At 59.6% G+C, this 57,671-nt stretch carries 51 protein-coding genes and 4 pseudogenes (1 of these 55 running past the window's edge); 30 read left to right on the forward strand and 25 right to left on the reverse strand.

The window, feature by feature from the left end; all coding sequences use genetic code 11:
- The coding region (locus tag BS630_RS03545; RefSeq protein WP_425351701.1) for a DUF7256 domain-containing protein at nucleotides 1–297 on the reverse strand (297 nt) is incomplete at its 3' end.
- A 374-nt stretch (nucleotides 298–671) separates the two neighbouring features.
- On the opposite strand from BS630_RS03545, the gene BS630_RS03550 reads away from it, so the two are divergent.
- The 9 genes and pseudogenes from BS630_RS03550 to BS630_RS03590 form a co-directional block, all read left to right on the forward strand.
- Nucleotides 672–2,252: an MASE4 domain-containing protein gene (locus BS630_RS03550; RefSeq protein ID WP_077976300.1), complete on the forward strand. Its 1,581-nt coding sequence runs from the start codon at nucleotides 672–674 to the stop codon at nucleotides 2,250–2,252.
- A gap of 12 nt (nucleotides 2,253–2,264) precedes the next feature.
- On the forward strand, nucleotides 2,265–2,909 hold the full coding sequence (locus BS630_RS03555; RefSeq protein ID WP_077976301.1) for a response regulator transcription factor: 645 nt from the start codon (nucleotides 2,265–2,267) through the stop codon (nucleotides 2,907–2,909).
- Between the two features lie 95 nt (nucleotides 2,910–3,004).
- Nucleotides 3,005–3,391, forward strand: a complete 387-nt coding sequence (locus BS630_RS03560) for a response regulator (RefSeq protein ID WP_077976302.1) — start codon at nucleotides 3,005–3,007, stop codon at nucleotides 3,389–3,391.
- 237 nt (nucleotides 3,392–3,628) lie between these two features.
- The gene (locus BS630_RS03565; RefSeq protein ID WP_077976303.1) at nucleotides 3,629–4,984 is read left to right on the forward strand and encodes an epoxide hydrolase family protein; all 1,356 of its coding nucleotides are present in this window, start codon (nucleotides 3,629–3,631) and stop codon (nucleotides 4,982–4,984) included.
- An 83-nt stretch (nucleotides 4,985–5,067) separates the two neighbouring features.
- On the forward strand, nucleotides 5,068–5,496 hold the full coding sequence (locus tag BS630_RS03570; protein ID WP_077976304.1) for a DUF6130 family protein: 429 nt from the start codon (nucleotides 5,068–5,070) through the stop codon (nucleotides 5,494–5,496).
- Entirely contained in the window at nucleotides 5,493–6,773 is a 1,281-nt protein-coding gene (locus tag BS630_RS03575; protein ID WP_077976305.1) for an epoxide hydrolase family protein, read from the forward strand. Before BS630_RS03570 ends, BS630_RS03575 begins: the two co-directional genes overlap by 4 nt.
- Before the next feature lie 114 nt (nucleotides 6,774–6,887).
- The gene (locus BS630_RS03580; RefSeq protein ID WP_077976306.1) at nucleotides 6,888–7,520 is read left to right on the forward strand and encodes a VOC family protein; all 633 of its coding nucleotides are present in this window, start codon (nucleotides 6,888–6,890) and stop codon (nucleotides 7,518–7,520) included.
- 396 nt (nucleotides 7,521–7,916) lie between these two features.
- On the forward strand, nucleotides 7,917–8,630 hold the full coding sequence (locus BS630_RS03585; RefSeq protein WP_077976307.1) for an SDR family oxidoreductase: 714 nt from the start codon (nucleotides 7,917–7,919) through the stop codon (nucleotides 8,628–8,630).
- An 18-nt stretch (nucleotides 8,631–8,648) separates the two neighbouring features.
- Nucleotides 8,649–9,093 (forward strand): annotated as a pseudogene (locus BS630_RS03590) (SOS response-associated peptidase family protein); the annotation flags it as partial.
- A 292-nt stretch (nucleotides 9,094–9,385) separates the two neighbouring features.
- On the opposite strand, the pseudogene BS630_RS03595 reads toward BS630_RS03590, so the two are convergent.
- The 3 genes and pseudogenes from BS630_RS03595 to BS630_RS03605 all read right to left on the reverse strand — a co-directional run bounded on the left by BS630_RS03595 (nucleotide 9,386) and on the right by BS630_RS03605 (nucleotide 11,549).
- Nucleotides 9,386–9,711: pseudogene (locus BS630_RS03595) on the reverse strand (hypothetical protein).
- Between the two features lie 115 nt (nucleotides 9,712–9,826).
- Entirely contained in the window at nucleotides 9,827–10,609 is a 783-nt protein-coding gene (locus BS630_RS03600; protein WP_077976308.1) for a DUF4037 domain-containing protein, read from the reverse strand.
- 7 nt (nucleotides 10,610–10,616) lie between these two features.
- A complete protein-coding gene (locus BS630_RS03605) occupies nucleotides 10,617–11,549 on the reverse strand; it encodes a sterol desaturase family protein (protein ID WP_077976309.1) in 933 nt (310 codons plus the stop codon).
- A 1,393-nt stretch (nucleotides 11,550–12,942) separates the two neighbouring features.
- Here BS630_RS03605 and BS630_RS03610 point away from each other — a divergent pair.
- The 10 genes and pseudogenes from BS630_RS03610 to BS630_RS03650 form a co-directional block, all read left to right on the forward strand.
- Nucleotides 12,943–13,389 (forward strand): helix-turn-helix domain-containing protein, encoded by a 447-nt coding sequence (locus tag BS630_RS03610; RefSeq protein WP_077976310.1) that lies wholly within the window; start codon nucleotides 12,943–12,945, stop codon nucleotides 13,387–13,389.
- Entirely contained in the window at nucleotides 13,379–13,960 is a 582-nt protein-coding gene (locus tag BS630_RS03615) for a PIN domain-containing protein (RefSeq protein ID WP_077976311.1), read from the forward strand. Before BS630_RS03610 ends, BS630_RS03615 begins: the two co-directional genes overlap by 11 nt.
- Before the next feature lie 219 nt (nucleotides 13,961–14,179).
- Nucleotides 14,180–14,311, forward strand: coding sequence for a hypothetical protein (locus BS630_RS38390; protein ID WP_276522920.1), 132 nt, complete (start codon nucleotides 14,180–14,182; stop codon nucleotides 14,309–14,311).
- Nucleotides 14,304–14,495 (forward strand): annotated as a pseudogene (locus BS630_RS37800) (LysR family transcriptional regulator); the annotation flags it as partial. The gene BS630_RS38390 and the pseudogene BS630_RS37800, both read left to right, overlap by 8 nt.
- 711 nt (nucleotides 14,496–15,206) lie before the next feature.
- Nucleotides 15,207–16,109 carry a LysR family transcriptional regulator gene (locus BS630_RS03625; protein ID WP_077976312.1) on the forward strand — a complete coding sequence of 301 codons (903 nt, stop codon included), beginning with the start codon at nucleotides 15,207–15,209 and terminating at the stop codon, nucleotides 16,107–16,109.
- A 119-nt stretch (nucleotides 16,110–16,228) separates the two neighbouring features.
- Nucleotides 16,229–17,125: an NAD-dependent epimerase/dehydratase family protein gene (locus tag BS630_RS03630; RefSeq protein WP_077976313.1), complete on the forward strand. Its 897-nt coding sequence runs from the start codon at nucleotides 16,229–16,231 to the stop codon at nucleotides 17,123–17,125.
- Between the two features lie 52 nt (nucleotides 17,126–17,177).
- Nucleotides 17,178–18,146: an aldo/keto reductase gene (locus BS630_RS03635; protein WP_077976314.1), complete on the forward strand. Its 969-nt coding sequence runs from the start codon at nucleotides 17,178–17,180 to the stop codon at nucleotides 18,144–18,146.
- A gap of 64 nt (nucleotides 18,147–18,210) precedes the next feature.
- A complete protein-coding gene (locus BS630_RS03640; protein ID WP_077976315.1) occupies nucleotides 18,211–19,035 on the forward strand; it encodes an aldo/keto reductase in 825 nt (274 codons plus the stop codon).
- 90 nt (nucleotides 19,036–19,125) lie between these two features.
- Entirely contained in the window at nucleotides 19,126–20,157 is a 1,032-nt protein-coding gene (locus tag BS630_RS03645; RefSeq protein WP_077976407.1) for an aldo/keto reductase, read from the forward strand.
- 44 nt (nucleotides 20,158–20,201) lie between these two features.
- Nucleotides 20,202–20,735 (forward strand): annotated as a pseudogene (locus BS630_RS03650) (MFS transporter); the annotation flags it as partial.
- A gap of 71 nt (nucleotides 20,736–20,806) precedes the next feature.
- On the opposite strand, the gene BS630_RS03655 reads toward BS630_RS03650, so the two are convergent.
- Nucleotides 20,807–21,634, reverse strand: a complete 828-nt coding sequence (locus BS630_RS03655) for an SDR family NAD(P)-dependent oxidoreductase (RefSeq protein ID WP_077976316.1) — start codon at nucleotides 21,632–21,634, stop codon at nucleotides 20,807–20,809.
- 154 nt (nucleotides 21,635–21,788) lie between these two features.
- Here BS630_RS03655 and BS630_RS03660 point away from each other — a divergent pair, with 154 nt between their 5' ends.
- The 7 genes from BS630_RS03660 to BS630_RS03690 all read left to right on the forward strand — a co-directional run bounded on the left by BS630_RS03660 (nucleotide 21,789) and on the right by BS630_RS03690 (nucleotide 31,484).
- Nucleotides 21,789–23,096: an ABC transporter substrate-binding protein gene (locus tag BS630_RS03660; RefSeq protein WP_077976317.1), complete on the forward strand. Its 1,308-nt coding sequence runs from the start codon at nucleotides 21,789–21,791 to the stop codon at nucleotides 23,094–23,096.
- Nucleotides 23,096–24,055 (forward strand): carbohydrate ABC transporter permease, encoded by a 960-nt coding sequence (locus BS630_RS03665; RefSeq protein WP_077976318.1) that lies wholly within the window; start codon nucleotides 23,096–23,098, stop codon nucleotides 24,053–24,055. Before BS630_RS03660 ends, BS630_RS03665 begins: the two co-directional genes overlap by 1 nt.
- Nucleotides 24,052–24,873 (forward strand): carbohydrate ABC transporter permease, encoded by an 822-nt coding sequence (locus BS630_RS03670; RefSeq protein WP_077976319.1) that lies wholly within the window; start codon nucleotides 24,052–24,054, stop codon nucleotides 24,871–24,873. The genes BS630_RS03665 and BS630_RS03670 overlap by 4 nt, the downstream gene beginning before the upstream one ends.
- A gap of 4 nt (nucleotides 24,874–24,877) precedes the next feature.
- Nucleotides 24,878–26,929, forward strand: a complete 2,052-nt coding sequence (locus BS630_RS03675; protein ID WP_077976320.1) for an alpha-L-fucosidase — start codon at nucleotides 24,878–24,880, stop codon at nucleotides 26,927–26,929.
- 140 nt (nucleotides 26,930–27,069) lie between these two features.
- Entirely contained in the window at nucleotides 27,070–28,104 is a 1,035-nt protein-coding gene (locus BS630_RS03680) for a LacI family DNA-binding transcriptional regulator (protein ID WP_077976321.1), read from the forward strand.
- A gap of 37 nt (nucleotides 28,105–28,141) precedes the next feature.
- Entirely contained in the window at nucleotides 28,142–29,239 is a 1,098-nt protein-coding gene (locus BS630_RS03685) for an ABC transporter ATP-binding protein (RefSeq protein WP_077976322.1), read from the forward strand.
- A 1-nt stretch (nucleotide 29,240) separates the two neighbouring features.
- Nucleotides 29,241–31,484 (forward strand): glycoside hydrolase family 95 protein, encoded by a 2,244-nt coding sequence (locus BS630_RS03690; protein ID WP_077976323.1) that lies wholly within the window; start codon nucleotides 29,241–29,243, stop codon nucleotides 31,482–31,484.
- 382 nt (nucleotides 31,485–31,866) lie between these two features.
- Here BS630_RS03690 and BS630_RS03695 read toward each other — a convergent pair whose 3' ends face one another.
- The 14 genes from BS630_RS03695 to BS630_RS03760 form a co-directional block, all read right to left on the reverse strand.
- On the reverse strand, nucleotides 31,867–32,652 hold the full coding sequence (locus BS630_RS03695) for an SDR family oxidoreductase (protein ID WP_077976324.1): 786 nt from the start codon (nucleotides 32,650–32,652) through the stop codon (nucleotides 31,867–31,869).
- Nucleotides 32,653–32,698: 46 nt separating this feature from the next.
- Complete coding sequence (locus tag BS630_RS03700) at nucleotides 32,699–33,472, reverse strand: SDR family NAD(P)-dependent oxidoreductase (protein WP_077976325.1); 774 nt, start codon at nucleotides 33,470–33,472, stop codon at nucleotides 32,699–32,701.
- Between the two features lie 10 nt (nucleotides 33,473–33,482).
- A complete protein-coding gene (locus BS630_RS03705; RefSeq protein WP_077976326.1) occupies nucleotides 33,483–34,817 on the reverse strand; it encodes a dihydroorotase in 1,335 nt (444 codons plus the stop codon).
- Between the two features lie 17 nt (nucleotides 34,818–34,834).
- Nucleotides 34,835–36,526, reverse strand: a complete 1,692-nt coding sequence (locus BS630_RS03710) for a thiamine pyrophosphate-requiring protein (protein ID WP_077976327.1) — start codon at nucleotides 36,524–36,526, stop codon at nucleotides 34,835–34,837.
- Entirely contained in the window at nucleotides 36,519–37,427 is a 909-nt protein-coding gene (locus tag BS630_RS03715) for an allantoinase PuuE (protein WP_077976328.1), read from the reverse strand. The genes BS630_RS03710 and BS630_RS03715 overlap by 8 nt, the downstream gene beginning before the upstream one ends.
- Complete coding sequence (locus BS630_RS03720; RefSeq protein WP_077976329.1) at nucleotides 37,427–38,464, reverse strand: NAD-dependent epimerase/dehydratase family protein; 1,038 nt, start codon at nucleotides 38,462–38,464, stop codon at nucleotides 37,427–37,429. Before BS630_RS03720 ends, BS630_RS03715 begins: the two co-directional genes overlap by 1 nt.
- A 34-nt stretch (nucleotides 38,465–38,498) precedes the next feature.
- Nucleotides 38,499–39,260: an SDR family NAD(P)-dependent oxidoreductase gene (locus tag BS630_RS03725; protein ID WP_077976330.1), complete on the reverse strand. Its 762-nt coding sequence runs from the start codon at nucleotides 39,258–39,260 to the stop codon at nucleotides 38,499–38,501.
- A complete protein-coding gene (gene hydA, locus BS630_RS03730; protein ID WP_077976331.1) occupies nucleotides 39,257–40,690 on the reverse strand; it encodes a dihydropyrimidinase in 1,434 nt (477 codons plus the stop codon). Before hydA ends, BS630_RS03725 begins: the two co-directional genes overlap by 4 nt.
- A complete protein-coding gene (locus tag BS630_RS03735; protein WP_077976332.1) occupies nucleotides 40,687–41,946 on the reverse strand; it encodes an MFS transporter in 1,260 nt (419 codons plus the stop codon). Before BS630_RS03735 ends, hydA begins: the two co-directional genes overlap by 4 nt.
- Nucleotides 41,946–44,000: a dipeptide ABC transporter ATP-binding protein gene (locus tag BS630_RS03740; protein WP_245310383.1), complete on the reverse strand. Its 2,055-nt coding sequence runs from the start codon at nucleotides 43,998–44,000 to the stop codon at nucleotides 41,946–41,948. The genes BS630_RS03735 and BS630_RS03740 overlap by 1 nt, the downstream gene beginning before the upstream one ends.
- Before the next feature lie 32 nt (nucleotides 44,001–44,032).
- Entirely contained in the window at nucleotides 44,033–44,908 is an 876-nt protein-coding gene (locus BS630_RS03745; protein ID WP_077976334.1) for an ABC transporter permease, read from the reverse strand.
- A gap of 3 nt (nucleotides 44,909–44,911) precedes the next feature.
- On the reverse strand, nucleotides 44,912–45,925 hold the full coding sequence (locus BS630_RS03750; RefSeq protein ID WP_077976335.1) for an ABC transporter permease: 1,014 nt from the start codon (nucleotides 45,923–45,925) through the stop codon (nucleotides 44,912–44,914).
- 70 nt (nucleotides 45,926–45,995) lie between these two features.
- Entirely contained in the window at nucleotides 45,996–47,675 is a 1,680-nt protein-coding gene (locus BS630_RS03755; protein ID WP_210283465.1) for an ABC transporter substrate-binding protein, read from the reverse strand.
- Nucleotides 47,676–47,859: 184 nt separating this feature from the next.
- Nucleotides 47,860–48,870: a GlxA family transcriptional regulator gene (locus BS630_RS03760; protein ID WP_077976337.1), complete on the reverse strand. Its 1,011-nt coding sequence runs from the start codon at nucleotides 48,868–48,870 to the stop codon at nucleotides 47,860–47,862.
- 124 nt (nucleotides 48,871–48,994) lie between these two features.
- Between BS630_RS03760 and BS630_RS36275 the strand changes: the two genes are divergently transcribed.
- The 3 genes from BS630_RS36275 to BS630_RS03770 all read left to right on the forward strand — a co-directional run bounded on the left by BS630_RS36275 (nucleotide 48,995) and on the right by BS630_RS03770 (nucleotide 50,836).
- On the forward strand, nucleotides 48,995–49,336 hold the full coding sequence (locus BS630_RS36275; protein ID WP_143529387.1) for a hypothetical protein: 342 nt from the start codon (nucleotides 48,995–48,997) through the stop codon (nucleotides 49,334–49,336).
- A 97-nt stretch (nucleotides 49,337–49,433) separates the two neighbouring features.
- Nucleotides 49,434–49,988: a DUF2087 domain-containing protein gene (locus tag BS630_RS03765; protein WP_077976338.1), complete on the forward strand. Its 555-nt coding sequence runs from the start codon at nucleotides 49,434–49,436 to the stop codon at nucleotides 49,986–49,988.
- A 53-nt stretch (nucleotides 49,989–50,041) separates the two neighbouring features.
- Nucleotides 50,042–50,836, forward strand: coding sequence for an alpha/beta fold hydrolase (locus tag BS630_RS03770; RefSeq protein ID WP_077976339.1), 795 nt, complete (start codon nucleotides 50,042–50,044; stop codon nucleotides 50,834–50,836).
- Nucleotides 50,837–50,902: 66 nt separating this feature from the next.
- Here BS630_RS03770 and BS630_RS03775 read toward each other — a convergent pair whose 3' ends face one another.
- The 5 genes from BS630_RS03775 to BS630_RS03795 all read right to left on the reverse strand — a co-directional run bounded on the left by BS630_RS03775 (nucleotide 50,903) and on the right by BS630_RS03795 (nucleotide 55,877).
- The gene (locus BS630_RS03775) at nucleotides 50,903–52,000 is read right to left on the reverse strand and encodes an ABC transporter ATP-binding protein (protein ID WP_077976340.1); all 1,098 of its coding nucleotides are present in this window, start codon (nucleotides 51,998–52,000) and stop codon (nucleotides 50,903–50,905) included.
- Between the two features lie 9 nt (nucleotides 52,001–52,009).
- Nucleotides 52,010–52,861 (reverse strand): carbohydrate ABC transporter permease, encoded by an 852-nt coding sequence (locus tag BS630_RS03780; protein WP_376774670.1) that lies wholly within the window; start codon nucleotides 52,859–52,861, stop codon nucleotides 52,010–52,012.
- Nucleotides 52,858–53,775, reverse strand: a complete 918-nt coding sequence (locus BS630_RS03785; RefSeq protein WP_077976342.1) for a carbohydrate ABC transporter permease — start codon at nucleotides 53,773–53,775, stop codon at nucleotides 52,858–52,860. Before BS630_RS03785 ends, BS630_RS03780 begins: the two co-directional genes overlap by 4 nt.
- 60 nt (nucleotides 53,776–53,835) lie before the next feature.
- Nucleotides 53,836–55,074, reverse strand: coding sequence for an ABC transporter substrate-binding protein (locus tag BS630_RS03790; RefSeq protein WP_077976343.1), 1,239 nt, complete (start codon nucleotides 55,072–55,074; stop codon nucleotides 53,836–53,838).
- 107 nt (nucleotides 55,075–55,181) lie between these two features.
- The gene (locus BS630_RS03795) at nucleotides 55,182–55,877 is read right to left on the reverse strand and encodes a GntR family transcriptional regulator (protein WP_077976344.1); all 696 of its coding nucleotides are present in this window, start codon (nucleotides 55,875–55,877) and stop codon (nucleotides 55,182–55,184) included.
- Between the two features lie 60 nt (nucleotides 55,878–55,937).
- Here BS630_RS03795 and BS630_RS03800 point away from each other — a divergent pair, with 60 nt between their 5' ends.
- Nucleotides 55,938–57,086 (forward strand): mandelate racemase/muconate lactonizing enzyme family protein, encoded by a 1,149-nt coding sequence (locus BS630_RS03800; RefSeq protein ID WP_077976345.1) that lies wholly within the window; start codon nucleotides 55,938–55,940, stop codon nucleotides 57,084–57,086.
- A gap of 128 nt (nucleotides 57,087–57,214) precedes the next feature.
- Here BS630_RS03800 and BS630_RS03805 read toward each other — a convergent pair whose 3' ends face one another.
- Nucleotides 57,215–57,671: the final stretch of an efflux transporter outer membrane subunit gene (locus tag BS630_RS03805; RefSeq protein WP_077976346.1), read on the reverse strand. The gene runs 998 nt beyond the window's last position; the window shows 457 of its 1,455 coding nt (coding positions 999–1,455); the start codon falls outside the window, past its right edge; its stop codon occupies nucleotides 57,215–57,217.

Raw genomic sequence — 57,671 nt, forward strand, 5'->3', positions numbered from 1 at the left:
CCAGCCATACTTCTCCCGCTCGTCCGAGATGCGCTCGACACCGGGATAAAGCCGATGCAGCTCTTCGGCCGGCATTCCCATTCTGACGCCATGGATAGGGGGAAGTTCGAAGGGGGCGCGGAAATGAACCTCGCCGAGCCTGCCATCGGCGGTAATGCGCGTGCCAAATTCCTCGATATGCAAATGGCCTTCCGCCTGTAGGCTCGGCTCCTTCCAGCTCTTCCCCAAAGCCGCCTTCAGCTCCTCCACGGATAAGCCCGGCTGCATCGGCGCCAATCTCGCATTGTCTATCGGCATGCGCGTCCTCTCTCGCTGACCGTCCCGCGCAAGAGATAGGACGGGTCGGAGACAGGGCAATGACGTAGGGGAGCCCATTTCACGCGCAATTGCGGCAACAAAATACGAGCCGCCGCTCAATCTGGAGACTCACCTAGGCTGATATGGCATGCCCGAGGGGCATTTTATCAGCAGGCCCACAAAGTTGCCGTTCGACGAGCGTGCCATCGAACGCGTAGGTGGCACCCGCAAAGATAATCTCGTTTGTGTGCAGCTCGCCGCGGGTGGTAGAATGACAGAGGGATCAAGGAAAATACCTTAATGATATTCTGAACGTGACGACTTTCGTGCCGCGCGCTGCAGCCGCGGCGAAAAGTATTCAATGGAGAACAGCCGTGAACACGTCGGAGGAAGATTTCTTTGTCCTCTCAGAGCTGTCCCCAGGTTCAGCGCAGAAGTGGCTCGCTCTCGCTGTCGTTTTCGGCCTACTAGTTCTCGTATTCATCGCCGCCGGAGTACTCTCGAACGTGCAGCCGCACCGGATTGACGCCTTCGTCCCGGCCTACACGACGGCGATGTTCGTGAGCGACTCGATTACTGCGATCCTGCTGTTTGCCCAGTTCTCCATTCTCCGCTCGCGCGCCATCCTCGTGATCGCGAGCGGCTATGTTTTCACGGCTCTTATCCTCATTCCGTGGATCCTGGCGTTTCCAGGTGTATTCGTGCCCGGTAGGGGTCTTATTGGCGGCCTGCAGAGCACATCCTGGCTCTACTTTTCTTGGCACGCCGGTTTTTCCATGTTCGTAATCGGATACGCATTGCTAAAGGAAGCGGAGCCCGACAACCGGTTCTGGCGAGGCTCGGCGGGTGCGGCGATAGCAATAAGTGTCGCCTTGACAGCACTGGTCGTGTTGGCTGCGGTGTATCTCTGCGTAGGTCTTAATGCGATTTTGCCCCGCGTGGTGCTGGATTCCCTCCGCCTTAGCCCGCTCTGGCCTTATGTCGGGGCACCCGTCGCACTGGTAAGTGTCGCGGCCCTCGTCCTGCTTTGGATCAGGCAACGCTCGATGCTCGATCTGTGGTTGATGGTCGTCATGTCCCTGTACGCGATAGAGATACCCCTAAGTTACTACCCTACACCGGTCCGCTTCAGCATTGGCTGGTATGCTGTTCGGATCATCGGATTCATTTCGAGTAGTCTCGTCCTGATTGTCATGCTGTACGAAATAACGACGCTTTACGCACGGCTTCTCGCAGCGGTTCGTGCCCGGCGTCAGGAGCGCGAGGCGCGATTGGTAACCGGAGATGCAGTTGCCGCCACAGTTGCTCATGAAGTCAAGCAACCCCTGTCTGGCATGATAACGAGTGCCGACGCGGGCTTGCGCTTTCTCAATCGCTCATCGCCCGATCTGGAGGAAGCGAAGGAGGCGTTCACGCAGATAGTCGCCGGCGGCCATCGTGCGGCAGCGGTGATTGAAGGTATTAGAACAATCTTCAAGAAGGAAGACCGAAAGCGAGCGTCGCTCGACCTCAATGACCTTATCCGGGAAACCCTCGCCCTCATGCGAGGGGATCTGGTCAAACACCGGATACTGGTTAGAGCTGTGATAGATGAACAACTGCCGGAGATAACGGGCGATCGAACTCAACTACAGCAGGTGCTCGTAATCCTGATCACGAACGCCATCGATTCCATGATCGAGGTTGGCGGATCGCGGGTTCTGTCGGTGGAATCCAAGATGCATGAGGATGGCCACGTAAGGGTATCGGTGGCGGACACGGGGGCAGGAATTGGACCGCAAGACATCGATCGAATATTCCACCCGTTATTCACGACCAAGCCCGAAGGGATGGGAATGGGACTGTCGATCTGCAGGTCAATCGTCGAAGCCCACGATGGACGGTTGTGGGCTGCCCCGAACATGCCCCGGGGGGCTATATTTCATTTTAGTTCAATTCGCTCTGTCTCCGCATGACGAGGATCAGTTGTGGTCAAAATTGCACCGACGAGTTCGCAGCCTACAAGTGATGTCGAGCCTGCTGTCTATGTGATCGATGATGACGCCGGAGTCCGCGACTCGCTCGGCCTGCTATTCCGTTCGGTCGGTTTGCGCGCCGAACTATTCCGTTCGGCGAACGAATTCTTGCAACGGAAGCTGCCTCCGAATCCGAGCTGCCTGGTTCTTGACGTGCGCCTACCCGGGCTGAGCGGCTTCGAGCTTCATGCCGAGTTGACGAGAGTCAATATTCAGATTCCCATCATTTTCATCACTGCACATGGCGATATCCCCATGTCGGTGCGGGCCATGAAAGCCGGCGCCGTCGACTTCATCACCAAGCCGTTTCGCGATCAGGATATGTTGGATGCCGTCACCGCCGCGATCACCCGCGACCGGACGAGGCTGGACGCCGAACGGGCACGGTTCGACTTACAAGGCCTATTTACCAGCCTGACGTCCCGCGAACAGGAGGTGATGGCGCTCGTCGCTACCGGCTTGATGAATAAACAGATCGCGGCTCACGTCGGCCTCAGCGAGATTACGGTTAAGATTCATCGCGGCCATGCGATGAAGAAAATGCACGCGAAATCGCTAGCCGACTTGGTCAAAATGGCTGAGGCGCTCGGCATTTAATCGATAAAAGGGCCTCGTAAACCTCATATCTATGTATGACTATCGCACGCAGGTGGCCCAGAGCATTGTACAGTGCACATTGATGGGCCAATCGCTTGCGTGACACACCAGTTATTTCGATCGTCGACGATGACGAATCCAGCCGTATCGGAACTGCGAGCCTTGTGCGGTCGCTCGGCTTCGTCGCGCACGCTTTTTCTTCCGCACGTTCGTTCTTGCATTCAGAGCAACTGACAGAAACCTCGTGTTTGATTTCAGACGTCCAGATGCCGAACATGAGTGGAATCCAGTTGCACGACGTTTTGCACGCACGAGGGTATAAAATGCCAATCATCTTCGTCACGGCCTATCCCGACAACAACGTCCGCACGCAGGCGTTTGGAAGAGGCGCCGTCTGCTTTTTGAACAAGCCTTTTGACGGTGACAGGCTGTCTCGCTGCATTGAGGCTGCATTGAAAAACGATGGCGGTGACAGCGATTAGAGCGTCGTCCATTGCCGGCGCAATCAGGCGCGGCAGCCCGCAAAGTCCGATCGTCTAGTTTCATTGAATTCAGCCGAGGGAAACTCGGACCTGTCATGGCGATATACTTAAGTATGAGCGCCATAAACGAAGGCGCGATTATGACCAACCTACGTTCGATGGATCGCGCGCGGAAGTGAGAGCACAACAAACGTGCCCAGCCGCTTAATTGCATCCGCGCAACGAAGGAGACAGATCATGTCCACGGTAAATCCGCCGCCAAATCGGCGCAAGTTTCTTGCCACCTCGGCCACTGTATTACTCGCCACTTCGGCAGCCGGAGCGTTGAACTTTACCTCCGTTCAGCCGGCTGCCGCGTCGGGCGCCGGTTCAATCCGCCCCTTCACCGTCAACTTCCCGGACGAGGAGCTTGTCGAATTGCGTCGCCGCATCGCCGCCACCCGCTGGCCCGAACGCGAACTGGTGACTGCTGCAGCTTCGCGGCGGACCTGGGAAACCCCGCCATCGGGCGATACACAAGGGGTGCAACTCGGCACGATGCAGAAACTCATCCATTACTGGGGAACCGAATACGATTGGAGCAAGTGCGAGGCGCGCCTGAACGCGCTGCCGCATTTCGTTACCGAGCTCGATGGGCTGGACATCCACTTCATCCACGTGAAATCCAAGCATCAGGATGCTATGCCAATTATCATCACGCATGGCTGGCCAGGTTCGATCATCGAACTGCTTAAGATCATCGATCCGCTCACGAACCCTACGGCGCATGGCGGAACCGCGGCCGATGCGTTCGACGTGGTAATCCCGTCGATGCCGGGCTACGGCTTTTCCGCCAAACCGACGCAACCCGGCTGGGATCCGGCGCGCATCGCACAGGCGTGGACTGTGTTGATGAAGCGCCTCGGCTACAACCGGTTTGTCGCGCAAGGCGGCGATTGGGGCGCGCTCATCACCGAACAGATGGCTTTGATGGCGCCTCCCGAGTTGATCGCCATCCACACCAATATGCCAGCGACCATTCCGCCCGAGATTGTGAAGGCGTTGGCTGCCGGCAGCCCGCCTCCCGCCGATCTCGGATCCGACGAAAAGCGGGCTTACGAACAGGCTGCCTTCTTTTACAAGTTCGGCCTGGGCTACGCCAACGAGATGGCACTTCGTCCGCAGACGCTCTATGGGCTCGTCGATTCGCCGGCTGGTTTGGCGTCGTGGATTCTCGATCACGACGCTGACAGCTATGCACTGATCGCCCGCGCCTTCGATGGAGAGCCGGAGGGCCTTACCCGCGACGACATCCTCGACAACATCACGCTTTATTGGCTGACAAACACCGCGATCTCCTCGGCCCGGCTCTATTGGGAACACCGGCAAACGGCGACGGCGGGCTTCTTCGACGCCAAAGGCATCACCATTCCCGTCGGCGTGAGCGCCTATCCGTCCGAAATCTACACGGCGCCCAAAAGTTGGACCGAACGAGCGTTTCCCAAACTTCTGCATTACGGCCGCCCGCCCAAGGGCTGCCATTTCGCAGCATGGGAACAGCCCGGGTCCTTCACCGACGAGCTGCGCACATCGTTCAGGACGGCGCGGACGTGAGGTGTCGGGCGCTGCGCCGGACGTGCGCGTCAACCTCAGCTTGGCGATTACCAGATAGCGAATCTCCAAAAGGAGAGAATGCAATGAACCTCCTGATCAAGACACTCGCCGTGCTCGCGGCTTGCACCGTCTTCGCCACGGATGTGGTCGCCCAGAGCACCGTCGTTCCCGTCGACAACGAGCCTGCGCCCAAGCTGATCGTTGAGCCGCCGCTTCCCGGTCCGTTGGCCAGGGGCGTCGTGTTCCTCCCGTACCGGGTGGAGAACGTGCGCATCCTGCCTGTGGGTGGGCCGGCTGCGCGCAACGTGTCTCCGCGGGTCGGACATCTGCACATCACGGTCGATGATCTGCCTTGGGCGTGGGCGGATTACGGCCAGAGCAACACCGTTATTCTGGTGGGCATGTCGCGCGGCCAGCACAAGGTCCTGATCGAGGTGGTAGACGCCGAAGGCAGCGTCTTCACCAAACAAGCCGTGACGTTCCACTCTCCGGGCAAGGAGATTCAGCCATGAAGTTCCACAAACTGGCGACCGCGCTGGCATCGGGGCTTTGCATCCTTTTCTGCCTGACCAACGCCACCGCGGCCGAAGATCGCTCGATCAGGCCGTTCACCGTCAGCATCCCGCAAGGCAACCTCGACGACCTCCGCGATCGCATCGCCGCCACGCGTTGGCCCGACCGGGAGACGGTCCATGACCAGACCCAAGGCATCCAGCTCGCGAAAATCAAGCCGCTCATCGAATACTGGGGAACTGGCTACGACTGGCGAAAAGCCGAGGCCAGTTTAAACGCCCTGCCCCAGTTCATGACGACAATCGACGGCGTGGACATTCATTTCATTCACGTCCGCTCGCGTCACTCGGACGCGATGCCGCTGATCATGACTCATGGCTGGCCCGGGTCGGTGCTGGAACTGCTCAAGACCGTCGGCCCGCTCACTGACCCAACGGCGCATGGTGGCTCCGCAGAGGACGCGTTCGATCTCGTGCTGCCCTCAATGCCGGGTTTCGGCTTCTCCGGCAAGCCGGCGGTCGCCGGCTGGGGCACGGACCGCATCGCGCTAGCCTGGGCGGAGCTCATGAAGCGCCTCGGCTATTCAAACTACGTCGCTCAGGGTGGCGACTGGGGTTCCCCCGTATCAAACGCAATGGGCCGCCTGGCGCCGTCAGGTTTGCTCGGCATCCACATTAACTTGCCGGCGATCGTGCCGCCCGAGATTGCCGCGGTGCTCGCCGCTGGCGGCCCAGCGCCTGCGGAACTGACCCAGAAGGAACGTGCGGCGTTCGACGCCTTCAGCATAGGCGCCAAAATGGGGAATAGGTCCTACGCTCAGATGATGGGCACTCGGCCGCAGACTATCGGCTACGGCTTGGTGGACTCGCCGGTCGGCCTCGCGGCGTGGATGCTCGGGCATCCGGGCTTCTCCCACTGGACCTACGACACCAGAGATCCCGAAAAGTCCCCGGACGAGGTGCTCGACGACATCACACTGTACTGGCTGACCGACACCGCCACCTCGTCAGGTCGAATTTACTGGGAGTACGGAGGCGGACGCAGCCCTGCTTTTGCTGGACCGGAGAAGACCAGTGAAATCGCGCTGCCGGTCGCCATCACGGTCTTTCCTGGGGAGAGCTATCAGGCCCCGGAGACATGGGCCAGGCGCGCCTACCCCAACCTGATCTACTTCCATGAGGTCGACAAGGGCGGTCATTTCGCCGCGTGGGAGCAGCCGGAACTGTTTTCCGCCGAGTTGCGCGCCGCGTTCAGGCCGCTGCGGCCATCAAAATGAATTGGATAGCGCGTGACGCTGCCGCCCCGCTCGCGCCCAAGACATAGGACGAGAACATTTGTCTGATCTCCATAGGCGAAACTCAAGCAAGGCATCCAAACCAAGGAGCTCCACATGACCGACAATCACGTGCACAGTGAAACTGCAACCGAGATCGCCGAATCGCGGACGGTGGACATGAAACTCGAGGTGGCCGTCATCCCTGTTTCGGACGTCGATCGCGCCAAGCGCTTCTACGACGGACTGTGCTGGAGGCTCGATGCTGACTTCGTCAGGAGCGACGGGTCCCGGGCCGTGCAGTTCACGCCGCCAGGCTCGCCGGGTTCCATCCACCTTGGTACCACATCGGCGCTCTTGCTCATTGTATCCGACATCGAGGCGGCGCGCGCCGAGCTCCTGGGTCGCGGTGTCGAAGTGAGTGACGTGTTCCACCCGGGCGCCGGCCCAGATGGCCGCCTCACCGGCCTGGATCCCGAGCGGCGCAGCTACGCCTCATTCGCCTCGTTCAGCGACCCGGACGGCAACGGCTGGCTGCTCCAAGAGGTCACCGCACGACTGCCTGGCCGCGTGGACACGGACGTCACGACGTTCAACTCGTCGACCGAGCTCGCCGCCGCACTGCGACGCGCGGGCGCCGCCCACGGCGAGCATGAGAAGCGGACGGGCGGCCAACGTGATGAGAAGTGGCCAGACTGGTACGCCGAATACTTGGTGGCGGAGCAGGCCGGCGAAGCGCCTCCATCTTGACCAGTTCGGTGGACGTCTTTGCGTTCACGTTCCGTGATCGCCTGTGCAGCCATAGAGGTTCCTAGATGCATTTGGCGGAACGAGATCAACCAAGATCGCCGCCGGCTTTTTGCGGCCCCGATGGGTGTCGTCACCTACTCGCTCGTCCACTCGCTCCGCAGCAGCACAGCACGCGACCGAAAAGCCTTGAAGCATAGCCGACGCCCGCGAGCTGAGCGTCGGCTATGTGGCCTGCCCAAGGACCGCCGCGGACGCTTGTCGAGGTTGTCATCGGTACTGATGGTTATTAGCCCGCCCCACGGGGCCGTCGCTCGCAAAATAAGAAGAGAAGATATCTTGGCGGGGAGTTTGAACCGCTTCAGCACGATTTGGTCCCGTCCAACGGAGAAAACGAAAATGATGATTAAAGATTCGGTGCTGTTCATAACAGGCGCTAATCGCGGACTAGGTTTGGCGTTTGCTGAGGAAGCTCTTAAACGCGGCGCCAAGAAGGTCTACGCCGGCGTGCGGCATCCCACTGGTGCGACTCGGCCCGGTATCATGCAGGTCAGACTGGATGTAACCGATCGTGGCTCGATAGCCGACGCCGCGAACCAATGCCGCGATGTTGCCTTGCTGGTCAACAATGCCGGTATTGCCCGTTTGAACAGCAACATCCTTGACCCGAGTATGATCGACAGCGCGCGGGAAATCTTCGAGACAAACTACTTCGGAATGATCGCTGTCAGCCAAGCATTCGCTCCGACCCTTGCGAGGAACGGTGGTGGAGCGATTATCAACGTCTTGTCTGACGCCACTTGGTACGCACGGCCTATGCTTGCCGGATATTCCGCTTCGAAGTCCGCAGCTTGGAGCTTCACAAATGCCTTGCGTATCGAACTGCGCAACCAGAAGACAGCAGTGCTTGGCCTGCATGTGAGCTTCATGGATACCGACATGACCCATGGGTTCGACATGAAGAAAATCAGCCCACAGCAGGCTGCTGAAGCAGCCTTGATCGGCCTTGAGGCTAACCAAGAAGAGGTTCTCGCTGACGATTTCACAAAAGAGGCTAAGCGAAGCCTCTCCGGGGAAAAGCCAATATATCTCGATCCGCCGCCGCTGGGCTGACTGACATCTGCGCCAACACGACGATGGTTTGGCGTCGAAAACAGATGCCTCGTCCCGGTCACCAGTTTCGCGGAGCCGGATCCGCCAGGAGCAGGGCGGCAACGTGCCGAATGCCTGGTTCGCCCGCGACGAAAGTAAGCCGCTGATGTTCTTTGCCGGCCTCCATGTGCCGCAATGGCAGAGTGTCCGAAAGGTCAGGGACGGGCTGACGACCGACGACCTCTATGGCTTCTTGACCACGGATCCCAACGACCTGGTGAAGCCGATCCATGGCAAGGCGATGCCCGTCCTTTTGCTGACCAAGGAAGAGACCGACACCTGGATGCGGGCGCCCTGGGAAGAGGCGAAGGAACTGGCCCAGCCGTTACCGAATGACGCGCCGATCATTTCCTCACGCGAACCGTACGGATCAACGATCGTTTCGAAATCCGGAGAGCCGGTGGAACAGGGCAGTCTGCTTTGACCCTGAATTCAGAGCATGGACGTATCGGAAACGAAAAAACCTGCCGCGGGAGGAGGTGCGGCAGGCTTTTCCAAAGATTGAACAACGGCTGGGAGGAGGAGTGCCGTTGTTCCGTCAGGCTCCCCTTGGGAGGAGGAGTGGGTCGCCTGAAACACGAAGCTCTGCGGGAGGGGGTGCATTGCTTCGTTGAGCCGAAGATATCAGAGGCTGTCCCGACCGCCAGCGCTCAGATCGCAGCGCAGCCATGCGTTTGTTGCAATGCAATATAATTCCTGTGCTCATTTTTCGACCATTATGGGCGTGACGCGGCGTTCGCTGTGCTGGGTTCGAAACCGAGAACGAATTCGATCACCTTGGCGGAGGACATTTCGCACGGCTTCAGTATCGACCCCGGTCCAGCCAATCGATAGAGGTTGAAGCTGACGATATCGGTTCCGCCAGGCTCCACGCGTTAAAGCCAGGTTCGTTTGCCATCCTCAGACCGGTTGACGGTCACGCCCCATGCTCGATACCAAAATATCCGTCGACGTAGCCGTCCGGCAAATTCGCAAGGGCGTCTTCCAACGTCGCCTGGGTTGATGGAGGTGTCTTGCGGTTGGCGGTCATGGTGCCAGGCATTCGTCGCAGATCCCACAGCCATCGTAGCCCACTTCTTCCCTTCTAAGTGCATGCCCGTCGAAGCCTGTGACGCTATCAGTATTTTGAGGAAAACCTATCATGTGATCTTCCCCGTTCAACCGGCTGGCGTCCGAGACGTCGTGTCTAGCAGTGCACCTGTGACGGCACTTGCATAGGTGGGAACCGCGGGAACAAAGTTGCTGCTGAGAAACTGGTCAGCACCTCCGAACTCCGGCAACATTCGCAGGTCTTCGTCTTTGATTGCAGCGCGGATCGCATCAAAAATCTTCACAGAGTCGATGAAACGATAGGGGCGGTCCTTTAGAGAACCTATTACCGGAGCAATCGCGCCGGGGATGCCCCTGGAGATTTGTAGTTCCGCCACGAAGCGACAAGCTTCCACCAGAGCGGATTCCCGCTCGCGCCAAGTACGGGCGGCCAGAACCTGCTCAAGTAATGGAGCGAGATCGGATGCGCAGGCAAGTCGCGAGAAGGCCGCACCGAACCACTTGGGATAAGGCGCATAGCGGCGTTCGATCAGCATTGCGAGCCGCATGATGTTTCCGACCATCCGCGTGGCGATAACGCGCGAGCCGAGTTCGTCGCCAACGTCCCCTGCCCTGCCGACATAAGCCCGTTCCTCTGCGATACGGCCCCACTGGGCGGCTAACTTGTAGAGCCATATATCGCGAGGGAAGTAGGCAAGCCGGGCACGAAGCGCATTCAATTCGCCGGCATCGTCGCGGAAAACCGCCCCGGCAGTCACCGTCAACAACGTCTGCTCCGAGTAAGATAGCCAGTCCCGCGCGGTAAGCTCCGTGGGAAAAACCCTTCCTAGAAAACGATCGCACCAAGCTGCAATCGTGTAGACCTCAACGCCGTGATCGGAGCCAAGCATACCCTCTTCAGAGTCCCTGGGTGGACGAACATTGGTCGGGTATGCCGCACTTGGCCTTGGCAGCTTGCCCCGCGCGTTGGAAGAAGCGGATTTCTGTGGCGATGCTTTCGCGGAACGGATCGGTTTGGTTGAAGTAGTCGCGGTCCAGACCGAGCTTTGCACCGTCTGCATCGCCCTCGTAATAGGTGCCGAACAAATGATCCCAGATCGGGAAATAATTGGCGAAATTCTTGTCGTGATGTTCTCGCACTCGGGAGTGATGGATGAAGTGGTCGCGTGGTGACTGGATCACGTATTTGCCAAACCAGCCATGCCAGGGAATGGCACTGTGCTTGACTAGACCAATGGCGCCAAAGGTGATGGTCACGACGGCGAATTCCGCCGTTGGCAGGCCGATAAGCAGCGCCGGAACGACCATGATGGCCATATTTATGGCCTTCTCCAGCGGATGCTCCCGCGACGAAGTCAGCGCGTTGAACTCTTCGGCTGCGTGGTGAAATTCGTGCAGCCGCCATAGTACGGGCAGCCGGTGCATCAACCGATGCTGCCAGTAGCTCAAGAAGTCTGACAGCACTAGGAACAAGAGAACATGTGCCCAGCCTGGCAGCCTCCCGGCAAGGTCCAGGTGGGGGGCATTCTGAGCAGCTTTGGTGATGGCATAGGACAGACCAAATGATGCGAGCGCCGCGAATAGCGTAATCATACCCGTCGCCTGAAGGACGAAATAGACGATGTCGGTGATTGTGGATTTGCTGCGTTCGAAGAAAACCCGACGGAACCTGGAATTGCCGAACCCCACATAGGTGAGTTCCACCGCGAAAACCGTCAGAACCAGGCCAATGGAAATGGCGAAACTGAGCGCCATTGCCCGACCATTCAAATAGTAAGTGTTGTAAAAAAAGTCTCCAAGCTTGTGCAGGCAGTACTCGACCAGCTCCATGCCGCTGCTCCAAAACGCGAACTCGTACAGCTTAGTCGTGACGATGCGCTGTTGCCACATTGCTCAAAGGACGATCAGGGCGTCCTTTTGGTATTACCAGCGGTAGAAGGGCAGTCCCGGGAAGCATGCAGGTGGCCGCCCAACGCATAGGAGACATAATGCTTGGGGTTAGCAAGTGATCGCTGAGCGGCCTACCGAATAATACAAATTGTGCGTCTAGTTGTAATACTTTATAATTTTGTTCGATCTCGTACATATGAGGAGAGGAGACCCTGTGGATGGCGTTTCAAATATGTCAGAATTTAATGCAATTTCTCAAAAACAGCGCAAGGTAGTTTTGCAGCGCAACATGCGTTAGTAGAAAACACCCCATTTTCCTGATCCCCGCTCTTGCGGGGCTTTCTTCTCCGAAGATTGAAAATTTGGGTGGAATGGAACTTTCTTGCATTCACCGTTTTTACTATCCGGATGTGCTGCGCACATTGCAGATCCGTCCTTTCCATACACGCACATTAGCCCCGCCACTGCGGGGCTTTTTTTCAACAGTGCGCTATCGCACGGGAACTAGTGCCACACAAACACCGTTACTTGGCTCGGATCGCGCAGATGTAGCCCCCTGTCTTCAACCGCAACCCCTTGCTTCTACGCGATCCTCCCTCCCCTTTGGCCAGGCCTCACCTAACGGTCGGTCCGGAACCGCGCAGGAACTTTTCCGACGCTTTCTTGTTGAGCGAACAGGATCGCATAGGTGGCCCCATACCGGGGCCGTCCGCTTCCCAAGCTTCTTACCTGTGCGATCCGTCCTTTCCAATTGCTGCGTTTCGGCGGGGCTCCTCTTTCAGCGTGGAATGACGGAACCTAGCCGGTCCTCTTTTGTTATATCGGCAGGAAAGCACAGGCGTTCCTCCTGTGCGATCCATTAACTTGCCCTGCCTCTGCGGGGCATTTTTTTGATCTGCAGCGAGCACGGCGCTAGCAATCTGCTAATCTTCAGCCAATGCCTCATGGCTGGCAATCTGAACTGCTGGGCATGCCGGCGGCCGGCAGCATCATCGTCCGCCAAGTGATCAGCGATGGCCCTAAAAATAATGGTACGTCATGGAGACGGCTAAGCGAATCTAAGGCGGTATGCGAAGCTTGTGTGCATTGCGCCCCCTGGAGGAACCCCCAAGGAGTGCGCGTGGCGTGCTCATTCACATCAACCGAGTGATCGCCTTGAAAGGACTCGAACATGTCGCGACGCGGTCAAACAGATTAGATATCTGATTTAGAGATGAAATTCTGAGCGGCTTCGATCAGACGCCAAATCCACCAACTCAATCTCTTCCCGCAACTTTCAGTTATTGCAGTTAACGGCGACGGGTACTATATTGGCGATCCAGGAGATATTGCCATGGCCAGCCAAATCGTTCACTTCGCCGGGCTGTCGGATCGCGATCGTAAGGCAGCTTCACCTCTGCCGAAACTGGGCGCGGGCGACAGGCTGGAACTTCATGTTCGCCATGAAGGCGGGAAGGAACAGACGCTCTCGATACCGCCGTCGGCCGCCGCGGCAGTTGAGGTGCTTTTGGCGCACATGCTACGCGGCGAACGTGTTGCCGTGCTGGCCGAAGACCAAGAACTGAGCCCGACCGAGGTGGCGGCTATTCTCGGCATCTCCCGTCCCCTCGTCGTCCTTCGCATGGATCGGGGCGATCTGCCATTCCGCTACGTAGGCAAACATCGCCGTGCTCTTCTAAAGGATGTACTCGGGCTGAAATCCAGGCTCGACGTCCGTCAAGCGGCGGTCGAGGCGTTTGCCGAAGATACCGAGGACTTGATCCAGACCCATGGCCTCTAAGCCGCCTGTCGCGGTCTATGATGCCTGCGTCCTTTATCCATTTCATCTTCGGAATGTCCTGATCCAGTGCGCCTTTGATGGCCTTGTCGAGGCGCGGTGGACCGACGATATCCATGGCGAATGGATGCGGAATCTCGCTGCCAACACGCCGGCTTTGTCCACGGAACGGCTGGAACTCACGCGTGACCGCATGAAGGCGGTCCTCCCGGAGGCGGACGTGGTGAACTATCGTCCGTTGATCGAAGATCTTAAACTGCCTGACCGCGACGATCGCCATGTACTCGCCGCTGCCATCGCTGGAAAAGCTTCTGTCATCGTCACCTGGAACCTCAAGGATTTCCCGAGGCGAGACCTGCGTCCTTACGGCATAACGGGCAAGTCGCCAGATGATTTCCTGGTTGACCTTCATATCGCGTTTCCCGAGGCGCTTCTTTCGAGTGCCAGACTTGCGCGGCTTAATCTGCGAAAGACAACTCCGACGATTGAGGGGTTCATTCACGCGCTTCAGCAAAATGGGCTGAAGAAATTCGCAACGTTGCTCGGCCAGAACATCAACCGCCTGGGCCGATAAGGATGAACCCGATCAACTTGCCGCAGTCGTCGCTTTCAGTGCTTGAAGCAGTTCTCTCGATGCCATTTCAGGAACTGGGAATGCGGCCGCTCATGCGAACCGCACCCATAATGTCGTCGGTGCGGCGTAACCCTTATTTATGGAACTAGCATGGTTCTCTGGAAGTAAGTTCGAAGCCTTGGCCAATGGCGACCCGCATTTAATGTTTGCGGGCCGCACATGACGACGCGTTATCTCTGGACGCTGGAACGCGAAAGCCGGTCGACCCGCAGCGGCCTCGACACGGTCGAGGAAATCATACCGGTCATTGTGGCCGAGGACGTTCCCGGCGCCATGCTGGCCGCGCAATGAAAAATCCATCACCGCCCTGCCCGTTCCCATCCCCCATCCGGAACGCGCGCTCGGTCTGCCGAAGCGTTCGGACGCACCTCGCACCCCCGCCGTCGATCACTTCGCCCGCCACATCCGCACTAGTTTCGAAAATCTCAAACATCTGATCAAGCGGCACGAACGATCTGTGGTCTGGGGAGCCTAGACGCTAGTTTCCCTGGATCCGCTGTAATATCAGGAAATCAATGAATACTGGAAGCAGTCTTCGGCCCGCTCCGCGATCACCGGATTAGCCCGAGCTCCTCTTCAATGTCGCAACCGGCTTCGCTCGGTTTGCGAATGGTCGAGGATATACCGGCGACGAGTGGCTCATCCCCGCCACGCATTCAAATCAGTCCCGGCTGTTGCAACCGCACGAAAACATCGGTTCAACCCAGAAGCCAGAGGTTTCAGCTGGCTGTTAGACCTCGGTACATCTGGCAGAGAACGGATTTGCGGCATTGCAATAGTTGATAATGCAGCGCAATATAACTGTCATAATCTGGGCAGTTAGGCGCCATGCGATGAGGATTTGCATCCATAAATCGGATAGGGCACCTGAGCTTACCCTTTTGCTGCGAGAAAGCCTGCCTATACCCGCGGATACCAAGATAGACAAATGGACCACAATAAAGGTTGTCACCGACAGAGAGATGAGGGCAGACCTTTTAATTCAAATCGGCGGGATGGGGCATGTGTTAATTCGACTTAGCGCGAATAGACGAGCTAGCATGGCCGTTGCCGTCGCGTTGTCACGACACTACCGCCGCATAATCCGAACCGGTAAGCCAGCATCCGAGTGCTGAGTTGTACCGAACGAGCTAGAGCCTTCAAGACCGGTTGCGAAGTATCGTCAAACTAGCCTCCTGAGATCAACATGCAGTTCAAGCGCAATGAAATTCACGAGCTGTCGATCTTTCTCGCGATAGTCCAGTACCGTAGTTTTCGGAAAGCGGCGGATCACCTGGAAGTAACGGCTTCCGCCCTGAGCCACAGCATGAAGGCGCTTGAGCAAAGGCTGGGCGTTCGCCTCCTTAATCGAACCAGCCGCAGCGTTGCGCCAACCGCCGCCGGAACAGCACTCGCTGAGAAGATTTCTGCCGGGCTCGAGCTTATCAATTCCGGACTGGAGGACTTGAACGGGCACTATCAAGCTGGCGCCGGCAGCATTCGCATCAATGTTCTGAAAGATGCCGCCGTTCTGCTTTTGCGGCCAGCCATTCCGGTCTTCCAGCAACGCTTCCCGAATGTCGAACTTGAGGTCGCCGTGGATGACCAGTTCGTCGATGTCACCGCGGACGGCTTCGATGCCGGTATCCGGTACAGCGGCACCATCCCGGAAGACATGATCGCAGTTCCTCTCACTCCTCCTTTAAAATGGGTCGCGGTCGCTGCTCCTGATTATCTCAGAAGTCATGGTCGCCCTATCATGCCGGAGGACCTCAATTCCCACCGCTGCATCCGGATACGGACGGGACGCGGCCAGATCTACAAGTGGGAATTCGAACGCGGCGACGACCGGCGCGAGATCGACGTTCCCGGAGCGCTGATATCAGGCGAGACCGATCTTGCCATCAATGCTGCGCTGGAAGGTGCCGGGGTGTCCTATTGCCTGGAAAGGCTGGCAAGCCCCTACGTTTCCGCGGGGCGCCTGGAAGTCGTCCTTCCCAAATGGGCATCGATAGGCCCGCCGTTTTCGATGTATTATTCCAGCCGGCGGCAGCTCCCCTTCGGCGTCGACGCGCTGATCAAGATCGTTCGCGGCTTGAACGGAGTGTAGCGGCTGTTTCCCATTAATGAGCCTTGTTCATCGGTTCAGTGATTTCCACTCTATTGATTCATCGCTCTCCCGCGTTGTACCGCTTCTATCGAACCTTCATCAGGAAGCGGACAGATCACATGAGCAAGCGGATCATCTTTACCGGCGGCAGCGGCAAGGCCGGCCGCCATGCGGTTCCATATCTGGTGGGGAAGGGACACAAGGTCCGCAACCTCGACCTCGTTCCCTTGGACTGCCCCAGCGTGCAGACGTTGATCACCGATCTCACCGACGGCGGCCAGACCTTCAACGCCCTGTCGATGCATTTCAGCGGTGAGGGTCTGCAAACGCCGGGCGGACCGGCCAAGGTCGATGCCGTCGTGCATTTTGCGGCTATACCGAGCCTGCTGCTCAAGCCCGACAACCAGACTTTTTCGGTCAATGCGATCTCGACCTATAACGTCATCGAAGCGGCGGTGAAACTCGGGATTCCCAAGGTGATCATCGCGTCCAGCGAAACGACCTACGGCGTCTGTTTTGCCGAGGGCGACAAAGATTTCCATTCGTTTCCGCTCGAAGAAGACTATGACATCGACCCGATGGACAGCTATGGGCTCTCCAAGGTCGTCAACGAGAAGACGGCCCGCGCCTTTGCAATGCGCAGCGGCATCGACATCTACGCCTTGCGGATCGCCAACGTCATCGAACCGCATGAATATGAGCGTTTTCCAGGCTTCCTTGCCGATCCGCCATCGCGCAAGCGCAACGCCTGGAGCTACATCGATGCCCGCGATCTCGGGCAGATCGTCGATCTTTGCCTGCAGGCCGATGGCCTCGGTTTCCAGGTCTTCAATGCCGTCAACGACACGATCACGGCAAGCGAGCCAACGCGGGATTTCCTCGGCAAATGGGCGCCGAACACGCCGATCCTCCGGGAGCTCGGCAAATTCGAAGCACCGCTCTCGAACCGGAAGATCCGGGAAGTTCTCGGTTTCAAGGAAGAACACAACTGGCGGAAATACGTTACCGGCGCATGATGCCGCGAGGCGCATTTCCGCCACGGCCAACCAACAACTCCGAGGAAAGACCATGAAGACCACAAGACTTGGCAAGACAGGGCTTGAAGTCAGCCGCATCTGCTTCGGCTGCATGTCCTTCGGTAAGCAGACGGACGAACGCCCGTGGGTTCTAGGGCTCGAAGAGGCGCGGCCACTCTACAAGCGCGCATGGGATGCCGGCATCAATTTCTTCGATACGGCCAATGTCTACGCGCAGGGCACCAGCGAAGAGATCACCGGCGTCCTGCTTAAGGAACTGGCGCCCCGCCAGGAGATCGTGCTGGCAACCAAGGTGTTCGGCCGCATGCGTCCCGGCCCTAACGGCCAGGGTCTTTCCCGCGCCGCGATCCTTACCGAGATCGACAACAGCCTGCGCCGCCTCGGCACCGACTATGTCGATCTCTACCAGATCCACCGCTTCGACCCGTTCACGCCGGTCGAAGAAACCATGCAGGCGCTGAACGACGTCGTGCGCGCCGGCAAGGCCCGCTATATCGGCGCATCCTCGATGTGGGCCTGGCAGTTTTCCAAGCTCCAGCATGCAGCCGAGGTCAACGGCTGGACGAAGTTCGTCTCGATGCAGAACCAGGTCAGCCTCACCTATCGCGAGGAGGAACGCGAAATGCTGCCGCTCTGCGGCGATCAGGGTATCGCCGTCCTGCCGTGGAGCCCGCTTGCCGGCGGTAAGCTGACCCGTCCCTGGGGCACCGAGACCAAGCGCGCCACCACCGACCGTTACAACAAGAGCCTGTATGAGAAGACCGGCGATCGGGACGTCGTCGAGGCCGTCGAAGCCGTCGCCAAGGCGCGCAAGACGTCCATGGCGCAGGTCGCGATGGCCTGGGTGCTGCAGAAGCCGGTCGTGACCTCGCCGATCGTCGGCGTCAGCAAGATGAGCCATCTCGAAGATGCGATCGCTGCGGTCGACTTTGAACTCACCAGTGATGACGTCAAGGCGCTCGAAGCCCCCTACAAACCGCTGCACGTCGCCGGTTTCTGACGTCATCACCGCGCGGCTTTTCGGACGCGCAGCAAGATTTTGAATTGCTGCGTAGGAAGAGAACATGACGAAAGAAGCAATGGTCGCCGGCATCCCGCAGATGGGGTACGGCACATGGAATCGTTCGGCCGATGAAGCCCATCAGGGCGTTATCTGGGCGCTCGAAGCCGGATGCCGCCACATCGACACCGCCCAGGGCTACGGCAACGAGCAGGATGTCGCCCGCGGCATCAAAGACGCCGGCGTGGCGCGCAACGAAATCTTCATCACCACGAAGGTGAAGCCCGCCAACTACGGCCCCGGAGCCGTCATGCCGTCGGTCAGGGAGAGCCTGGAAAAGCTCCGCGTCGACCAGGTCGACCTGTTGCTGCTGCACTGGCCGTCGCCGCATAATAAATATCCGCTTGCCGATTATCTCGGCCAGTTCGCCGAGGTTTTCGATGCCGGCCTTGCCAGGCAGATCGGCGTTTCGAACTTTACGAAAGCTCTGATCGACGAAAGCATCCGCCTGCTCGGCAGCCGCATGATCACCACCAACCAGGTGGAGTGCCATGTCTATATGCAGAACCGGCCGATCATCGATTATTGCGAAAAACTCGGTATCGCGGTCACGGCCTATTCACCGCTCGCGCGCGGCGCCGTCGTCGGCGACCCGGTTCTCGAAGAGATCGGCCAGGTCCGCGGTGCCGCCAGCGACCAGATCGCGCTCGCCTTCCTCATCGCCAAGGGGCATGTGGTCATCCCGTCTTCCAGCAAGAGGGGCCGCATCATGCAGAATTTGGAGGCCCGCAAGATCACGCTGACGCCGGCCGAGATCAAACGGATTGAAGGCCTCGAGAAGGGCATGCGGCTGGTAAACGGCGATTGGTGCCCCGTTTGGGATGTGTGAAGGTAGTTCGCTGCTCTTTCCTTCACCGCCGTCGATATCGAAATGACAGCCGCCGTTGATGCCACGGTTGTGTTCAAAGAGGAGATAAACATGGATTATCGCAAGCTCGGTCCCAGCGGGACCGTCGTCACCGCCTATTGCCTCGGCACCATGACCTTTGGCGCGGAGGCCGATGAGGCCGCCTCGCACAAGCTGCTCGACGATTATTTCGCCTGGGGCGGCAATTTCATCGATACCGCCGATGTCTACAGCGCCGGCAAATCGGAAGAGATCATCGGACGCTGGCTGAAGGCGCGCCCGACCGAAGCCCGCCAGGCGATCGTCGCCACCAAGGGGCGGTTCCCGATGGGCAACGGCCCCAACGATATCGGCCTGTCGCGCCGGCATCTTAGCCAGGCCCTCGACGATTCGCTCCGCCGTCTCGGCCTCGAGCAGATCGACCTCTACCAGATGCATGCCTGGGACGCGCTGACGCCGATCGAGGAAACGCTGCGTTTCCTCGACGATGCGGTTTCCTCCGGCAAGATCGGCTATTACGGCTTCTCCAACTATGTCGGCTGGCACATCGCCAAGGCCTCGGAGATTGCCAAGGCGCGCGGTTACACCCGCCCGGTGACGCTGCAGCCGCAATATAACCTGCTGGTGCGCGACATTGAGCTCGAGATCGTCGCGGCCTGCCAGGATGCCGGCATGGGCCTGCTGCCGTGGTCGCCGCTCGGCGGCGGCTGGCTGACCGGCAAGTACAAGCGCGACGAGATGCCGACGGGCGCCACCCGCCTCGGTGAAAACCCCAATCGCGGCGGCGAATCCTATGCGCCGCGTAATGCGCTGGAACGAACCTGGGCGATTATCGCTGTCGTCGAGGAGATCGCCAAGGCGCATGGCGTCAGCATGGCGCAGGTGGCGCTCGCCTGGACTGCGGCGCAGCCGGCGATCACCTCCGTCATCCTCGGCGCCCGCACGCCGGAACAGCTCGCCGACAATCTCGGCGCCATGAAACTCAAGCTCTCCGACGACGAGATGGCGAGGCTCAACGATGCGAGTGCCCCTCAGCCGTTCGACTATCCCTACGGCAAGGGCGGCATCAACCAGCGCCATCGCAAGATCGAGGGCGGGCGGTAGTTCGTGGACTGGGACGGTGGCCGAGCCGCCGTCCGGTTTGCCTCGTCACAGCGCTTGTCTCCTCGGTCCTCCGCCAAGCGGGCATTTCGATGGAACTCCATCTCGCCGCGACCTTTGTCACGGTTCTTGTCATCGGCATCTGGGCGATTTCCGGCATGCGGAATGCACCGGCGCGGATCGCGTTGCATGAAGGCAAGGCGCCGCTGGTAGCGCTTCCCACCTGGGGCCTAATGCCGCTCTGCGTGATCGGCATCGCGGCCTTTCTCGTCGAAGGCGCCGGGATCGACTGGTCGGCGATCTATATGCGCGATGTGTTTTCGGTCGAGCCCTTCATCGGCGGACTGGGACTGACGCTCTTTACCTTCTGCATGGCGCTGGCGCGCCTATTCGTCGATCCGCTGGTCGATCGGTTTGGCGCGCGAGCCGTCGCCACGATGTTGCTTGTTCTTTCGGCGATCGGCATCTGCGCCGTGTCGGCGGCGCCGCATCCCTATGTCGCGCTGGTGGGCTTTGCCTTGATGGGCGCCGGCTGCTATCCTCTCGCTGTCTCGGCGGCCGCCCAACGCACAGATCGCGCGCGCTCCGGGCTGCCGGCGGAGGTAGCGCTGCGACTGCTCGGAGCGCCGTTTCATCGCCCTCAGAGTTTCTGTTACTCTATCGCGCTGAAGCGCAATGCCCTTCCATCGGCTTCTGCCAAAGCGTCCATTTCCTTTTCGAGTACATCTCGATCGTCGACGCCGCGCAAGAGGCGACCAGCAAGCACATCGAACCGGCCAGCGGCGATGTCCGCGATAAGAAGTGCAGCTCGAGAAGGGTGGATATCGATGCCGTCGTCGAAGAGCTGCTGGATGGCGGGCAGATAAGTTTTGCCTGCCTCCGAAAACAACTGCTTTTCCGTCATGTCGGTGCGTACGAGCCCCGGGTCGACGGCAAAGGCGCGTATGCCATGAGCGATCGTCGTATCATTGAGACACTCGGTCAGCCGCATGATCGCTGCTTTACTCGACGCGTATCCGGAACCGTGTGGGAAACTATTGCCCGTCCCTCCACCAACAAGGTTGATGATCCGGCCGCTGCCACGTGCCAACATTGCCGGACAGGCCGCGCGGCAGGCGTGAAACGTCCCTTGCAAGTTGATTTCTACATCCCGCCACCAGGCGACAGGATCACACTCCCATATCGGTCCGAAAGCCTGAAAAGAACCGTGATTGTTGACTAACATATCAACCGGACCCAACTCAGATGCGATCCGGGCAAAAGCGTTTTCGACGGCGCTATATTGGGTAACGTCGGTCGTCACAGCAATGGCTTGCCCGCCCTCCTCTTCAATCAGCGAGGCGGTTTCCTCGATCTCAGTGGCGGTTCGCGCAAGCACCGCGACCTTGGCGCCTTCTCGCGCCTGCCGGAGGGCGATCTCCCGACCGATTCCTCTACCGCCGCCGGTGACGACCGCTACGCTGTCCTTAAGCCGAGTCATTTCAAGCTCCTATGTTGTGCAGCGCTCCCACCGCAATGCAACGGTTCGGCTCGTGAGCATTATCAGACAAAACCCTTGCCAGTTTCAAGATAGATGATAACGTTTCAATTAAATTGAGTGCCTAGGGCAAAGTCAACGTTTGGGAGGATGTGACATGACCAACAGCAGTAGATTCACGCATGAGATACGACGCCGCACCCTGCTTGCGGGTGCGGGAAGTGCCGCATTGATGGCATTTGCGGGCAGTGCCAACGCGCAGGATAGCGTGAGCGGCGAGCTTGTAGTGCTGAATTGGCTCGGTGGTTCCGAGCTCGACATGATGCATCAGATCCAGAATGCCTTTACGGCGAAATATCCGAAAGTGACGATCAGGGAAGTTGCCATTACCGGCCAGGGAGACATGCGCGGTGGCATCCGCACGGCACTCATTGGCGGCGAAGTGGTCGATGTTCTCTACAACACCTGGCCGGCCTTCCGGAAGGAACTGCTCGATGCCGGCATGCTGCGTCCGATCGACGAACAATGGAAGTCCTTCGGCTGGGACAAGCTCATCAGCCAATCCTGGAAGGATCTCGGCGCCATAGCTGGCAAGACCTATGGCCTGACCTACACCTTCGGCAACCGCTCCGGCATCTGGTACAAGAAGGAGCACCTTGCCAAGGCGGGCATCACCGAGCCGCCGAGGAGCTGGGACGAGTTCGTCGCCAGCTTTGCGAAGCTAACAAAGGCTGGGTTCGTGGCTCCCGTCGCCATTCCCGGCAAATACTGGGCGCATGCCGAATGGTTCGAAACGCTGCTACTGAGAACGGCAGGCGTCGAGACGGCTTCGAAGCTGGGCGCGCACGAAATTTCGTGGACCGATCCGGCCGTGAAGAATGCGCTTACGAAGTATGCCGAAATGTTGACCGCGGGCTGCTGCGGCGCTCCGAACAGCATGCTCGCCAACGACTGGGACGGGGAAGCCGATCAGATCTTCCAGGCGAATGCCAAAAACTACCTGCTGATCGGCATGTGGATGAATAATCGCGCCAAGAACGACTACAAACTCACCGAGGGTAAGGATTACGGTCTGTTCCAGTTCCCCGCCCTCGGCATGGGTCATGACGACACGTCGAGCGTCGATACCAAGGAACTGCTCGTCACGGCAAACGGCCCCAATCCGAAGGCAGCAGACGCCTTCCTCGATTTCTGGACAAGCGCCGAGGCCGCCAACATTCTTGCCAAGAACGGCTATGCATCACCCAGCAGTAATACCGACACGTCGCTCTATGGCGAGACGCAGAAGGTGGCGACATCGGCGGTCGCAAGCTCGAAGCTGCAATTCGTGCTCGGAGATCTCCTGCCCGGCGATCTCGTCGATGAATATCGCGTGCAACTGCAGAAATTTCTGCAGGATCCCTCGGATGCAAATATCGATAGCGTCCTTGCGGCAATCGAAACCAAGGCCCAGGGTTCCTACTGATGGCTGGCACCTCCGCTTCCCCTGTGCGGGAAGCGGCGGGCGTGATGCAGGTTTCTCCGCTGGCGGTTAGCATTGAAGGCCGCCGGCGTCTGCTCGGGGACACGCCCGCCGCATTGATCTTGATCGCACCTGTCATCGTGCTATTTGCCGTCGCCGTGGTCTATCCGCTGGTGGAGACTATCCGCTTGAGCTTCTGGGACATACAGGGCCTGCGGAAACCTTCTTTCATCGGCTTTGGCAATTATGTGCGGCTGTTTTCGGACGCCGCCTTTCGCAGCACGCTGCTGACGACCCTGATCTTCACGATCGGGACGACCGTGATTTCGGTCTCGATCGGCTGGACTCTGGCAATGACGTGCGCGTTCGCGCCACGACAGACGCTGCCGTTCCGCGTGATGATCTTTGCAGCCTTCGGTATTTCGGAGGCAGTTTCGGGCTACATGTGGATCGGCATCTACAGGGCCGATGCCGGCGGCCTGCTCAATTCGCTGATCCAGCTTTTCGGGTTTTCCGGCTTCTCGCATGCTTGGCTCGGTGATGCCAATACGGCGCTGTGGGCACTCATCATAGCCGCATCGTGGAGCGGCGTAGGCTTGCCCCTAATGCTGATCTTCGCCGCCATCCAGGCAATCCCGAAATCCGTGCTGGAGGCAGCCTATATGGACGGCGCCAAGCCGCTCTCGACCATGCGCCATATCATGATGCCGCTGTCGATGCCCGGAGTACGTGTCGCGGTCTTCATCAATCTTCTGGGTGCGCTGCGCGCCTTCGACATCATCTACATCCTGACGGGCGGCGGGCCGGTGCGCTCAACCGAGACGGTCGGCTATTTCATGTACCGGGAATCCATGACCCAGTTCAAACTGGGCTATGGCGCCGCAGCGACCGTCATCCTGCTGCTGGCCGTGCTCATCGTCTCGATCCCCGCCATCATCCAGCGAACGGCAGGTGCGAAGTGATCGGCAAGGCTCCCCGCTGGATTGTCATCTTCGTCGGCATCATCGCCTGCATCTGGGTCATCCCGATCGTCGGCATCGTTGTCACTTCCCTGCGTCCTCCCGAGGGCGTTTCGCTTGGCTGGTGGCACTTCGAGCGCTTCGATCTGACCTTCGATGCGTGGCAGCGAGTCTGGGACAAATATCCGCTCTCCCAATCCATGTGGGTGACCATGAAAACGGCGGGGATTGCGACGGCGCTGACGATGCTTTTGACGCCGGCAGCGGCCTACGCCTTCCATTTCCTCAATTTCCCATTCCGCCGCATCTTGCTGATCATCATCATCAACGCATTCGTGCTGCCGCAGCAGGTTGTCATCATTCCGCTCTTCACGCTGTGGCGCGATCTCGGGCTGATCGACAACATACTTTCCGTCCTCATCCCCTATGTCGGGATGTCCTTCGCTTGGTCGATCTTCCTCGTCAAAAATTTCTTCGAGGATTTCCCGCGCGAACTCGTGGAAGCAGCCAAGATCGACGGCTGCGGACCGATTGCGACTTTCCGGCATGTGGTACTGCCGAACAGCCTATCGCCGATCTTCGCCGTCGGCATCCTGCAGTTCCTCTGGACCTGGAACGCCCTGCTGCTGCCGATGCTTTTCCTGCGCAACGATGTACCCCTGCCCGTGCTGCTCGCCCGCATCTCCGGCAGCTACGAGATCAATTGGGACCTGCGCTCGGTGGCGGCGATCATCACGACAATCGTTCCCCTCCTCGTCTTTCTTGTCTTCCAACGTCAGTTCGCCGCCGGCTCTCAAACCCGCACCGGCGCAAAGGAATAGGACCATGCCGAACACCACAAACAAGCCGTTGCGCTACCGCCAGATCCATCTCGACTTCCACACGTCGGAACATATTCCCGGCATCGGCGCCGACTTCGATCCGGATATCTTCGTTTCAACACTGAAGGCGGCGCATGTCGACTCGATCACGATCTTCGCCAAGTGCCATCACGGCTGGTCCTACTATCCGACCAAGGTCGGCAAGCCCCATCCGCAGCTGTCCCGCCCGGACCTTCTCGGCGACATGGTGAAGGCCCTGTCGGCGACCGATATCGAAAGCCCGATCTATATATCGGTACAGTGGGACGAGCTGTCGGCGCGCGAACATCCCGAATGGCGCGCCATGACCGCGTCGAACCAATACCATCACGACCGTCCGGACGACCCTTCGGCCGGCAAGCAGCTGAGCCCCGCGTGGCATACGCTCTGCCTCAACCATGCCGGCCTTCGGAAATACATTCTCGATCAGGCGCGCGAAGTCGCGCAAGGCTACCCCACGCAGGGTCTGTTCTTCGATATCATCCTCACGCCGGATTGCGTCTGCCCGGCTTGCATCGAGCGCATGCAGTGCGAGGGTCTCGATCCGGAAAACCCGGCGGACCGGCTGAAAAACGACGAGGCCGTCAACGAACAGTTCCGCCGCGAAACGAGCGAGGCGCTGTTTGAGGAGTTCCCCAATCTCCGCGTCTTCTACAATTGCGGGCATATCCACAAGCAGGGCCCGAAGCGCTTTTCCACCTATTCTCATCTCGAGCTCGAAAGCCTGCCGACGGGCGGTTGGGGTTATGATCACTTTCCGTCCAGCGCGCGCTACGCGGCAACGCTCGGCATGGACTTTGTGGCTCACACAGGCAAGTTCCACACGTCGTGGGGCGAGTTCGGCGGATTCAAGCACCCCGACGCGCTGGAATATGAATGTGCTCAAATGATCGCGCTCGGATCGAAGTGCCTGGTCGGCGACCAGCTGCATCCGAACGGCGCCATCAATCCTGATACCTATGCCTCGATCGCGCCGGCCTATCGCCGCGTCGAAAAGCTGGAGCCGTTTCTGGATGGCGCCAAGCAGATCTCCGAGATCGCCATATTGTCGGCCGAGCATATGAACCCTAAGGGTGCGCGCAATCACCCGAGCGATGATGGCGCCGCACAGATGCTGCAGGAGCTGAAGCGGCCCTTCGATGTGCTCGACAGTTCCGCTCGTTTCGAGGCGTACCGACTGCTGATCCTGCCGGATGAAATCCCGGTCGATGCTGTCCTTGCGGCGCGGCTGAAAGCCTACCTCGGCGGTGGCGGCAAGATCATCGCCTCCTGGCATTCGGGCATCGGCGAAGATGGTGCATTTGCTATCGATTTCGGCATCGAGCGGCAGCCGACACCGGTCGCGTCCAGACCGAGCTATGTGAAGGCAGGCAAGGACCTTGATCCGTCCATGCCGGAAACCGCCTTCGTTTTCTACGATGAAGCCGAAACCGTCCGCGCGGTCGGCGCAGCGGTGCTGGCCGCTATCTACCCCTCCTACTTCAACCGGTCTTACAAACACTTCTGCTCGCACCAGCATGCTCCGGACGATACAGCCGCTGATATGCTTGGCGCTGCCGTGACCGAGCATGGGGGCGCCGCCTATATTGCCTACCCTATCTTTCGGCTTTACCGGGCCATCGGCCAGCCGCTCTATAAATATGTTGTTCGCGGGCTTCTCGACCGTCTCGTTCCCGATCCGGCGATGGTTACCGATCTTCCCTCATCCGGCCGGGCAACGCTGACCCGGCAGATTGGGCACAATCGCCACATCCTGCATCTTCTCTACGGACCGCCGCAGATCCGCGGCAAGGACGTTCGTGGCGATGACGGCTCGACACGGGTGATGGAAATGATCGAGGACATCCCGGCGATCGGCCCGGTAAACGCCAGCGTGCGGTTGCCGGCAAAACCGAGTCGCGTTTTCGATGCCATGACCGGAGAGGATCTGGCCTGGGAAGCCGGCGCAGACGGCGCCATCAGAATCACGGTGCCGCGCCTGCATATCCACAGCGCCGTGGTGTTCGAAGGCGTCTGATGCGGGTCGAGGTGGGGGAACCGTCGGACATTGCTCTTGCCGCCCGCAACGCTGGTGGGCGGCAGAGCGCTGGGCTATATGACGGAAAAGCGCTTCCCCTGGCGCTATTTCCCCTCAATGAGTGCAGGAGCCCGCTCGACATGCGACAGACGGACCAGACGGCCGGAAAGAGACGCGGAGCCACGATTATCGACGTTGCCAGGGTGGCGGACGTCGCTGTCGGCACCGTGTCCCGTTATCTTAACGGCCAGACGATCCGCCGGTCGAACCGCGAACAGATCGAGCGCGCAATCCAGGATCTGGGCTACCGGCGCAATGCCGCAGCGGCCTCGATCCGTACCGACCTTACCCATATGATCGGCTTCCTGGTGCCGACCTTCGACGAATTCCATGCTCGGATGTTGGAACATCTGGCCAATTCCGTGCGTCAGACCGGACGAGCGCTCTTGACCTACTGTCACGGCGGCGATCCGCGCGTGGTCGCCGAGGCTCTCGATTTCTTTGCCGCGCAACGCGTCGATGCACTGGTCATGGACGGCACGGCTGAGGTCTATGATCGCGTCGACGACCTGATCCATCATGACATTCCGATCATCTTTTACAATAACGACGTCCGCGGGCTGGCCGCCGACCGCGTCATGGTCGAGAACCACCGCGCAAGCCACCGCATCGTCAGCCATTTAATCGACCTCGGCCATAGCCGCATCGGCATCCTGACCGGTGATCCGCGTAACTCATCGGGCATCGAGCGTTTGGCGGGTTATGAACAGGCGCTGCGCGACAGGGAAGTTACGATCGATCCGACGCTTGCAGCGCGCGGCAACTGGCGGATGGACGGCGGCTATGAGGCGACCAAGCGGCTGATGTCGCTGGAGAACCCGCCGACTGCGATTTTCTCCGCCAACTACGGCATGGCGGTTGGGGCGTTAAGCTGGCTGAAGGAGAATGGCCGGCACGTGCCCGAGGACATTTCGCTTGCGAGCTTCGACGATGTGGCGATCTTCCGCCTCTATGAGGCCGGCATTACGGCCGTCGCCCAGCCAGTCGCCAGCATTGCCGAGACCATCACCGACATTCTCGTGGAACGCCTGACGGAACCATCAGGAGGAGCGACCCGCAGCATCGTTCTTGAATGCGACATCATTTTGCGGGGCTCGACGCGACGGATCACCTGACGCGTTCTGCCTGCCAAGCGGTTAAAGGGAGGAAGCTTTGGCCAGCGTAGAATTACACGATATCGACAAGTCCTATGGCAGTTTCGAAGCGATCGAAGGGCTCAATCTAAGCGTTGATGACGGCTCCTTCACTGTCTTTGTCGGACCTTCCGGCTGCGGGAAATCGACGCTGCTGCGGATGATCGCCGGCCTTGAAAAGATCACCGCTGGCGATCTCAAGATTGATGGGCGGCGCATGAACGAGGCCGATCCGATCGAGCGCGGCGTCGCCATGGTCTTCCAGAACTATGCCCTCTATCCGCATATGACGGTCGAGCAGAATATCGGCTTCTCGCTGCGCATGGCCGGCATGAGCAAGGCCGATATCGACAGGAGCGTCGCCGCTGCGGCCGAAACCTTGCAAATCGAACCGCTGCTCAAGCGCAAGCCTGCTCAGCTCTCGGGCGGCCAGCGCCAGCGGGTCGCGATCGGCCGGGCGATCGTGCGCAATCCGGCTGTCTTTCTGTTCGACGAACCGCTGTCGAACCTGGATGCCGAGCTCCGCGTCTCCATGCGTGTCGAGATCGCCAAGCTGCATCGGCGCATCGGCGCCACGATGATCTACGTCACCCATGACCAGACCGAGGCGATGACACTCGCCGACAAGATCGTCGTCATGCGCGCCGGCAAGATCGAGCAGACAGGGACGCCCGATACGCTTTATGCCGACCCCGACAACCTCTTCGTCGCCGGTTTCATCGGCTCGCCGCGCATGAATTTCCTGGATGGCACGCTCGAGCCCAACGGCGTGGTTAGGCTCGATTGCGGCGCTGTCTTCAGGACCGCTCTCTTGCACGGCGCAGGCGACATTCCGATCAAGGCAGGCATTCGGCCCGAGCACTTTACTGGACGCGACGAGACCGGCGGTGCGATCGAGCTCAAGGTCGACGTCGTAGAAAATCTCGGCGGCACCCGTTTCATCTATGGCACGCTGAATTCCGGGCAGGCCGTGATCATCGAGGACCGCTCCGAGACCATCCGCCGCCCCGGCGAAATCGTCACTGCCGGCTTCCCCGCACGAAGGGCCTTGCTCTTCGGTGGGGACGGCGAGCGCATCCGCGGTTCGCGCCCGGAAAACACTCTTCCGGCGGCGTAGCATGACCGCTCATCTTCTCTGGTACGATACGCCCGCACAGCTGTGGACCGACGCGCTGCCGCTCGGCAACGGCCGGCTCGGCGCCATGGTCTTCGGCGATCCCCTGCGCGAACACCTGCAGATCAACGAATCCACCTTCTGGGCCGGCGGTCCCTATCAGCCCGTCAATCCAGACGCTATTGATCATCTGGAAACCGTGCGGCAGCTGATTTTCGACGGCCGCTATGCGGACGCCGAGACGCTGGCCGAGAAACATCTGATGGCACGGCCGATCAAGCAGATGTCCTACCAGCCGATCGGCGATCTCCACCTCGAATTCGATCACCGCGAGAGCGTCTCGGGGTATCGGCGTGCGCTCGATCTCGATACCGCCATCGCTACCTCGTCCTACACTGCCGACGGCATCGCCTACCTGCGCGAAGCCTTCGTGTCGCCGGTCGATGGTGTGCTGGTCCTACGCCTCTCGGCTGACAGGAAACGCGCGATCAGCTGCCGGATCTCCATCGACAGTCCACAGCAGGGAGAGATGCGCATCGGCCAGGGATCCCAGCTGAGCTTTTCGGGCAAGGGCAAAGCAGAATCCGGCATTGCCGCCGCTCTCCGGTTCGCCTTTGGCATCCGGCTTATCAACAGCGGTGGAACGGTCAACGCTTCGGGGGGAGGCCTGTCGGTAGAAGGCGCTGACGAGGTTCTAATCTTTCTCGATGCGGCGACGAGCTTCAGGCGCTACGACGACGTGTTGGGACATCCCGACCGCGATATCGTCGATAGGATCGAAAGAGCCGCTTCGCGCGACTTCGTATCGTTGCGCGACGACCATATCGAAGAGCATCGGCGGCTATTTGGCGCATTCGCCATCGATCTCGGATCGGCGCCTGCAGCGTCGCTTCCAACCGACCAACGTATCGCTGGATTCGCTGGTGGCGATGATCCGGCGCTGGCGGCGCTTTATGTGCAGTTCGGCCGCTATCTGATGATCGCCTCGTCGCGTCCCGGGACGCAACCGGCCAATCTGCAGGGCATCTGGAACGCGGAAACGGAGCCGCCCTGGGGCAGCAAATACACAGCCAACATCAATCTCCAGATGAACTATTGGCTGCCGGCGCCGGCCAATCTGCGCGAGTGCCTCGAGCCGCTCGTCGCAATGGCCGAAGAGCTTGCCGAGACCGGCAAGGCGACGGCACATGTACACTATCGCGCCCGCGGCTGGGTCATGCATCACAATACCGATCTCTGGCGCGCAACGGGACCGATCGACGGCGCCAAATGGGGACTCTGGCCAACCGGCGGTATCTGGTTGATGGCGCAGCTGCTGGACGCTTGCGACTATCTTGATGACGCCGAAGCCATGCGACGTCGACTGTTTCCGATCGCCCGGGAGGCGGCACACTTCCTCTTCGACGTGCTTGTCCCGTTTCCCGGCACCAACTATCTGGTGACGAACCCGTCGCTTTCACCCGAAAACGTCCACCCGTACGGAGCTTCGATTTGCGCCGGTCCGGCGATGGATAGCCAGCTCATCCGCGATTTTTTGGGTCTCCTGCGCCCTCTCGCACTATCAATCGGTGGAGAGCCCGATCTTGTCGCCGACATCGATCGTGTGCTGCCGCGCCTAGCGCCCGACAGGATCGGCGCGAATGGCCAGTTGCAGGAATGGCTCGAAGACTGGGACATGCAGGCGCCGGAGATGCATCACCGCCATGTCTCGCATCTCTACGGCCTTTATCCGAGCTGGCAGATCGACATGGACAGAACGCCCGACCTCGCCGCCGCCGCGCGTCGTTCACTGGAGATCCGCGGGGACGACGCGACGGGGTGGGGCATCGGCTGGCGCATCAACCTTTGGGCGCGGCTGCGTGATGGCAACCATGCCCACAACGTACTGAAACTGCTTCTAACGCCGGAACGAAGCTATAAAAACCTCTTCGACGCTCATCCGCCCTTTCAGATCGACGGAAATTTCGGCGGTGCAGCAGGCATCGTGGAGATGCTCGTGCAGTCCCGCCCGGGGGAAATCCATTTACTCCCTGCGTTGCCGACGGCATGGCCGGGCGGCAGGATCCGTGGCTTGCGCCTCCGCGGCGGCATGCTGCTCGACCTTGACTGGGAGGATGGCGAACCGCTGACGATTAGGCTCACGGCCTCGCGTAATGTCAGTTCGATCCTTCGCTTCGGCCAGACGCGACGCAAAGTCGATCTCGCCGCTGGCGAAAGTTTTTTCGAGGGCGGAAGCGAGTTGCGCTAAATCCGCGCGGACGAGGTGCTGGGCTGGGCTCGTACGGCACTCGGGTTGTCCGATCTGTCGGAGACGAGTTTGCGCCCGGCGTTCGCGAATGTCGCCATCAAGCCGCGTCTTATTACGGTTTTACAGGACATAGAAACCATCGCGAAGATTCCGCCGATTGTCGTTTAGACCGAGTCGAGACCTCGGCCCGGAAAAGACTGCCCTACCTGACACTGTTAGCATGCCGCGCCTGTCCATCGGAAATTCGATGGCTCCGCCCATAGCTGCGAGTTAAAGCCATAGCAAACATCGCTCGCCAACCGATGGCTTCTTCTCGCAGTTAAGGCAGTCGAAATTTCAGTCAAAGGCCATGCTCTCCATAGAAATTGAAGGCAGGGCGCAATCACACGCTCGAGATTAGACCCCCGTCCACGCGGATCACCGATCCGGTCAGATAGGAGGCGCGGCTGCTTGCCATGAACGCGACAACGTCGGCATATTCCTGCGGTTCGCCGTAGCGCCCGACGGGGATCGATGCAGTGCTTGCCGCTGAAACTTCCTCGACGGCCTTCCCTTCGCGCTTCGCCTTCTGATCGTCTAGGAAAGCGATACGCTGCGTGGCGACACGACCTGGCAAGACGATATTGACGGTCACGCCATCACGACCGACCTCACCCGCCAAGGTTTTCGACCAGCCGAGAAGCGACATGCGCAGCGAATTCGAAAGTCCGAGGTTAGGGATGGGCGCCACAACCCCCGACGACGTCGAGGTGATGATGCGGCCCCAACTTTTTTCGCGCATCTTGGGAAGGACGGCATCGCTGATGGCGATGACAGACAGCACCATGCTGTCGAAATATTTGCGCCAGGTTTCTGCGCTCTGACCGGACACCAGCGTCGGCGGCGGGCCACCGGTAATGTTCACGAGCACGTCAACCGAACCGAGCTGCTTTTCGATGGTGGCAAGATTGGGCTCGATCACACCGAGCTCGGCAAGGTCCCATTGAAGCGCCATCGCTGAGCCGCCAGCCGTGCGGATATCGGCAACCGTTTTTTCCGCTGCTTCCCTGTTGATATCTGCAACCGCGATCCGCGCGCCTTCGACGGCGAGCGTTTTAGCAATTGCCCCGCCAAGCCCGCCGCCGGCGCCCAATACCAGGGCAGTCTTGCCTTTCAATCCGAGATCCATGGTCCGTTTCCTTTCCGTTATTGGCGATCTTCATACGCTGTGATCATCAGCCCGCCATCCAGCCGCCATCGACCATCAGGTTAACGCCGGTCATGTAGCTCGCCATGTCGCTGGCGAGGAAAAGCGCAGCACTCGCGACATCGTGTGGCTCGCCGAGCCGCGGCCAAGGGGTGCGACGGCGCGAATAATCGAGAGCGTCGGGATCGTTGGCGACACCCGGTTTGCCGGTGACGATCTTGCCGGGGGCGATCGCATTGCAAACGATACCTGTCGCAGCATGGTCGACGGCAATTTGCCGGGTCATTTGCACGACTGCACCCTTGCTGACGCCGTATGGGAAATCACCAGGGCAAGCGACCATGCCGTGCTGCGATGAAATGTTGATGATGCGGCCACGCGTTTCTCCGGCCGGCTCCTGCGCCAGAAATTGCTGCGCGGCTCGCTTGCAGCAATAAAAGAAGCCCGTGACATTGACTGCCATCACCCTGTCCCATTGTTGGGGCGAGGTTTCGAGGAGATTGGTCGAGGTGTAGATCGCGGCATTGTTGACCATGATGTCGAGCCGACCGAACTCTTTCACCGCTTGTGAGACCAGCGCATCGACGTCAGCCCAGTTGGAGATGTCGGTCCTTACGAACATGCCCCTCCCGCCTGCCGCAACGATGCAGGAAAGCGTCGTTTCACCCCCCTCGATCGGAGCCTCCAAGACGTCGGCGATCACGACGGTCGCGCCCTCTTCGACGTAGCGAAGCGCGATCGCACGGCCGAGGCCGGAGCTCGCGCCGGTGACAATGGCAATTTTCTGATCGAGCAAAGGCATCGGCGTTCCTTTATGTAGCCCCGCGGACGACCTGGCCGCGACTGGGAGTAATGAGCGTTCCGTCTTTGACGATGCGTGCGCCGCGCAGGAAGACGTCGGTCAACCGGCCGGCCGTGCGCCTGCCGTGATAGGGTGAATAGGCGGCACGGGAGGCCTGCTCGGTATTGGTGATGACAACCGATCCGTCCATATCGACAATTAGAATGTCGGCATCTCTGCCGACGGCAATGGAGCCTTTCGAACGTCCAAGTCCGAAGCGATGGGCGGGATTGTAGGCGCAGATCCGCACGAGATCCGGAAGCCCTAATACCTCCTCCGCCACAAGGTCCAGCATCACCGAGAGCAATGTCTGAAGACCCGGCATCCCCCCGGGAATATCTGCGAAAGATCCATAGACTGCCGACTTTTCGGCCGGGCTGTGCGGCGCATGATCCGTCGCCATGATTGTAATCAGGCCCTCAGAGACCGCCAGGCGCAAGGCCGCGACATCGTCGCGGCCGCGAAACGGAGGCGATCCCTTCAGCCGGGCACCTTCCGTCTCGTAGTCTTCGGATGTGAAGAACAGGTTCTGCGGTGTCGTTTCGACGGTGACATCAGCCATGCTCTGAAGACGGCGCCAGGTCTCGACGCCGAGCCTCGAATTGATTTGACGCACATGCACGCGCGCTCCGGTCTCAGCCGCCGCCAGTACGGCGCGTGCGATACCGCCGGCCTCGGCGAGCGGCGGTCTGCTGGCCAGAAATGCCGGAACGCCAACACTGCGCTCCCGCACGCCGGCTCCCTCGAGGATCGACTGGTCGCCGGGGGAAACACCTATCACCGCGCCGGTACCCACCAGCCGGCGCAGCATCTCAGTGACTGCGTCCAGACTATCGAACCGATAGTCGACAGGCACGTCGGCGGTGAACAGTTCAAGAGACACCGGCGAGAGGGCGAGCAGGTCATCCAACCTGTCGCAGTTTTTCGAAACCACGGCCTGAAAGCCGACATCGACATTCAGCCGCCCGGCGGCACTCGCCATCTTGGCCGACAATTGCTGGGCTGTCGCCGTCCAGGGATCGTCCGTCGGCATATCGAGGATGGTCGTCACGCCGCCGAGCGCCGCTGCGTGTGTGCCGCTTTCGAAATCCTCCTTCTGCGTCATTCCCGGTTCGCGCAGATGAACATGCGCATCGACCAGGCCGGGCAGCACCTTTTTGCCGCTCGCATTGATGAAGCCGCGTGCCATGGCGGGCTCGCCAGGCGCAAGGAGGGCCGCGACGCGTCCGTCGAGAATGCCGATATCCGCAGGAAGTTGACCGCTTGCGTTGACGACCATGCCGCCGGTGATCAGCGTGTCGAACATAGTCGCCTCCGCCTCCCCTACCATAGACCCGCGAGCCGCGGCTCTTCGTGCGTGACGACCTCGACAAGGGCCGCCTGCCCGGCCTTGACCTTGTCGAGGGCACGTAGCAACGCGGGGCGCAGCATTTCCGGGTCCGCGACGCATTCCGCGTAACCACCGAGAGCTTCCGCGATCGGTGCGTAACTGCCTGTTACCCGATTCGCGCCGTACTTCGTGGTGGCGATCGGCATACTTTTCGCGTAGCCGCCGAGCACGTTGTTGCGCAGCACGATGGTCAAGACAGGCAGATTGCAGCGGACCGCGGTTTCGAAGTCGATGCCGACCATTCCGAACGCGGACTCTCCCATCAGATTGACGACGGTCGCATCGGGGCGAGCAAGCCTGGCCCCCATCGCAAAGCCTAGGCCGCTTCCGAGTTGGGTGGTCTTTCCCCAACCGATGTAGCCGCCGGGTGTGCTTGCCACATAAAATGGGCAGAACTGGTCGCGCGGATTGCCGGCGTCGTGTGTGACGATCGAGGTCTTCGGATCGATCGCCTGCATGATCTCCCAGACGACACGGTAAGGTGAGATCGGCGTGCTGTCCGATGTCAGGAGCGGCATCCATTTTTCCATGAAAGCCGCGCGAACGGCAGCGATCTCCGCCGCCGGCTGCTGACGTTCGCCGAGAGGCAGGTGATCGCGACGGATGAGTGCGATCATCTGTTTCAGGACCGAGGCGGCGTCTGCGACCACACCCTGGGCAATCGCATAGTCCTTGCCGAGATCCGCATCGTCGAGCGTGACATGGAGGATGGTTTTATCTTCGGGAACCGGCAGGATGTAGTAAGAGCGCGTCAGGCTGCTGCCGAGCGCGAACACCACGTCGGCCTTTGCTAGAAAATGGTCGACGGTCGCGGGTCGGGCACGCCCGGCTGTTCCGAGAGCAAGCGGATGGTCTTCCGGAAAAGCGCTCTTGCCGTTCGGTGTCGTCATGACGGGAATGTTCAAGAGTTCGGCAAGCTCGATCAGTTCCGGCGTCGCCGAGGCTGACAGCACTCCCTGCCCCGCGAGAATGACTGGATTTTTGGCGGCCAGCAGGCTTTCGGCCAGATCGACCACCTCACGATCACCGGCCTGCGGTACGCTGCGGCGCGGTCGGCGATGATCCGCCGGCAGAGCATCAAGCCTCTCGGCCAGCAGATCGACAGGCAATTCGAGCAGGACCGGCGCCGGCGGCCCATTCCTGACACGCGATATCGCCGCATGCATGAGCTTGGGCAGATCATTGACCTGCATTGCCGCCTCACACCATTTGGTAATGTGCCGAAAGTTGCGGCGAGATTCGAAATTCGGGGCGATGGCTTCTGATCCGCGCGGGTAGCCGGTCGGCAGGAACAGCATCGGTACGCGGTCGTTGAAAGCCTGGGCAATGCCGGCAAATGCACTTTCGGCTCCCGGGCCATATTGCACAGTGACAACGGCAAGCTCCCTGCCGGCCGTCGCCCGGGCATAGCCCTCTGCGATATTGACGGCGACACGCTGCGTCCGCGCAATCAGCGGCGGAATGTCGAGCGCCGCTGAGGCATCGAAAAGCTCGCTTGCTGGGAAGCCAATGATCTGCTTGACGCCTTCCTCCTTCAGGACCCCGGCAATATATTCGGCGCCGCTCATAGTTTTCGCCTCGGCGGGCAAATGGCCGTCCGGCAGTGCATGCGTGCCGTCAGCCATGATGATCGATCCAGTAACGGGCGATATCTTCGCGCCGCATGAAGGCTGCACCTGGGCTCTTCTTGACGTGCTCGATCACGTCACGCAGCCCCGAGGCGCGATTAGGCTGGCCCATCCAGCGGGCATGCACGCCGATCGTCAGCATACGCCCGCCTGTCTCGTCGGCTTCGCCGATCATGTAGTCGATCGCCGATCGGCAATCCTCGGCAAAATCGCGCGGATTGCTGTAGCCGGGCGCGATCAGATAGCGGCTGTCGTTCAGCGTCTTCGAATAGGGCACGACGAGAAGCTTCGTACCCTCGTGATCGAGGAAATACGGAAGATCGTCGTTGCAGGGGTCCGAATAATAGAGGAAGCCGCCTTCCCTGACGATCAGGTCACGGGTGTTGACGCTTGGAAAGGATCGGCAATTCCAACCCATCGGCCTTGTGCCGGTCAATTTCTCATAAAGGGCCAGTGCTTCGTGAAGCTGCCGCTCCTCCTCATCGCGCGGCATGCCGGAATATTCGCTCCAGCGCAGCCCGTGGCCGAGCAGATCGTGGCCGCGGGCACTCATCCAATCGACGACAGCCGGGTTCTTCTCCAGCGCAACGGCGCAGGCCGAGATCGTTACCGGAATATCGTAACGGTCGAACATGCGAGCCAGGCGCCAGATGCCGGCGCGACTGCCGTATTCGAAATGGGTCTCGGTGCCGAGGTCGCGCAGCGGCGGGCTGTTGGGAATATTGTACTCGCCCCAATTATCGTTTCGTCCGTCCTCGAGCCAGGAATACTCCGCGCCCTCCTCGTAGTTCAGCACGAGGTTGATCGCCAGCTTGACCCCACCTGGCCAGGAGATGACCGGGGGGTTCGGGCCATAGCCGACAAAATCGCGCAATTGATCTTTTGCACCAGCGCTCATCACTTTCCCTCGCTCTGATTTTCGTTCTCGACCATCCAATCCATGTAGTCGTGGAACGACTGCCTGGCGCTGCGTGGCTGCCAGCCCGTGTCTCGCGTGATCCGGGCGATGTCGTAGGCTCCCCACATGCCGTCCTTCAGTGAAATGTCCTGGATGACGTTGGCGGTTTCCGCAGGGCTCACTTCGACCTGAAGGGAAGGCGCGCGCTCCTTTGCCCAGCCGATGATGTCGCCGATGGTCGAAGTCCCGCCACTGCCGATATTGTAGTGCCGATAACGGAGGCGCTCTGCGAGAAGCAGCGCAATGATTGCGCCGGCCACATCCGTGGAAGTGACATAGTCGCCAACAGGTTCCAGGCTATTCGGTCGCACGGTCTCCCCTGCAAGCGCCATATGGGCGACGCGGTTCGGAACATGCCGGAAATTACGGCTGCCGGTGACCCGATCCATCGGCCCATAAACCGATGCAAGCCGGACGGAGGCCGCCGACAGGCCGAAAAGATCAGCGTAGCGGTTGACCACCATCTCCGCTGCAAATTTGGAGATGCCATAGAGTGTCAGCGGTGCAACATAGCCGTCTTCGGGAAGCGGTTCGCCCGTCCAGTCCGGCCCGTGATGACGGTAGACCGAGCCCGAACTGACGAAGACGAGGCGTTGAAAGCCCGGACGCTTTCTCAGCCATTCGAGAATGTGCACGGTGCCCATGAAATTGACATCGACGATCCTGGCGGGATCTTCGGCTTCGGGTTGGCGCTTTGCCTCGGCGGCACTGCCGCGCGAGATGGGGGTGACGGTGGCGCCGTGGACCACGTAGCGGATATCGTGGTCGTCGAGTGTCGCTTCCCATTGGGCGGGCTCGCAAATGTCGGCCGTGATCACGGTCAGTCGATCGCGGACCGGTGCAAAATAGCGCTCCGCCATCGCATCAAGGCCGGCGCGATCGAGAATGACGACACGCGCCTTGGCATCGCGTTCGAGCCATTCCCGTGCAAGGACGCTCATGACGAAGCCGGTTCCCCCGGTGACAAGAAGGGTCATTTCAAATCCATCCAAAAGATCTTCAACGCAGGTATCAGCGGGTAACGTAGCCGCCGTCGGCCAGGAGGTCGGTTCCGGTGACGAACGATGCATCCGACGACAAGAGGAAGGCGGCGGCGGCAGCGATTTCATCAGGCTTGGCGATACGGCCGAGCAAATGCGCAGGCCCGAGCCCGGCATTGGCCGCCTCGAGGTCCGGCCACCGCTGCAGCAATCTCGGCGTCGCCACGGCACCAGGCGACAGGCTGTTGACGCGGATACCATCGCCGGCGTGATCGACCGCCATGGCCCTGGCGAGATGCACGAGCCCGGCCTTTGCCGCGCAATAGGCGACGGCCTTGGCGGTCGCCACATGCGCGAACTGCGATGCGATGAAGACGACGGATCCGCCGCCGCCTTCGATCATCGCCGGAAGCGCATGCTTGCCGACTAGAAAGGCACCCGTCAGGATGACATCAATTTCCAGTCGCCATTGCTTTTCAGCAAGATCGATGACCGTGCCGTCCATCGAAGGTGCCGCGGCATTGTGCACAAGACCGTCGAGTCGACCGAAATGTCTGGTACCGGTCCCAACCGCGCGACCGACCGAAATATTGTCGGTCACATCGCACTGGATGCCGAAAGCACGGGGGCCAAGGGATTGCGCGAGCGCCAAGACGCCCTCCGGCGATTGATCCGCACAGATCACCGAAGCGCTTTCATCGATGCAGCGGCGCGCAATTGCCGCGCCGATACCGCTCGCAGCGCCCGTCAGAAAGACCACCTTGCCGTCAAGACGTGACATCGATGCGGTCATGATGCGAGGACCTTCGAAAGACCTTGCTGCGGTGGGAATGGTCGCTGTCGGGCGATGAACTGGCCGCGCCCGGGCTCGGCCATGATTCTTCCGTCGTCCCAGACGATATCGCCCCGCGAGATCGTCATGATGGGCCAGCCCTTGACGACCTGTCCTTCATAAGGCGTGTAGTCAGTCGCGTGATGCAGGAGCGAATTGGTGATCGTCATGCTGCGATCCGGATCCCAGATCGCGATATCGGCGTCTGCGCCTACGGCAATCCTGCCCTTGCGCGGATGAAGACCGAACAGCCGCGCCGGGGCGCCGGCGGTCAGGTCAGCGAATTTCTGCAGCGAGATCAGGCCGCCGTTCACGCCAGCAGAAAAGAGCAAGGCGAGCCGTGTCTCGATACCGGGAATACCGTTAGGAATACGGTGGAACGGTGTCCCCGGCCCGCCCGCTATCTTATCCGCATAGTGCCACGGCGAATGGTCCGAAGAAAAAACCTCCAGCGTGCCGTCCAGGATACCGGCCCAGATTGCCGGCTGGTTCGACTTGTCGCGTGGCGGCGGCGTGCAGACGCATTTGGAGCCTGAGAGATCATGGGTGTCGATATCTTCGGCCGAAAGGAAAAGATATTGGGGGCAGGTTTCGGCGTAGATCGGAAGCCCCCGCGCCTTGGCGCGGCGGATTTCTTCGACGGCGCCGCCCGCAGCGACATGGCTGACGAGAATCGGCGTCTCGATCAGCTCCGAAAGGCTGATCGCCCGGAAGGTCGCTTCACGGTCGCCGATCGCGGAATGCGCCTTTTCGTGATAGCGCAGCTCAGTCTTGCGCGAGGCGATGAACTTTTCGGTCAACCAGCGAATGCAGGCATCGTTTTCCGCGTGAACCATGACCATCGCGCCTTGAGCACGCGCAAGGTCGAGCACATTCAACACCTCATAATCGTCGAGCTTCAGCCCGTCATAGGTGAGGTAGATCTTGATCGAGGTGCAGCCCTCGGCAATCAGCTGAGGGATCTCGCCGCGCAACACTTCGGCTGATGGATCGCCGACGATCAGGTGAAAACCATAGTCGATACGCGCTTTCGAACGGGCGCGCTCGTGATAATCCTCGACGATGTCGCGTAGCGACTGGCCACGCATCTGCATGGCGAAAGGCACGACAGTTGTCGTGCCGCCGCACATCGCCGACAGCGTGCCGGTGTTGAAATCGTCCGCTGTCGCCTTCCCGTCCCAGGGCTGCTGATCCATGTGGCAATGGCTATCGACGCCGCCGGGCAGCACGATACGCCCCTCAGCCACGACTTCATGTTTCCCCTCGGGCAGATCCGGCCCGAGCGCCGCAATCGCGCCGTCGCGAACGCCGATATCGATCTGCCTAGTCGCATCCGGCAGTACCACACGGCCACGACGGATCACGAGGTCATAAGGCTTGGCGGGCGTCATTCGCTTCCTCCCGAAACAAGGCAAGATTTGGTGGCGCCGATCGGACGGCGAAAGAGATTGAAGCAGGCAGCGACAGCAACCAGGAACGCGCCGCTCCCGAGCAGAAGGAAGAGTGCCTGCGGTGCAAACAGCTCCATCAGCTGGGCGGCGAGCCCAGGTGTCATGATGTTGCCGATCGAATAAAGGAGCAGCAGGCTACCCGATGCCGAGACCATATGGCGGCTATCGAGCTGTGAGTTAGCGTAAGCGATACCGACCGGATAAATCGTCAGCGCAATTGCGCCATAGGCGAAAAACAGACCGTAGAGAAGCATCTGCGGATAGCTTCCGGGCCAGGCGATTCCTGCGCACAGTCCTGCTCCCGCCAATCCCTGAACGAGAAGTAGAACGCGCCGGTCCATACGATCCGACAACCATCCGACCGGCGCCTGAGCGAGCATGCCGCCCAGGCTGAAAGCGGTTACCAGTGTCACCGCCACCGCCGCGTCGAGGTGCACCCGCTCCGCATAGATCGGCGTCATCGTATAGACATTCATATTCGTCATGCCCGCTTGAAAGACGCAGACGACAGCCACCGGTGCGAGAGCGACGAGCCGCCAGATGCCATAGCGATGCCCGGAGTGGGCGTTGCCGGCCTCGACCGCTACTGCCAGCGGCAGGCGCAAGGTGGGCCAGGGTCCACCGATAAAGCGGGCGTAGATCAGTCCAAGAAGGATGACGCCGAGCACGATCTGAAAGAGATGGGGAGAGTCCGCTCCGGCCGCTTCGACAAGCAATTGCGCAAACAGGGTCGCCAGCGACGTCATCAGCATATAGAGCGAGAAATAAGCTCCGCGGTTCTTCTGGTCAGCGTAGAGATTGATCCAGCTTTCGGACACGACGAACAGCGTTGCGATGGAAAAACCGTTTATCAGACGCAGGCAGAACCAGACCGGAGCGGCTTGCGTCAGCATGTAGCCGCAGGCGCCGAAAGCAGCGAGCAATGCGACGGCCAGGAAAGTCCGTTCATGTCCCAAGCGGACAACCATGACACGAGCTGAGAGGCAGCCGGCAAGGAAGCCTACGGGAAACGCCGTCAGCAACAACTGGACGATGTGGGGATCGATTGCGGGGTCACTAAGGTGCAGAGAAACCGTGGTCGTCAGAAGAGAATTGCCAGTCGCGACGATGCAGATGCTCGCCATGACATGCAGGATTGCACGAAGCCCTGCGGCTTTCCGCCAGAAGTCACCAATCCGATCGGGATCGCGCATCATTATGCCTTTTCGGCGAAAGCAAGGACGGAAGGCCGGGCGGCCAGCTCTGCCTGATCGATGTGGCAGAGAATCTCGTGCGTATCGGACATCTTGCGCAGTGGGGGCGGAGCGGTGTCGCAGATGCTGCCGAGCTTGCGATGGCACCGCGTCGCAAAACGGCAGCCGGCGGGTACGTTGACCGCGCTCGGTGTTTCGCCGGACAGGCGAATACGCTCGCGCGGCGCTTCATCCGGGTGCGGGCTGCGGATCGCCGAGAGAAGTGCTTCGGTATAGGGATGCGCACCCTCACCGAAGACTTCCTCGACGGTCCCCTGCTCCATGATCTTGCCGAGATACATGACCACAACCTTGTCTGCCACGTGACGAACCAGCGCCAGGTCGTGGCTGATGAACAGCATCGTGGCATGCTTTTCCCGTTGAATATCGAGAAGAAGCGTCACGACCGCGGCCTGCACCGAAACGTCGAGTGCCGAGACAGGTTCGTCAGCGACGATGAGCGAAGGTTCGGCCGCAAAGGCGCGTGCGATGGCGATACGCTGCTTCTGACCGCCGGACAGCTGGTTCGGCTTTCTGTCCGCGACGGCTGGAGATAGACGCACCATTTCCAGGAGCTCGCGGACGCGCTGTTCGATCTCCGCCTTTCCCTTGCGGATACCGAATTTCTTGATCGAACGACGAATGGAAAAAGCGGCCGAATGCGAGGGATTGAGCGTACTATCCGGATTTTGAAAGATCATCTGGATCTGTTGCAACAGCGCGCGTGGACGTTCGCTGGCCTGCAGTTCGGCGATGTTCTCGCCAGCCATGCGGATTTCGCCCGACGTCGCCTTGTCGAGACCCGTCACGATGCGCGCCAGCGTGGATTTTCCGCAGCCCGACTCGCCGACCAGCGCCACGATCTCGGCTGTTGCCGCTTCGAAACTGATCGCTTCGTTTGCCTTGACGGTCTTCCGGCGGCCGACGGGGTAGAGACGGTTCACATCAGACAATGTTATCGCCGTCGATCTTGCAATCATCTGTATCTCGACCGGAGCAACCGTCGCTTCTCCTGCCGAAATTTCGGGCCAGCGGACGCAGCGCACCAGATGCTCTTCCGCCGCCGGCTCCAGAGCAAGGTCCGGACGGTCGCAGAGGCCGGAGACAAATCTCGAACAGCGCGGCCCGAACAGACAGCCCTGCGGCCGTTCCTGCGGCAGCGGGATCGAGCCCGGGATGGCAGCGAGCGTGCGGCTGCGCTTATCGCCGGTAATGTCGGGAATGCAATCGATAAGGCCGCGCGTATACGGATGTTTCGGCCGGCGGAATACTTCTGATGTCGTTCCCTCTTCTACCATCTGGCCGGAATACATGATGCCGAGACGATCGCAGCTTTCCGCGATCAAACCGAGATTGTGCGAGATGAACAGCAGGCTGGTCGAATAGCGTTGGCGCAATTCGGCGATCAGATCGATGACCGCAGCCTCGACAGTCACATCGAGGCCGGTTGTCGGTTCATCGAGCAGCAACAGCGACGGTTTGGCAAGCAATGCCATGGCGATGACCACGCGCTGTTGCTGCCCACCGGAGAGCTGATGCGGATATCGCTTCATCATGTCACCAGGGTCCGGCAAGCGGACGTCGGCAAGCATCGCTTCCGCCATGGCCATCGCGTCTTTCTTGCTGGCGCCCATGTGAAGCAGGGGGACTTCGGCAAGCTGCGCACCGATCGTCTTCACCGGATTGAGCGCACTCATCGGATCCTGGTAGACCATCGCAATCTGCCGCCCGCGGATGGAACGCAGTTCCTTGGGGGAGGCATCGACCAGTTGCTTGCCGTTGAAGCGGATGCTGCCGCCGGCAACAACGCCGGTCGCGCCGAGATAACCCATGATCGCCATGGCCGTCGTGCTCTTGCCGCAGCCCGATTCACCGACGAGGCCGTAGCTTTCGCCGGGCATGACCTTGAACGAGAGATCGGGGATCGCAACCACCGTTTCGCTCCTGCCGCGAAACTCGATGCGCAGGTTCCGAATGTCGAGAACGGGTTCGCGATCGGTCATTGGCGTGATGGACATGGCCGCTCCTTGAAGACTGGACGCGATGATGTTCATGGTTTCCATGCCTCCCGCATGCCGTCGGCGAGCAGGTTGAAGCCGAGGACCAGGCTGACGAGCGCGGCAGACGGGATAAGCGACATGTGTGGCCAGACGTTCAGTACAGTGACACTTTCCTTGACCATGCCACCCCAGTCCGGGTTCGGTGGCGGCAAACCGAGGCCGAGGAAACCGAGGATGCCGATGGTGATGATCGTGTAGCCGATGCGCAGACAGGCATCGACGATCAGCAGGCTGCGGCAGTTCGGCAGCAGTTCGACGATCATGATGTAGAGCGTGCTTTCCGCACGCAGCTTTGCTGCCGCGACATATTCCTGCTGCTTCAGACCCAGCACCAGGCCGCGCGTTATGCGACCGATGCCCGGCGCCGAGGCGATCATCGTCGCGATGACGATGTTCAGGACCGACGGTCCGATATTGGCGATCAGGATGACGTAGATAACGAGAACCGGAAAGGCCAGGATGATGTCCGAGAAGCGGCTGATCACCACGTCGACCCAGCCGCCATAATAGCCTGCAATCATCCCCATCGTGACGCCGACGATCATGGCAACCGCCACCGACAGCGGCGCAACGGAGAGCACGGTGCGGGCGCCGAAGATCAACCGCGACAGCATATCACGACCGAGAATATCGGTTCCCAGCCAGTGGGCAGCGGAAGGATAGGGGTTGCTCATCGCCATGACATCGGAATCCGTCGGCGACGGTAGCGGCAGGACGGGCGCAAGAAGGGCTGCAAGTACCCAGAAGAGAACAAGGCACAGCCCGACGACGGCCGTGCGCGAATGAAAGATGCGCATCCAGTTGGGCCTTGCAGCACGCTTTGGCGGTGCGGCGATCACTCCACTGATATTGCCTCGAACAGCCATGATTTACCTCACCCGGATGCGCGGATCGAGCAGCATGTAGCCAAGGTCGCCAAGCAGCTGCGTGACAACGGCGATGGCGACGGTGATCAATGTAGCGGCCTCGAGCGTTGCGATATCGCCGAACAGACTTGCATCGAGGATCAGGCGGCCGAAGCCCGGATAGGCAAAGACGAGCTCGGTGACGACGACGCCGCTGATCAGGAAGTTAATTTGCAGCAGGAGCACGGTGAACGGCGCGATCATCGCATTCCGCAACGCGTGGCCGAGAACCATGCGGCGCGTGCTCATGCCCTTCAGGATTGCGGTGCGGATATAGGGCCGCTCCATGACGCCGATCATCGAGACCCGGATCATGCGGGCCACATAGCCGAAGTCATAGATGACGAGCACCGCGACGGGCAGGACGAACTGATACGGCACAGCCCAGCCGCCATCGCTGTTGAGCGGACTGGTGCCTGGCAGGATCGGCCAGAGGATCACGAAAAGCGTCACCAGGAAGACGCCTGACGCGAACTCCGGAATAGACGTGAAGGTGATACAGATGACCGATAGCGTCCGGTCGAGCACGCCACCCTCTTTCAACCCCGACAGGATGCCGAAAACGATCGACAGCGGGACGATCAGCAAGAACGCCAGCCCGGCGAGGATCGAGGTATTGCCGAGACGATCCCAGATGACATCGTTGACGGGCAGCTTGTTCAGGGTGGAGTAGCCGAAGTTGCCGAAGTACTGGGCGCCGCGCGGATCCTTGAAGTTTAACCCGGTGGTCGGATCCTGAAGCGGATCGGGAATTGCGCCGACGAGCACACCGAGCCAGCGGCCGTAGCGTACCAGCAGCGGATCATTGGCCTTCAGTTTCTGCGACAGCAGGTCCACCTGCTGCTGGGTAGCGAAAGGACCGAGCGATTTGCGCGCCACGCTGCCGGGAGTGAACTCGCAGACGGCGAAGACGAGAAACGAAGCACAGAGCATCGTCACGACCATCATCGCCAAGCGCTTGAGGAAGAAATTCGCCATAGCCGGAGGAATCCGAATGTCCGAGCCCAGCACCCGACCGCGCGAACGCGGCCAGGCGCCAGCCGGGAGGTTACGCCGAGATCGCGTATTGATGCGCGAAGATGTATTGAGAAGGATGGAGCTCGAAGCCCTTGACCTTCTTGTCCATGACGGTCGAGAAGACGCGCCAGAAGGGCTGAACGATCGGCCCGTCATCCTGCATGATCGCCTCGATCTTCGCCATGACCTTGCTGCGTTCCTTCGGATCGAGGATGCCCTCGGCTTCGGTCAGCAGCTTGTCGAAATCCGCGTTGGAATAATTGGACTCGTTCCAGGCGGCATTCGAACGATAGGCAAGCGACAATGTCATGATTGCCAGCGGCCGGTGGCCCCAGGCAGTCAGGCTGAACGGCGCGGTGGTCCAGACTTCCCAATATTGGGCGCTGGGCAGGGACTTGATGTTGATCTTGACGCCGATGTCCTTGAACTGCTCGGCAAGGACCTGCGCCGTGTTCAGTTCCCAGATCGGATCGGGACGCGTGACCATGTCGAATTCGAAACCATCCGGATAGCCGGCGTCGGCCAAAAGCTTCTTCGCTTTCTCGATGTCGCGGGGGTATTTCGGCAACGCCGCATATTCGGGATGCGAGGGCGCGACGTGATGATCTTCGGCAGGAATACCGGCACCGAGAAGTGCCGTCTGAATGACCTTATCGCGGTCGATCGCATAACGCATCGCCTGGCGCACGCGTTTGTCCTTGAACTGGTCGATATCGGGATGCATGCGGGCGACGACCGTCTGGGTCGTCTCGACCTGATAAACGGCGACATGCGGGAAATTTTTCATCGCATTGATCTGAACGGCATCGGCTTCCGACAGGCCATCGACCTGCTTGGAGGCCATGGCCGCGATACCTGCACCTGGGTTGTCGCCGAGGTCGACATATTCGAACGTGTCGAGATAGGGGCCAGTGCCCCAATAGTCGGTGCGGGCTTTGTACTTGGCACCCTTGCCGACGACATATTCGGTGATAACGAAGGGACCCGTGCCGTTCGCATCCGCACCGAAGGCGCCATTTTCTTCCGGATCGATGATGAACATCGGGTAGTGATAGAGGTGCTCGGGCACGGCAATTTGCGGCGAGGAGCAGTTGAGGCGGACAGTGTGATCGTCGACCTTCTCGATGGCGTTGTCGGCCCAGAGCTTGCTCGACTTCTTGGGATTGCCCTTCTCGTCCTTTTCGCCGGTTTCGTATTCCTGCATGAGATAGCCGGTGAAGAGCCCGAGCATCGACGAGCCGATGGCTGGATCGCAGACGCGCTTCAGGTTCCAGATCACATCGTCGGCCGTCAGCGGCCTGCCCTTGCGCCACTTGACGTCCTTGCGCACGTGCAGGGTCCACGTCTTCAGGTCGTCGCTGACTTCCCATTTTTCCAGTAGATAAGGATGGGTAATGTTGTTGCGATCGGTGAGGGTCAGATATTCGCAGACTTGGCGGATGACGTTCGACTTTTCGGCAAAGTCGGCGAGATGCGGATCCTTGATTTCCATGCAACGCATGCCGATGCGCAGGTTTCCGCCCTTCGGCATCTCGTCGGCCCGGGCGGCGTCGCCCAGCATCGGAACGCCGGCCAAAGAATATGCGGCTGCGGCCGAAACACCAAGAAGCGTCGCTTTTCGCAGAAATTCTCGGCGGCCGATCGAGCCGCTCGACATCTGTTCAACCAGAGTCGGGATATAGGAATGCTGAGACTTGTCCACGGTAGTCATCTCCTAGTTAGCGCTTTAACTGTTCCGAATTTTTGTTGGTCGGACCGGCCGGGAAGACACTCGCCCCAGGCTCGGTCGCAGCGGACTTTTGTCCGTCACCCATCCGTCTTCGTTCAAGTTAAAACGGGATGGACCTCCGCGACATGCGGTGATCCGACATCTTCTCTGCGCGACTCGACATAGTTCATGACAATGGCTCCTCTCGTCGTTGCTCTGCCTTTCGAGTCGCGGCAGGGTTCTCGCGAAACCGCGTGCGGTATGAGCGGCCGAAATGCGAAGCCGACTGATAACCGCAGATTTCGGCGATCTCACCGATCGCCAACTCCGTGTAGATCAGCAGTTCTTTCGCGCGTGTCATGCGAAGCTCTATGTAGAAATTGCTAGGACTCTTGCCGAGATTGGCGTGAAACAGCCGCTCGAGCTGCCGAAGCGAAAGCGCCACGCTGCTGGCGAGATCGGAAATTTCGACCGGATCGCCGAGGCTGGCTTCCATCCGACGAACCACAAAGGCGAGCTTGGCGTTCCGGATGCCGAAACGATCTTCGGGCGACATCCTCTGAACGTCGTCCTGGCGCCGTATCCGCGCGTGGTTGAACTGGTCCGAAATGAGCGCTGCCAACTCCCGACCCTCCACGGCCGAGATGAGGTAAAGCATCATGTCCAATGTGACCGTTCCGCCCGACGAGGTCAGAAAACGTCCGTCGATCGCGAAAATGTCGTCGGTGGCGAGACAGTTCGGAAACTCGCTGCGAAAGCTTGCAAGCGCCTCCCAATGAACGGCACATCGTCGCCCTTCCAACAATCGCGCCTTTGCCAGGAAGAAGACGGCAGTGCTGACTGCTCCAAGCACGCACCCCTCCGAATGGATGCGCCTCAACCATGCAAAGACATTGGCATCATAGGCATCGGCATAATTGATGCCTGCGCAGAGGATGACGATATCGCAGCGCGGCGCCCTGCTGATTGCCGCATCTGCATCGAAGCCCAGTCCGCTGCTGGACTTCACATGGCCGCCATCCGCCGACAGGATGAGCCACTCAAAGGCCTTTCGCTTGGCTAGACGATTGCCCTGCCGCAACGAGTCGAGCGCTGCCGCAAAGGTCATCAGAGGGAAGTCCGGCACCAGGAAGAAGCCTATCCGGATCGGTCGATGCCCCTGTGCCAATTGCTTAAGCGTATAGGTCTGATCCGTCATGGGGCGAACTCCAAACATCCCATTTGCCCCGCATTTGGCGGTCTGCAGCAGCGGCGGACTCGAGCAGCAATCAAACACAAACCCCGACCACTAAGCGTCGCCGCACGGTCTGCCGGATGTCGCCTTGTTCCTCGCCAGCGATGAAGCAACGCACATCACTCGACACAATATGCTGTCGATGGGGGTGGATGGTTGTGTGACACATCCCATCACGATTTGCTACAAAAGTATTGAGACCAATCATAATGCCTGCCAACTGTGTGGATTCAAAGGTCATCGCCAGATACGAACCGACGCCACTTCTTTTGACCAGCGGGCATTCGGACGCGAGCGCTGGTTAATGTTTCTGTCTGAAAGACAAAAATCCGAGGAACGACTGAGACTTGAACGACCGGAAATCCGATGGTATCAAGCCGTCAAGGGTCCGCAGTTCACCCAGGCATCGCCGTTCTCCGGAACACGCTAAACCTGCTTGATATCGAGATATGGACACCCATCCCGTGCCATGTCGGAAGGGCGATCACCGATGATCCGTCAGGAGCGGCGCGACAGAAGGATAGGTCATGTCCAGAACTCTCATTCCGCTCCAGGTAAGCGACACCTCCACATTCGCGAAAGCGCTCCGCGCGCAACTCGTCGCGCATCAGGGGTTACCTTCCCACCTCCAAATGCTCAACATGGTCGCGAAAGCGGCGGGGCATGGAAACATGCAGGCCCTGCGCGCCAGGGCAGAGCTAAACTCGGCTATCATACGGGTCGATGAAGAAGACATTATTTCCAAACGCCCCGAAGCAGTGGACGAGAAGCACATCGAGCGGGTTGTCCGTTGTTTCGACGACAGCCGAAGCCTGCTGCGCTGGCCCTCCAGACGATCCGATCAGATACTGGTCCTTTGGATCCTATGGTCGCAGATGCCAGCATCTGTCGCAATGTCCGAACGCGATGTGAGCGGGCTGCTTCAGGAAAAGCACCTGTTCGGGGATCACGCACTTCTCAGACGTGAACTCTACGAACTCGGCCTGGTGACACGGACCCGCGATGGCAGCGTTTATCGCCGCGTCGAACAGCCGGTCGCGATGAACCTAGCCTCGGCGCTCCGTCGTCTCGCTTCGCGCTAAAAATCAAGAACCCACCTTAAAGAGCGGCCGGTCAATCCCGGCTGTCATCAGAAATGCAAGCAGTTCAAACTGGCAAATTCCTCGACCGCATTCCGTTCGCTAAGGTCGGCGACGGACCAGACCCCATCCTCATTATCAACGGTGGGCAAGGCTTCATGATGCGGCCGGAAACCGCGCGCCTCGCAAACGATGCCAATCGAATGGCCCGGATTATGCCCGATGGACAGCACTTCATCCTCTTGGGCTACAACCCGTTTCCTGACGAACTGTCCGTTCATTGCATCGCAGACGATGTCGCGGCCATCATCAAGACGCAGCTCGGCGGCAGATGCCGTCTTGTTGGTGTTTCATATGGCGCTGTGGTGGCGTCGAATGTTGCGGCGCGGTTCCCCGACCGCGTCGCGAAACTCGCTCTTGTCGCGGGCGCTCCAGCCTTCTCGTCACACGGGAGACTTCTGATAGCCCAACAGGCTGACCTTGCGCGTAAGGGCGAGTTGGTGCAGTTGCTGGCGCAGTTTAACTCTGTCTTCCGTCGGCCTTGGTTCAACCTCCTGTTGAGCCTCCGCATCCGGCTCACGTGGGCGAAGATTAGAGCCAAGCTCTCGTCGCCCGACACAATATGCCGCTACCTCAACGCCATGCTGGATTATGATGCCACCGGACTAAGTTTCGACGGCATTGAAATGCTCGTCGTCGGAGGCAGCAGGGATCAGTTCTTCGGCGAGACCATTCGCTCGTGCAAGGCGCGATACCCGCACGCCTGCGTCGTGATTCTCGAACGGGAGACGCATATGGCTCCGGTGGAGCGCCCTAGCGATGTCAAAGCCGCCATTACGTCATTCATATGATGGCGGCATTATCCGCTTCGGGTGCGGTGTCCGTGCCTTGCATCTCACGGACTCGCGGCCCGATATTCATAGGCGCTGAGGATTAACCCCCATTTCTATTCGATCCTGAGTTTCAGCATCGAACAGGTTGATGCTCTGCGCATCGATGCTGAAGCGAACCTGATCGCATCTGCGACCCTGGAAGCGCGCTTCAGCTCTTGCGACGATCGCGTGGCCGCCAACCAAAGCGGTGACCATCGTGTCCGGACCCGTTGGTTCCACGACGTCTATCACTCCGTGGATCGCGGCATCATCCCTCTCGACAACCTTAAGCTCTTCCGGTCTCACCCCAAGGACACAGTCCCGGGACCCGGCTGCGCTATCTGGTATACTGACAGGCACGATCACCCCACCGCTCTCAAACCGGGAGCCTCCGTCGTCCGAGATCAATTTGCCCCTGATGAAGTTCATCGCCGGAGATCCGATAAAGCCGGCGACGAACATGTTCGCAGGTCGTTCGTAGATCGTCCTGGGATCGGCAAGCTGCTGGACATAGCCGCCTTTCATCACGGCGACTTTGGTCGCCAGTGTCATCGCCTCGATCTGATCGTGAGTCACGTAGACGATGGTCGTGCCGAGGCGTTCGTGCAGCCTTTTTATCTCGGTCCTCATCTCGACGCGCAGCTTCGCGTCGAGATTTGAGAGCGGCTCGTCGAAGAGGAACAGATCCGGGCTGCGGACAATCGCCCGCCCCATGGCAACGCGTTGCCTCTGGCCGCCGGAGAGGTTGGCTGGAAGCCGATCGAGAAGGTGGCTGATCTGCAGCATTTCGGCCGCCTTTTGCACCTCCGCCCTGCGTTGTTGCTCCGGAACACCTCTCATCTCAAGGCCAAAGCCGATGTTTCGCTCAACCGACATTGTCGGATAGAGCGCGTAAGACTGGAACACCATGGCGATGTTACGATCCTTCGGTGGGAGGGCCGTGACCGATCGATCCCCGATCGCAATATCACCGGACGACGGCTCGTCCAGTCCCGCAATGATATTGAGCAAGGTCGACTTGCCGCATCCTGACGGTCCAAGGAGAACGAGAAAGCCACCATCCTCGAGGTCGACGTCTATTCCGTGCAGCACCTTGAGTGCGCCATATGACTTTTGAATATCCCTGATGGACAAGCTCGACATGATCGTCTCCTAACCCTTGACGGCGCCTGCGGTGAGGCCCTGAACCATCGCGCGTTGGACGATCGCAAACAGAATGACGACTGGCAGAATGCTCAGTATGCCGCCCGCAGCAAGAACGCCCCATGGCAACTGAAACTCGCCGACCATCAGTTGCAGACCGACCGGCCAGGTCCTCGATCCCTGTCCGGTCGTCAGCATCAGCGCGAAAATGAACTCGTTCCAGGCGGCGATGGCGATAAACACCGAGCTTGCGACAAGACCGTTGCGCGCGAGCGGCAAGACGATGCGCACCATGGCACCCAGTCTTGTGGACCCATCGATACGGGCAGCACTTTCCAGCTCCTTGGGGGCCGCGTCGAAGAAGCCTTTGAGCATCCAGACGAACAGCGGCAGCAGGAAGCTGGTATAGGCAAGCGCCAAGCCGAAGCGGCTGTCGACGAGGCCAACGGTCCGCATCATCACAAAGAGCGGAATGATCACCATGACGGCCGGGAACATCCGCACCAGGAGGTAGCTGAGCATCAGTCGGTCGCGGCCCTTGAACGATAGCCGCGAGAATGCATAGGCTGCAAGCGTACCGGTCAGGACGCAGATTGCCACCGTAATCGTCGTCACCACCAGACTGTTTGTGATCAGCACCGGAAAATTCGACTGCGTCCAGATTGCGCGGTAGTTCTGAAAGGTGATCGTGCGCGGAATGTACTGCATCTGCGACGTCACGATGTCGGCTTCGTTTTTCAAAGACGTCAAAAACATCCAGACGATGGGTCCGAGGCAGAACATCGTCATCGTCAAGAGTACAGCATAGGTCAGTATGTCGGCCATGAGGCGGCGACCGCGACTGGTTTTGAACATTGTCATTCTCTCGAGACCCGCGTGAACCTGATGTAGAGGGTTGCAAACACCATCAGGATGACGAACATCACGACCGAGAGTGCCCCGGCATACCCGAAGTTGAATTCGCGATAGGCGGTTTGGAAGGCGTAGAGCGACAGCACCTGTGTGGCGTTGCCTGGCCCCCCGCCTGTCAGGACAAGCAGCAAATCGGGTGAGTTCACCAGGCTGATCACGCGCAGGATAACGGCCGCGGTTATCACCGTTCTCAGCATCGGCACGGTGATCAGCTGGAACTGCCGAACCGGCCCTGCGCCGTCGACTGCAGCGGCTTTGTAAAGATCCTCAGGGATGCCTTTGAGACCGGCCAGAAACAGCAGCGCGAAGAATGGAAACCCATGCCATGCCTCGACAAGAATAGTCGCGGCCAAGGCTGTGGCCGGATCGGCGAACCATGCCTTGTAGGTGCTCAACACGCCGCTGCGCACCAGCAGATCGTTGATGACGCCCAGACGAGGGTCGAGCAGGAGCGCCCACATGTGTCCTGCGACAACGTTCGGCAAGAAGTAGGGAAGCAGGATCAATACACCAAATAGCTTCGTGCCTGGAACATTGCGGTTCAGCGCGACTGCGGCGATAAAGCCAAGCGTCACCTCGATTGCGATGGCTGCGGCCACCCAGATCGCAGTGTTCTTCAACGATATCCAAAACACGCGGTCCGACATCATCGCGACGTAGTGCTTTGCGCCGACCCAGCCGTTGAGACCCGGTCGGGTGAGACGCATCTCACGAACGCTGATGACGAAGCCATAAAGGGTCGGATAGGCTACCACCAGCAAAAGCAGGATCAGGCTCGGAAACAGCAGGAAATAAACCCAGTAGCGCGTTTCGGACAGGTCGCCGAGGCGGGTAAGTGGGCCACGGTGCAAGGCTGGCTTCATGTTTTCACGGCGGCTTGCCGTCCTCTTGGGACGCGACGACTTCTCGTCGCATCGGCTTCACTACCGAAGAGCGGCTTCAAGACCCTCGATCATACGGTCGACGGCCTGCTCAGGGGTGAGTTGACCTGTCAGAACGGATTGGAACGTTGGATTGACGACATTTTCGGACCAGCCCGCAGCGCCGACGAAACTGTTCGGCAGACGACCGAAGTCAAGCGTCTGCGAAGCGGCCTGATAGATTGGATTGGACTTGATCCGATCATCTTCAAGAGCTGCCGTTGATGCCGGGAAATAGCCTGTCGCTTCCAAAAGGGTAATGGCCGCGTCCTTTTCTCCCCAGAAGCTGATCCACTCCCAGGCTGCATCGATATTGTCGTCCTTCATGATGCCGTTGCCGGCATAGGCAACACGCGCGATATGTGCCTTCGGTCCCGCAGGCATCGGAGCCGTGGCGAACTGCTCTCCCGGCTTCAGGGCGGCCGAGATTTCGATCAGCGATCCGGTATGGTGCCAGATCATCGCTGTCTGGCCGGTTCGGAAACCTTCCATGATCTGCCGATAGCTATCGTTCGGCGCACTTGGAGGAACGACTTTCTCTTTCAGGAACAGACTTGAATAGAAGGTGATCGCCTCCACCGCAGCAGCCTTGTCGATGGCCGCTTGGCCGTCCTTCACAATTGGCGAGCCAAAGGCCTCCATGACGTCGATGACGTATTTGAACGCCCCCGCCCCCCCGCGCATTCCGAAAGCGTAGCGCCCCTTTGCCGGGTCGGTCAGCTTCCTGCAAGCAGCGACAAATTCATCGAAAGTCTTTGGTGGGCCTGAAAGGCCTGCTTCGTCGAAATAGTCTTTGCGGTAGTACATCCAGTCGACGAAAGCATAGGCCGGGACCGCGTAGATCGCGCCGTCCTGAGACATGCCAGTCCATCGGTTCTCCGGCAGATTGGCTTTTCCCTTCCATCCTTTCACCCGCTCGGTGATGTCGACCAAAGCGCCCATCGCCGTCAGATCGGCAAAGCGTTCCGCAATGACCATTCCGGTGTCCGGCCGGCCGCCGGCCACAACAGCCGACGAAACCTTGGCCATATATTCCGAATTCGGAATGCTCTCTTGTGTGACCGTGATGCCTGGATGGGATTTTCCAAACAGCTCGATGATTTTCACCAGGCCGGCCATTTCCGACTGGCTGGTGAAGTGATGCCAATAGTTGATCGCTGCGGCAGCACTTGCGGAGCGGACACCACTGGCAAGCGCTAGCGCTGCTGTGGCAACAAGGAATTCGCGTTTGGTGATCTGCATCTCTTCATCCTCCCAGATATCAGAATGGCGATCTGATCGATCAGATGGAGATAGCAGCCTTTTGGATGTACGGCAACTCCAGAGTTGAACCGAACGATAGCTTGGGATCAAGCCAAGCCGAGATTGCGGTTTATCGCTGCCTGGAAATGGGCTTGAAGCGCCTTCTCGGCCGCGTCGGCGTTTCTGGAAGAGCATGCCTCAAGAATTTCCAGGTGCTCCTTCAATGTTCGAATAAGCATGGGAGGCGTCACCCTTCGCTCCAATCGCAGCAAACGCAGATAGTTGTGCATGCGCCGATATGCGGTGTCGATGAGTGGATTGCGCAAGGCGGCGATGATTTGACCGTGAAGATCGAGCTCGAGAAGGTCCATTTCCGCAATATGGTCAGGCGTTAGACCATCCTTCTCAAGCTTTCGCAAAAGCCTGGAATGCCGGACTTCCAAGCTGTTCATCAAGTCCTCGCCAGCTTCCTCGGCAAACACGCGAATGGCTGAGCGTTCAACGATCGCGCGGAATTGGTACGTCGAGCGCGTTAGCTCAAGGCCAGGCCTGACGAATTGGATGCCGGAGCGAGGATGGATTGTCAGAATGCCTTCGGCTTCGAGCATGCGCAACGCATCGCGAAGCGGCGCAACGGGCACGCTGACAATCTCGGACAGTTCGCTCTGGGAGATAAATGCGCCAACAGGGACCCTTCGTTCAAACAGGCTTTCGAGGATGCGATCATAAGCGAGATCGCTGAGCCGGGGGGCAGCGATCTCCGGTACAGTTGCCTTCGCTTTGCGCACTTGCGATTTCTTCATCCGTCCGATAATACCTCTGATAGATCAGTTATCAATATAAAGCGATCAGAGAGCACGTTCATGCCCCTATCCGGATTTCGTATAACCCGATTTCAATTTGCCCGCGACAGGGTAATCGGTGACAGTCAGGTCCGTGCAGATGACGTCAACGTCGCCGCTCTCGAACTTATCGGCGAAACGGGAAACGTTGGGCTCGGCTTTATTCAAACGCTTTTTCACCCCCTGCCGGATCAAGCAGAGATCGAGGCCGTGTTCAAGCATGAAGCATGGCCCGCGATCGCGGGGCAAGAAGCGATCGGGCTGGTCCACCGCGTCAGCCGCCCGCGAGGTGGTAATCAGCGGGCTTTCTCGCTGCCGTTTCACGAGGCTCTTCAGGTCGCATTGTGGGACCTGGCGGCCAAGGAAGTCGGATTGCCTTTGCATAAGCTGCTAGGAAGCCGCCGTGACCGGGTCCGGGCCTATGCCAGCGGTCTAGACTTTCATCTGAGCGACGAGGCATTCCGCGCGCTGTTCTCGCACGCCGCCTCCCTCGGCTACCAAGCATTCAAGATCAAGGTCGGTCATCCCGACTTCCAGCGGGACATGCGCCGGCTCGACCTGCTCAAAGAGGTTGTTCCCGCCGGATCGCAGATTATGATCGACCCGAATGAAGCCTGGAATTCCAAGGAGGCGCTCGTCAAATTGACGGCGATCCGCGATGCGGGCCATGACCTGCTATGGGTAGAGGATCCTATTCTTCGCCATGACTTCGAAGGGCTGCGGACACTCCGTCACGCCGTAAACTGGACGCAGATCAACAGCGGCGAATATCTCGATGCCAGTGGAAAGCGTCTCCTCATGGAGAACTTCGGAACCGATCTGCTCAACGTTCATGGCCAGGTCACGGACGTCATGCGCATCGGATGGCTGGCTGCCGAGCTTGGCATTCCTGTGAGCTTGGGAAATACCTTTCTGGAAGTGGGCGTTCACATGGCCGCCGCACTTCCGGAAGTCGAGTGGCTCGAATACTCATTCCAGAATTTTGATCACCTTGTGGAGCAGCCGATCTTAATCCGCGATGGATTCGCCTATGCTCCCGGTCGTCCAGGCCATGGTCTCGTTCTTAGCGAAGTTGCTCGTGAGCAGTGGTCGCGCCCGAAGCGACTGGATAGGGCGCAACTTGGTGAACCACCTGAAAATTCACGCCTTCCTTGTTTAAATGGAACATGATGCGCAAGATCGCTGGACCGTGCGATGCGGTAGTGCCTCCTGGCAAAGTTCTGACCTGTGGCGAGCCGTCGGCCGCGCACGATTTGCGAGGGCATCGCACCGGGGCCTCGCCAGCCGTGGGCGATCAATCAGCCTGACTTCGCCGCTCGTTCGGAGGCGACAGGCACTTGCTCCGTGAGATAGCCGGCACCGATGGCGACGTAGAGATCCACATAGTCCTTGGCGACCTGTTGCACGGTGGCCGCAAGGCTTTCCTGGGCATCGGAGACCGACCGCTGCGCCTCCAGGACATCCAGCAATGACGAGGCGCCATCCTTGTAGCTCGTGGTCGAAAGCGCAAGCGACTCCTGTGCCGTCTGCACCTGTCTGCGCAACGGTTCGAGCGTCTGCGTGTCGCGGCGAACGGCCGACAGTGCGTTTTCCACCTCTTCGACCCCGTTCAGCACCGCCTCTTTCCAGGCGAGGTACTGGGTGTTGGCATCGGATTTTTCGATATCGACATTCGCACGCAATTTGCCGCCATCAAAGATCGGCAGGTTGAGCGTCGGTCCGAAGGACCAGCTGGTTAAGGTTCCGCCGCTGGCA

The sequence above is a fragment of the Rhizobium laguerreae genome, assembly GCF_002008165.1.
Taxonomy (GTDB): Bacteria; Pseudomonadota; Alphaproteobacteria; order Rhizobiales; family Rhizobiaceae; genus Rhizobium; species Rhizobium laguerreae.

Excerpts from the sequence above, each read along its gene's own strand:
- BS630_RS03575 (WP_077976305.1), top strand. The coding sequence starts at position 5,493 with ATGAAGTTCCACAAACTGGCGACCGCGCTGGCATCGGGGCTTTGCATC.
- BS630_RS03640 (WP_077976315.1), top strand. The coding sequence starts at position 18,211 with ATGACGAAAGAAGCAATGGTCGCCGGCATCCCGCAGATGGGGTACGGC.
- BS630_RS03755 (WP_210283465.1), bottom strand. The coding sequence starts at position 47,675 with ATGACTACCGTGGACAAGTCTCAGCATTCCTATATCCCGACTCTGGTT.
- BS630_RS03715 (WP_077976328.1), bottom strand. The coding sequence starts at position 37,427 with ATGAGCGCTGGTGCAAAAGATCAATTGCGCGATTTTGTCGGCTATGGC.
- BS630_RS38390 (WP_276522920.1), top strand. The coding sequence starts at position 14,180 with ATGACGACGCGTTATCTCTGGACGCTGGAACGCGAAAGCCGGTCGACC.
- BS630_RS03675 (WP_077976320.1), top strand. The coding sequence starts at position 24,878 with ATGCCGAACACCACAAACAAGCCGTTGCGCTACCGCCAGATCCATCTC.
- BS630_RS03740 (WP_245310383.1), bottom strand. The coding sequence starts at position 44,000 with ATGTCCATCACGCCAATGACCGATCGCGAACCCGTTCTCGACATTCGG.
- BS630_RS03780 (WP_376774670.1), bottom strand. The coding sequence starts at position 52,861 with ATGACAATGTTCAAAACCAGTCGCGGTCGCCGCCTCATGGCCGACATA.
- BS630_RS03725 (WP_077976330.1), bottom strand. The coding sequence starts at position 39,260 with ATGACCGCATCGATGTCACGTCTTGACGGCAAGGTGGTCTTTCTGACG.
- BS630_RS03660 (WP_077976317.1), top strand. The coding sequence starts at position 21,789 with ATGACCAACAGCAGTAGATTCACGCATGAGATACGACGCCGCACCCTG.
- BS630_RS03630 (WP_077976313.1), top strand. The coding sequence starts at position 16,229 with ATGAGCAAGCGGATCATCTTTACCGGCGGCAGCGGCAAGGCCGGCCGC.
- BS630_RS03690 (WP_077976323.1), top strand. The coding sequence starts at position 29,241 with ATGACCGCTCATCTTCTCTGGTACGATACGCCCGCACAGCTGTGGACC.
- BS630_RS03790 (WP_077976343.1), bottom strand. The coding sequence starts at position 55,074 with ATGCAGATCACCAAACGCGAATTCCTTGTTGCCACAGCAGCGCTAGCG.
- BS630_RS03705 (WP_077976326.1), bottom strand. The coding sequence starts at position 34,817 with ATGTTCGACACGCTGATCACCGGCGGCATGGTCGTCAACGCAAGCGGT.
- BS630_RS03605 (WP_077976309.1), bottom strand. The coding sequence starts at position 11,549 with ATGGAGCTGGTCGAGTACTGCCTGCACAAGCTTGGAGACTTTTTTTAC.
- BS630_RS03750 (WP_077976335.1), bottom strand. The coding sequence starts at position 45,925 with ATGGCGAATTTCTTCCTCAAGCGCTTGGCGATGATGGTCGTGACGATG.
- BS630_RS03760 (WP_077976337.1), bottom strand. The coding sequence starts at position 48,870 with ATGACGGATCAGACCTATACGCTTAAGCAATTGGCACAGGGGCATCGA.
- BS630_RS03710 (WP_077976327.1), bottom strand. The coding sequence starts at position 36,526 with ATGGCTGACGGCACGCATGCACTGCCGGACGGCCATTTGCCCGCCGAG.
- BS630_RS03600 (WP_077976308.1), bottom strand. The coding sequence starts at position 10,609 with ATGCTTGGCTCCGATCACGGCGTTGAGGTCTACACGATTGCAGCTTGG.
- BS630_RS03765 (WP_077976338.1), top strand. The coding sequence starts at position 49,434 with ATGTCCAGAACTCTCATTCCGCTCCAGGTAAGCGACACCTCCACATTC.
- BS630_RS03665 (WP_077976318.1), top strand. The coding sequence starts at position 23,096 with ATGGCTGGCACCTCCGCTTCCCCTGTGCGGGAAGCGGCGGGCGTGATG.
- BS630_RS03785 (WP_077976342.1), bottom strand. The coding sequence starts at position 53,775 with ATGAAGCCAGCCTTGCACCGTGGCCCACTTACCCGCCTCGGCGACCTG.
- BS630_RS03680 (WP_077976321.1), top strand. The coding sequence starts at position 27,070 with ATGCGACAGACGGACCAGACGGCCGGAAAGAGACGCGGAGCCACGATT.
- BS630_RS03580 (WP_077976306.1), top strand. The coding sequence starts at position 6,888 with ATGACCGACAATCACGTGCACAGTGAAACTGCAACCGAGATCGCCGAA.
- BS630_RS03615 (WP_077976311.1), top strand. The coding sequence starts at position 13,379 with ATGGCCTCTAAGCCGCCTGTCGCGGTCTATGATGCCTGCGTCCTTTAT.
- BS630_RS03655 (WP_077976316.1), bottom strand. The coding sequence starts at position 21,634 with ATGACTCGGCTTAAGGACAGCGTAGCGGTCGTCACCGGCGGCGGTAGA.
- hydA (WP_077976331.1), bottom strand. The coding sequence starts at position 40,690 with ATGACGCCCGCCAAGCCTTATGACCTCGTGATCCGTCGTGGCCGTGTG.
- BS630_RS03775 (WP_077976340.1), bottom strand. The coding sequence starts at position 52,000 with ATGTCGAGCTTGTCCATCAGGGATATTCAAAAGTCATATGGCGCACTC.
- BS630_RS03585 (WP_077976307.1), top strand. The coding sequence starts at position 7,917 with ATGATGATTAAAGATTCGGTGCTGTTCATAACAGGCGCTAATCGCGGA.
- BS630_RS03735 (WP_077976332.1), bottom strand. The coding sequence starts at position 41,946 with ATGATGCGCGATCCCGATCGGATTGGTGACTTCTGGCGGAAAGCCGCA.
- BS630_RS03610 (WP_077976310.1), top strand. The coding sequence starts at position 12,943 with ATGGCCAGCCAAATCGTTCACTTCGCCGGGCTGTCGGATCGCGATCGT.
- BS630_RS03720 (WP_077976329.1), bottom strand. The coding sequence starts at position 38,464 with ATGACCCTTCTTGTCACCGGGGGAACCGGCTTCGTCATGAGCGTCCTT.
- BS630_RS03635 (WP_077976314.1), top strand. The coding sequence starts at position 17,178 with ATGAAGACCACAAGACTTGGCAAGACAGGGCTTGAAGTCAGCCGCATC.
- BS630_RS03795 (WP_077976344.1), bottom strand. The coding sequence starts at position 55,877 with ATGAAGAAATCGCAAGTGCGCAAAGCGAAGGCAACTGTACCGGAGATC.
- BS630_RS03800 (WP_077976345.1), top strand. The coding sequence starts at position 55,938 with ATGCCCCTATCCGGATTTCGTATAACCCGATTTCAATTTGCCCGCGAC.
- BS630_RS03745 (WP_077976334.1), bottom strand. The coding sequence starts at position 44,908 with ATGGCTGTTCGAGGCAATATCAGTGGAGTGATCGCCGCACCGCCAAAG.
- BS630_RS03770 (WP_077976339.1), top strand. The coding sequence starts at position 50,042 with ATGCAAGCAGTTCAAACTGGCAAATTCCTCGACCGCATTCCGTTCGCT.
- BS630_RS03645 (WP_077976407.1), top strand. The coding sequence starts at position 19,126 with ATGGATTATCGCAAGCTCGGTCCCAGCGGGACCGTCGTCACCGCCTAT.
- BS630_RS03695 (WP_077976324.1), bottom strand. The coding sequence starts at position 32,652 with ATGGATCTCGGATTGAAAGGCAAGACTGCCCTGGTATTGGGCGCCGGC.
- BS630_RS03625 (WP_077976312.1), top strand. The coding sequence starts at position 15,207 with ATGCAGTTCAAGCGCAATGAAATTCACGAGCTGTCGATCTTTCTCGCG.
- BS630_RS03700 (WP_077976325.1), bottom strand. The coding sequence starts at position 33,472 with ATGCCTTTGCTCGATCAGAAAATTGCCATTGTCACCGGCGCGAGCTCC.
- BS630_RS03570 (WP_077976304.1), top strand. The coding sequence starts at position 5,068 with ATGAACCTCCTGATCAAGACACTCGCCGTGCTCGCGGCTTGCACCGTC.
- BS630_RS03565 (WP_077976303.1), top strand. The coding sequence starts at position 3,629 with ATGTCCACGGTAAATCCGCCGCCAAATCGGCGCAAGTTTCTTGCCACC.